At 53.0% G+C, this 46,921-nt stretch carries 43 protein-coding genes and 1 tRNA gene; 20 read left to right on the top strand and 24 right to left on the bottom strand.

Translation table 11 applies throughout. The features are described 5' to 3' along the window. Window positions 1-1,274: MFS transporter (locus APA10_RS03010; RefSeq protein ID WP_050998005.1), on the top strand; the 1,274-nt coding region annotated here is incomplete at its 5' end. A 70-nt stretch (window positions 1,275-1,344) separates the two neighbouring features. On the opposite strand, the gene APA10_RS03005 is transcribed toward APA10_RS03010, so the two are convergent. The 4 genes from APA10_RS03005 to APA10_RS02990 form a co-directional block, all read right to left on the bottom strand. Beyond that, the gene (locus APA10_RS03005) at window positions 1,345-2,091 is read right to left on the bottom strand and encodes a lysophospholipid acyltransferase family protein (RefSeq protein WP_014457314.1); all 747 of its coding nucleotides are present in this window, start codon (window positions 2,089-2,091) and stop codon (window positions 1,345-1,347) included. Between the two features lie 96 nt (window positions 2,092-2,187). Beyond that, the gene (locus tag APA10_RS03000; RefSeq protein ID WP_003629357.1) at window positions 2,188-2,808 is read right to left on the bottom strand and encodes an SCO family protein; all 621 of its coding nucleotides are present in this window, start codon (window positions 2,806-2,808) and stop codon (window positions 2,188-2,190) included. Window positions 2,809-2,812: 4 nt separating this feature from the next. Beyond that, window positions 2,813-5,614, bottom strand: a complete 2,802-nt coding sequence (gene polA, locus APA10_RS02995; RefSeq protein ID WP_003629358.1) for a DNA polymerase I — start codon at window positions 5,612-5,614, stop codon at window positions 2,813-2,815. Window positions 5,615-5,802: 188 nt separating this feature from the next. Further along, a complete protein-coding gene (locus tag APA10_RS02990; RefSeq protein WP_014457311.1) occupies window positions 5,803-6,903 on the bottom strand; it encodes a branched-chain amino acid aminotransferase in 1,101 nt (366 codons plus the stop codon). Between the two features lie 280 nt (window positions 6,904-7,183). Here APA10_RS02990 and APA10_RS02980 point away from each other — a divergent pair, with 280 nt between their 5' ends. Further along, window positions 7,184-8,647 carry a protein adenylyltransferase SelO gene (locus APA10_RS02980; RefSeq protein WP_003629363.1) on the top strand — a complete coding sequence of 488 codons (1,464 nt, stop codon included), beginning with the start codon at window positions 7,184-7,186 and terminating at the stop codon, window positions 8,645-8,647. A 20-nt stretch (window positions 8,648-8,667) separates the two neighbouring features. Here the strand turns inward: APA10_RS02980 and APA10_RS02975 are convergent, their stop codons facing one another. After that, the gene (locus APA10_RS02975; protein ID WP_003624424.1) at window positions 8,668-9,480 is read right to left on the bottom strand and encodes an ABC transporter ATP-binding protein; all 813 of its coding nucleotides are present in this window, start codon (window positions 9,478-9,480) and stop codon (window positions 8,668-8,670) included. Further along, window positions 9,477-10,595 carry a FecCD family ABC transporter permease gene (locus APA10_RS02970; protein ID WP_157999362.1) on the bottom strand — a complete coding sequence of 373 codons (1,119 nt, stop codon included), beginning with the start codon at window positions 10,593-10,595 and terminating at the stop codon, window positions 9,477-9,479. Before APA10_RS02970 ends, APA10_RS02975 begins: the two co-directional genes overlap by 4 nt. Before the next feature lie 47 nt (window positions 10,596-10,642). Between APA10_RS02970 and APA10_RS02965 the strand changes: the two genes are divergently transcribed. Further along, entirely contained in the window at window positions 10,643-11,656 is a 1,014-nt protein-coding gene (locus APA10_RS02965) for an RluA family pseudouridine synthase (RefSeq protein WP_174714351.1), read from the top strand. A gap of 249 nt (window positions 11,657-11,905) precedes the next feature. Further along, window positions 11,906-12,865 (top strand): RNA polymerase sigma factor RpoH, encoded by a 960-nt coding sequence (gene rpoH, locus APA10_RS02960; protein WP_174714350.1) that lies wholly within the window; start codon window positions 11,906-11,908, stop codon window positions 12,863-12,865. Between the two features lie 92 nt (window positions 12,866-12,957). Here rpoH and recJ read toward each other — a convergent pair whose 3' ends face one another. The 5 genes from recJ to APA10_RS02935 form a co-directional block, all read right to left on the bottom strand. After that, entirely contained in the window at window positions 12,958-14,790 is a 1,833-nt protein-coding gene (gene recJ, locus APA10_RS02955; RefSeq protein ID WP_003629369.1) for a single-stranded-DNA-specific exonuclease RecJ, read from the bottom strand. 16 nt (window positions 14,791-14,806) lie between these two features. Next, window positions 14,807-15,805 carry a class II fructose-bisphosphatase gene (glpX, locus tag APA10_RS02950; RefSeq protein ID WP_003629370.1) on the bottom strand — a complete coding sequence of 333 codons (999 nt, stop codon included), beginning with the start codon at window positions 15,803-15,805 and terminating at the stop codon, window positions 14,807-14,809. A gap of 53 nt (window positions 15,806-15,858) precedes the next feature. Beyond that, window positions 15,859-17,172, bottom strand: a complete 1,314-nt coding sequence (locus tag APA10_RS02945; protein ID WP_003629371.1) for a homoserine dehydrogenase — start codon at window positions 17,170-17,172, stop codon at window positions 15,859-15,861. Continuing rightward, complete coding sequence (locus APA10_RS02940) at window positions 17,169-18,401, bottom strand: LL-diaminopimelate aminotransferase (RefSeq protein ID WP_003624415.1); 1,233 nt, start codon at window positions 18,399-18,401, stop codon at window positions 17,169-17,171. The genes APA10_RS02945 and APA10_RS02940 overlap by 4 nt, the downstream gene beginning before the upstream one ends. Window positions 18,402-18,541: 140 nt before the next feature. Continuing rightward, window positions 18,542-19,714 (bottom strand): OmpA family protein, encoded by a 1,173-nt coding sequence (locus APA10_RS02935; protein WP_035365786.1) that lies wholly within the window; start codon window positions 19,712-19,714, stop codon window positions 18,542-18,544. Between the two features lie 46 nt (window positions 19,715-19,760). Here APA10_RS02935 and APA10_RS02930 point away from each other — a divergent pair, with 46 nt between their 5' ends. Next, on the top strand, window positions 19,761-20,441 hold the full coding sequence (locus APA10_RS02930; protein WP_014457301.1) for an ATP-dependent Clp protease proteolytic subunit: 681 nt from the start codon (window positions 19,761-19,763) through the stop codon (window positions 20,439-20,441). A gap of 138 nt (window positions 20,442-20,579) precedes the next feature. Next, window positions 20,580-21,593 (top strand): hypothetical protein, encoded by a 1,014-nt coding sequence (locus APA10_RS02925; RefSeq protein ID WP_035365787.1) that lies wholly within the window; start codon window positions 20,580-20,582, stop codon window positions 21,591-21,593. A 72-nt stretch (window positions 21,594-21,665) separates the two neighbouring features. Here APA10_RS02925 and pqqE read toward each other — a convergent pair whose 3' ends face one another. The 5 genes from pqqE to pqqA all read right to left on the bottom strand — a co-directional run bounded on the left by pqqE (window position 21,666) and on the right by pqqA (window position 24,870). Beyond that, window positions 21,666-22,760, bottom strand: coding sequence for a pyrroloquinoline quinone biosynthesis protein PqqE (gene pqqE / locus APA10_RS02920; protein WP_035365788.1), 1,095 nt, complete (start codon window positions 22,758-22,760; stop codon window positions 21,666-21,668). Continuing rightward, entirely contained in the window at window positions 22,757-23,032 is a 276-nt protein-coding gene (gene pqqD, locus APA10_RS02915; protein WP_003629377.1) for a pyrroloquinoline quinone biosynthesis peptide chaperone PqqD, read from the bottom strand. Before pqqD ends, pqqE begins: the two co-directional genes overlap by 4 nt. 20 nt (window positions 23,033-23,052) lie before the next feature. Beyond that, on the bottom strand, window positions 23,053-23,793 hold the full coding sequence (gene pqqC, locus APA10_RS02910) for a pyrroloquinoline-quinone synthase PqqC (protein ID WP_003629378.1): 741 nt from the start codon (window positions 23,791-23,793) through the stop codon (window positions 23,053-23,055). Continuing rightward, a complete protein-coding gene (gene pqqB, locus APA10_RS02905; protein WP_035365792.1) occupies window positions 23,790-24,701 on the bottom strand; it encodes a pyrroloquinoline quinone biosynthesis protein PqqB in 912 nt (303 codons plus the stop codon). Before pqqB ends, pqqC begins: the two co-directional genes overlap by 4 nt. An 88-nt stretch (window positions 24,702-24,789) precedes the next feature. Then, window positions 24,790-24,870: a pyrroloquinoline quinone precursor peptide PqqA gene (gene pqqA, locus APA10_RS14405; RefSeq protein ID WP_014457297.1), complete on the bottom strand. Its 81-nt coding sequence runs from the start codon at window positions 24,868-24,870 to the stop codon at window positions 24,790-24,792. A gap of 343 nt (window positions 24,871-25,213) precedes the next feature. On the opposite strand from pqqA, the gene APA10_RS02900 reads away from it, so the two are divergent. Genes APA10_RS02900 through APA10_RS02890 form a run of 3 tightly spaced genes read left to right on the top strand, consistent with a single transcriptional unit; the run spans window position 25,214 to window position 28,730 of the window. Further along, the gene (locus tag APA10_RS02900) at window positions 25,214-26,539 is read left to right on the top strand and encodes a lipopolysaccharide biosynthesis protein (RefSeq protein ID WP_003629382.1); all 1,326 of its coding nucleotides are present in this window, start codon (window positions 25,214-25,216) and stop codon (window positions 26,537-26,539) included. Next, window positions 26,532-27,569: an ELM1/GtrOC1 family putative glycosyltransferase gene (locus APA10_RS02895; protein WP_003629383.1), complete on the top strand. Its 1,038-nt coding sequence runs from the start codon at window positions 26,532-26,534 to the stop codon at window positions 27,567-27,569. The genes APA10_RS02900 and APA10_RS02895 overlap by 8 nt, the downstream gene beginning before the upstream one ends. 15 nt (window positions 27,570-27,584) lie before the next feature. After that, complete coding sequence (locus APA10_RS02890; RefSeq protein ID WP_003629384.1) at window positions 27,585-28,730, top strand: glycosyltransferase; 1,146 nt, start codon at window positions 27,585-27,587, stop codon at window positions 28,728-28,730. 94 nt (window positions 28,731-28,824) lie between these two features. Here APA10_RS02890 and APA10_RS02885 read toward each other — a convergent pair whose 3' ends face one another. Both APA10_RS02885 and APA10_RS02880 read right to left on the bottom strand, forming a co-directional pair. Continuing rightward, a complete protein-coding gene (locus APA10_RS02885; protein WP_003629385.1) occupies window positions 28,825-29,610 on the bottom strand; it encodes an exodeoxyribonuclease III in 786 nt (261 codons plus the stop codon). Further along, window positions 29,607-29,975 carry a HesB/IscA family protein gene (locus APA10_RS02880; RefSeq protein ID WP_003629386.1) on the bottom strand — a complete coding sequence of 123 codons (369 nt, stop codon included), beginning with the start codon at window positions 29,973-29,975 and terminating at the stop codon, window positions 29,607-29,609. Before APA10_RS02880 ends, APA10_RS02885 begins: the two co-directional genes overlap by 4 nt. A gap of 123 nt (window positions 29,976-30,098) precedes the next feature. Between APA10_RS02880 and APA10_RS02875 the strand changes: the two genes are divergently transcribed. From APA10_RS02875 to APA10_RS02835, 9 genes are all read left to right on the top strand, one after another. After that, a complete protein-coding gene (locus APA10_RS02875) occupies window positions 30,099-31,319 on the top strand; it encodes a deoxyguanosinetriphosphate triphosphohydrolase (RefSeq protein WP_003629387.1) in 1,221 nt (406 codons plus the stop codon). Window positions 31,320-31,366: 47 nt separating this feature from the next. Further along, window positions 31,367-33,166, top strand: a complete 1,800-nt coding sequence (gene argS, locus APA10_RS02870; protein WP_003629388.1) for an arginine--tRNA ligase — start codon at window positions 31,367-31,369, stop codon at window positions 33,164-33,166. Then, complete coding sequence (locus tag APA10_RS02865; RefSeq protein ID WP_003629389.1) at window positions 33,166-34,164, top strand: SPOR domain-containing protein; 999 nt, start codon at window positions 33,166-33,168, stop codon at window positions 34,162-34,164. The genes argS and APA10_RS02865 overlap by 1 nt, the downstream gene beginning before the upstream one ends. Window positions 34,165-34,184: 20 nt before the next feature. Next, window positions 34,185-35,096, top strand: coding sequence for a segregation and condensation protein A (locus APA10_RS02860; RefSeq protein WP_003629390.1), 912 nt, complete (start codon window positions 34,185-34,187; stop codon window positions 35,094-35,096). Further along, window positions 35,093-35,959, top strand: a complete 867-nt coding sequence (scpB, locus tag APA10_RS02855; protein WP_003629391.1) for an SMC-Scp complex subunit ScpB — start codon at window positions 35,093-35,095, stop codon at window positions 35,957-35,959. The genes APA10_RS02860 and scpB overlap by 4 nt, the downstream gene beginning before the upstream one ends. 72 nt (window positions 35,960-36,031) lie before the next feature. Further along, the gene (gene tatB / locus APA10_RS02850) at window positions 36,032-36,700 is read left to right on the top strand and encodes a Sec-independent protein translocase protein TatB (protein WP_157999363.1); all 669 of its coding nucleotides are present in this window, start codon (window positions 36,032-36,034) and stop codon (window positions 36,698-36,700) included. Continuing rightward, window positions 36,697-37,512 (top strand): twin-arginine translocase subunit TatC, encoded by an 816-nt coding sequence (gene tatC, locus APA10_RS02845; protein WP_003624388.1) that lies wholly within the window; start codon window positions 36,697-36,699, stop codon window positions 37,510-37,512. The genes tatB and tatC overlap by 4 nt, the downstream gene beginning before the upstream one ends. An 18-nt stretch (window positions 37,513-37,530) precedes the next feature. After that, window positions 37,531-38,799, top strand: a complete 1,269-nt coding sequence (gene serS, locus APA10_RS02840; protein ID WP_003629393.1) for a serine--tRNA ligase — start codon at window positions 37,531-37,533, stop codon at window positions 38,797-38,799. A 19-nt stretch (window positions 38,800-38,818) separates the two neighbouring features. Next, window positions 38,819-39,157 (top strand): DMT family transporter, encoded by a 339-nt coding sequence (locus tag APA10_RS02835; RefSeq protein WP_003624383.1) that lies wholly within the window; start codon window positions 38,819-38,821, stop codon window positions 39,155-39,157. Here APA10_RS02835 and APA10_RS02830 read toward each other — a convergent pair. Beyond that, entirely contained in the window at window positions 39,154-41,346 is a 2,193-nt protein-coding gene (locus tag APA10_RS02830) for a protein-disulfide reductase DsbD family protein (RefSeq protein ID WP_003629394.1), read from the bottom strand. The genes APA10_RS02835 and APA10_RS02830 overlap by 4 nt on opposite strands. Window positions 41,347-41,439: 93 nt before the next feature. Beyond that, window positions 41,440-41,655, bottom strand: a complete 216-nt coding sequence (locus tag APA10_RS02825) for a zinc-finger domain-containing protein (RefSeq protein ID WP_003629395.1) — start codon at window positions 41,653-41,655, stop codon at window positions 41,440-41,442. A 60-nt stretch (window positions 41,656-41,715) separates the two neighbouring features. On the opposite strand from APA10_RS02825, the gene APA10_RS02820 reads away from it, so the two are divergent. Next, the gene (locus APA10_RS02820; protein WP_050923465.1) at window positions 41,716-42,825 is read left to right on the top strand and encodes an alpha/beta fold hydrolase; all 1,110 of its coding nucleotides are present in this window, start codon (window positions 41,716-41,718) and stop codon (window positions 42,823-42,825) included. Between the two features lie 120 nt (window positions 42,826-42,945). Further along, window positions 42,946-43,022: transfer RNA gene (locus APA10_RS02815), tRNA-Arg, on the top strand. Window positions 43,023-43,138: 116 nt separating this feature from the next. On the opposite strand, the gene APA10_RS02810 is transcribed toward APA10_RS02815, so the two are convergent. From APA10_RS02810 to APA10_RS02795, 4 genes are all read right to left on the bottom strand, one after another. Further along, entirely contained in the window at window positions 43,139-43,345 is a 207-nt protein-coding gene (locus APA10_RS02810) for a hypothetical protein (RefSeq protein ID WP_003629398.1), read from the bottom strand. 63 nt (window positions 43,346-43,408) lie between these two features. Next, window positions 43,409-45,244 (bottom strand): FUSC family protein, encoded by a 1,836-nt coding sequence (locus tag APA10_RS02805; RefSeq protein WP_003629399.1) that lies wholly within the window; start codon window positions 45,242-45,244, stop codon window positions 43,409-43,411. 121 nt (window positions 45,245-45,365) lie between these two features. Then, a complete protein-coding gene (locus APA10_RS02800; protein WP_003629400.1) occupies window positions 45,366-46,262 on the bottom strand; it encodes a LysR substrate-binding domain-containing protein in 897 nt (298 codons plus the stop codon). Window positions 46,263-46,288: 26 nt separating this feature from the next. Continuing rightward, the gene (locus tag APA10_RS02795; protein WP_003629401.1) at window positions 46,289-46,708 is read right to left on the bottom strand and encodes an NUDIX hydrolase; all 420 of its coding nucleotides are present in this window, start codon (window positions 46,706-46,708) and stop codon (window positions 46,289-46,291) included. Window positions 46,709-46,921: the final 213 nt, after the last annotated feature.

The raw sequence follows: 46,921 nt of genomic DNA, 5'->3' as shown, positions 1-46,921 counted from the left end.
ACAGGTCGACGAAATCCTTGATTACGCCAATGACGTCTCACAACCTGACAGCTACGTTTACTGTTGCATTTCTGGTCAGGCCTCTTGGCGGTATGGTTTTTGGGCCGCTGGGGGATCGGTACGGGCGGCAGAAAGTGCTGGCCTTTACGATGATCGCAATGGCAATCGGCACGTTCTCTATCGGCCTGATTCCATCTTATGCCCAGATTGGTTTATGGGCTCCGTTGCTATTGCTGCTGGCCCGGTTGGTGCAAGGGTTTTCAACCGGTGGGGAATATGCCGGTGCTGCCACCTTTATTGCCGAGTATTCCACCGATAAAAATCGCGGGCTTATGGGGAGCTGGTTGGAGTTTGGTACTCTGGCTGGTTATGTGGCCGGTGCAGGTATTGTAACGGCCTTGCAGATCGGGTTGAGCCACACGGCCATGTTGCAATGGGGATGGCGTATTCCTTTTTTAATTGCCGGCCCACTAGGGTTGTTGGGGGTGTATATGCGCTCCCGGTTGGAAGAAACGCCAGCTTTTCAGGCATATGCAGAGCAGGCCGCGCAGCGGGATGATGAAAAACCAGGTTGGGGTGAACTGCTGCGTGTGCATTGGCGGCAGTTGCTGAAATGCATGGGCCTTGTGCTGGTATTTAACGTAACCGACTACATGCTGCTGACGTACATTCCCAGCTATCTGACGGTTGCTTTAGGATACGCCGAAAGCAAAGGGCTTTTGCTGATTATCATCGTCATGCTGATGATGATGCCATTGAACGTAATGGGTGGGTATTTAAGCGATAAACTGGGGCGTCGGCCCATGATTATCGGTGCCTGTATTGCTCTTCTGGTGCTGTCTATTCCTTCTGTTCTGCTGTTGCAAAGCGGGAATGATTGGCTGATTTTTGCGGGCCTGATGCTTCTTGGTCTTGCTCTTGTTTGCTTTACCAGCAGCATGCCATCCACTTTGCCAGCGCTTTTCTATACGCCTATCAGATATACGGCGCTTTCTATGGCGTTTAACGTATCTGTTTCCATGTTTGGTGGCACAACACCATTGGTAACAGCATGGCTGGTTGGGCATACGGGTAACCTGCTTATGCCGGCTTATTATCTCATGTTTGCGGGTGTTGTTGGTATTGTAACAATGCTGACGGTGAAGGAAACAGCCTGCATGCCTCTGCGAGGGTCACCTCCAGCAGTGGGGAGTGAAGCTGAGGTTAAAAAGATCCTTCAGGGAGATCACCCCATCACGGTAGATTCTACGTTGCCGCCTATTCCTCAGGAATAAGATAAAACGGAATACTGTCGCTATGATGCAGGCTCAGCATGAAACCGCTCATGCTGAGCCTGTTTTGCATTCAGGCCAAATGGTCTTTCAGCCAGCTTTCAACAGCTTCAAGCAAAGCGCGCCCGCTTGCTTCATCTCTGGCAGGGGCAGGAAAGTGCGGGCCAGTTTGTATTTGATACCGCATAGGTAGAGGAGGCTGTTTCAGAAAAGGCCACCCCTGAGAAAGATAAGGGGAATCCGTTTTGATCAGGAGAGTTTGCACGGGCAGGCGCGTGCGCTGCGCAATAGCTGCAAAACCCGGCTGCATGGGGCTGGGTTCTGTTCCTGCACGCGAACGCGTGCCTTCGGGAAACAGGAGTAACTGATTGCCTTCTTTCAGGCGTTCAGAAGCAGGCCCGATCAGCCGTAAAAGGCTATCATGCCGGATGTATCCCGCTGTGCGTAATGTGCTGCCTAGAGTTGGACGCTCCCAAATGGAGGCTTTGGTAACGCAAACCAGATGCGGTAGGGCGGAGGCCAGAATAAGGCTGTCTAACCGTGAGGGATGGTTTGCAACCAGTATAATGTTAGGGATATTTTTAAGGGTGTTAAGCTGTGCTAGGTCACATTCCAAAATACCGGCAGCTTCAAGATAACGCACGGCAAGCCGCGCCATAAAACAGAGCCATGCCTGTCCTATTTTACGGCGTTTTGGTCCTTCAGGCAGAGCGTGGCGTAGCAGAAAAGAGCCTGCATCCAGCGCCAGAAAAATAATACCAATAACGGCAAGTGATGCATAAAACCGTAAGCTGGTACTCAATTTTGAAAACAACGACATGAGAATACAGTACAGCTCTGGCAAAAAGAAAAGGTGGGCATAACACGCATTACACCACAACGTATAAAACGTGTGGGGTAATAGACTTAGCCGGGATTACCCACCGTTCTGAGGTTGCATGATACGGCGCAGATCTTCCGCCATATGGGCACTATCTGCACGGGCATCAACCATTCCCTTGTAACGCACCTCTGGGCCCATAACCACAAACTGCGGAGACATCCGCATGGTATATGTCCATTCGGGGTCAGGCACCTTTTCAATAGGAGCATGATATTCCTTTGCCAGATCAGCCAAAGCAAAAGGTGCCGCTGTGCCGCTTACAACACGTGGGCCAATACTTTCACCATATTGGCGTAGGCGTTCTGCATCATCTCTATCTGGGTCGAGGCTTACAAAAATGATAACGGCATTATGCCTGCCACCTTCTACCTGATCCAATGCCGCAGACATATTGCGCAGGGCAGGGGCGCACGCATCTTCTGCACAATGGGTGGCGCCAAACAGAACAAGCATCCAACGGTTACGGAACGTCTGATCCGTCATGGTGCCTGTTGTGGAATCCATGAGGCGGAAGGAACCACCAACCTCGTTGCCATAAGTGTTGAGTTGCACGCCGTGTTTTAAGGCCAGATGAGTGGCCGTGTAACCTCCGGCGGCGGCCAGAGCTAGCACACCAAAGGTCATGAGGGCTATACGTTTTCCAGCCGGTGTCATGGTCTTAATGTGCCTCCGCCCAATTCTGGCCTATTCCGGTTTCTACAACCAAGGGTACAGCAAGATCTGCTGCTGCTTCCATAACGTTTTTAATAATTGCAGCTACTGCTTCGGCTTCTGATTCATCTGTTTCAAACAACAGTTCATCATGCACTTGCAAAAGCATGCGTGTTTCGCCAAAGCCTGCCTTTTGCAGGGCCAATGGCAAATGCACCATGGCGCGTTTTATAATGTCTGCAGCGCCACCCTGTAAGGGGGCATTAATAGCTTGCCGTTCGGCATATTGGCGTCTGGCAGCACTTTTTTCATGAATGCCCGGTACGTAGCAGCGTCGGCCAAAAGGTGTGAGCACATAGCCATGGGTGCGTGCTTCTTCGCGCATACGCTCCATGTAATCACGGATGCCGGGGTAACGGGCAAAATACGCATCTATGTAAGTGCGTGCTTCACCGGCCGGAATGCCAAGCTGTTTGCCAAGCCCAAAAGCCGAAATGCCGTAAATAATGCCAAAGTTAATGGCTTTGGCGCGCCGCCGTGTCAGGGCATCCATACCCTCAAGCGGGATATTGAAAACTTCCGATGCCGTGCGGGCGTGAATATCCTGCCCAAGCTGAAAAGCCTCACGCAATGCGGGAATATTGGCAACATCGGCCAGTAGCCGCAGTTCGATTTGCGAGTAGTCAGCAGAAATCAGCTTCTTGCCCGGAGGAGCAATAAAGGCCTGCCGGATACGTGTGCCTTCTTCCGTGCGTACAGGAATGTTTTGCAGGTTGGGGTCTGTAGAAGACAAGCGCCCGGTGGAGGTGATAGCCATCTGGAAAGATGTGTGCACGCGGTCATTCCGACCGGCTTGGCGTAACAGTGCATCCGTATAAGTGGATTTCAGCTTGGCAAGTTGCCGCCATGCCAGAATGCGCGCAGGCAGATCATGTCCTTGGTCGGCCAGATCCTGCAAGACAGAGGAATCTGTGCTCCAAGCCCCAGCCTTGCCGCGTTTGCCGCCTTTCAGGCCCATTTCATCAAACAGGATTTCCCCAAGCTGTTTGGGGGAACCAATATTAAACTGCCGACCAGCAGCTTCGTAAATATCGTTTTCCATGCTCTGCATGCGGGCTTCAAAGTCCTTGGAAAGTCGATCAAGCTCTGCGCGATCTACTGCAATGCCTGCCTTTTCCATGTCCGCCAGAATGGCCGAAAGCGGGCGTTCAATCTGCTCATAAAGCACCAGTGCCTTATTGGTGCGCAGCGTGGGGTGCAGAACATGCCATAGGCGCAAGGTAACATCGGCATCTTCAGCCGCATATTTGGTGGCTGTTTCAACAGGCACTTGTGCAAAAGGCAAGCGGTTGCGACCAGTGCCTGTTACACTGTCATACGTGATGGGAGTATGGCTTAAATGCAGAGCAGAAAGCTCATCCATGCCTTGCCCATGTAGCCCGGCAGATTGGCTGTAAGAGATCAGCATTGTGTCATCTACAGCGGTAATGCTGGAAAGAGGGATGCCTGCATGATCCAGAATGAGCAGATCAAACTTGGCATTATGGAAAATCTTTAAAACGGCATCGTCCTGCAAAAGAGGTGCCAGCAGTTTAAGGGCAGCATCAACTCCAAGCTGTTCGCCAGTAGGGGCTTCCAGTGTGCCTTCATGTTTTAAGGGCACATAGCAGGCTTTGCCCGGAGCCGTTGCAATAGAAAACCCGACAATATTGGCAGCAAGTGGGTCCAGCCCATCCGTTTCTGTATCTACAGCACAGATACCGGCTTCCTGCGCTGCGCTCACCCATTTTTGCAGGGCTTCTGCTGTGCGCACAGTTTCATAATCATGATATGGGGCAGAAAGCACAGTGGCATCTGGGGCCGATGCATCATCAGCGGGTGTGGTTGCCCCGGCGACTGATGCTGCGGCGACTTTTCTGGCAGCACGATGTGCGTGAGCACCAGAAGGGTGGCCAAGCCCCATACGGCTGAGAATGGAGCGAAAGCCCATACGGTCCAGCCAGTCTGCCAAAACCAGCATGTCTGGCTCACGCGTGCCAAGCTCTTCTACCGGCACAGGTAGTGGAACGTCAGTGGCAAGGGTGACCAACTGGAGAGAAACACGTGCCGCATCGGCGTGTTCGATTAGCATGTCACGCCGCTTGGATTTTTTCATTTCCGGTGCAGCGTTCAGCACAGCTTCCAGTGTGCCGTATTCCTGCACAAGTGCTGCTGCTGTTTTGGGGCCAATACCAGGCACGCCGGGCACGTTATCTGTGGGGTCTCCCATCAGGGCCTGTACATCCACCACTTTTGTGGGGGGCACACCAAATTTGGTTTCTACCTCAGTAGGGCCAACTGGTGTCTGTTTGATAGGGTCCAGCATGCAAACGCCGTCTCCCACCAGTTGCATCAGATCCTTGTCGGATGAAACAATGGTGCACGTGCCACCCTGTGCCCGAATGGCCGTTGCATAGGATGCAATCAGGTCATCTGCCTCCCAGCCGGGGAGTTCGATGCCCGGCACATTGAAGGCCTGCGTGGCTTCCCTGATCAGGCTGAACTGGGGACGCAAATCTTCAGGCGGTTCAGGCCGGTGCGCCTTATATTGCGGATAGATTTCTGAGCGGAATGTCTGGCGGCTGGCATCAAACAGCACTGCCAGATGGGTGCCTACATGGTCTTTAAGCAAACGGGCCAGCATGGTGGTAAAGCCGTAAACGGCATTTACTGGTACACCTTCCGGGCTGGTCATAGGCGGGAGGGCATGAAAGGCGCGGAAAATAAAGCCGCTGCCATCTACCAGAACCAGATGGGGTGTTTCTGTCATACGAATGCAAACCGTGTAAGCGGAAGGGAAGGCAGAAAGAAAGCCATAGGGTTTGGATATGCCCCTTGGGTTTTGATGTCCAGCATTGGGCGCCCGGCTTTCTGGAGGGTAATGCTGCCTGTAACAGGCAAATACCCCGGCCTGGGCCGGGGTATGGGAGGTATATTTACAGGAACGATACCTGCAACTTAGTCAATTTTTTTAACCCAGCCATGCGTGTCTGCTGCACGCCCAAACTGGATATCGCACAAAGCCTTACGCAGGCTGCTGGTAACTTCACCAGTCTGTCCGTTGCCAATGGTGCAGCCGCCTTCAGTGCTTTTGAATGTGCCAATAGGTGTCACAACAGCAGCGGTGCCACAGGCAAACACTTCTTTCAGTTTGCCGGAATCGGCATCACCATAAAGCTGATCAATAGCGTAGCGTTCTTCCTTGACCTTCAGGCCACGATCACGCGCCAAGGTAAGCAGGGAATCGCGCGTAATGCCGTGCAGGATGGTGCCGCTGTCCAGCGGAGGTGTTTGCAGGGTGCCATCTTCAAACACCATCATCACGTTCATGCCGCCCATTTCTTCCAGCCAGCGACGTTCCTGCGCATCAAGGAACAGAACCTGATGGCAGCCGTGTTCCTTGCCTTCCATCTGTGCCGTTAGGCTGGCGGCGTAGTTACCACCACATTTGGCTGTGCCTGTGCCCCCGCGGGAGGCGCGTACGGTGCGTTCTTCCACCCATACGGAAACCGGGCCGGCATCTTTGGAGAAATATTCACCAGCGGCACAGGCAATCACAATAAACTTAAATTCAGACGCCGGCTTTACGCCAAGGGCAGCTTCCGTCGCAATCATGAAGGGGCGGATATACAGCGTGCCAACTTCTGGCTTGGGCACCCAGTCCTTATCCAGCTTCACAAGTTGTGTCACGGCATCCAGAAACAGGTCTTCAGGCACCTGCGCCATAGCCATGCGTTCGGCAGAATGGCGGAAGCGGCGGGCATTTGCATCTGGGCGGAAAAGCTGCACGCTACCATCCGGGGTGCGATAGGCCTTCATGCCTTCAAAAATTTCCTGCGCGTAGTGCAGCACGGATGCAGCAGGGTCCAGCATCAGCGGCTGGCGGGGCAGGATTTCAGCAGAATGCCAGCCCTTACCTTCCGTATAGGTGACAACAGCCATGTGGTCGGTAAAAACGCGGCCAAAACCCGGATTGGCCAGCATGGCTTCCCGCTCTGCTGCGGGGGTGATGTCTGTTTTGCGGGTAATCTTGAAGGCGGTGTCAGATTCGGTGGTCATGGGTTCTGCTGTCTCCACGGCGCTGGGGTCTGAACCAGATAGTCTGGCGGCTCCGTTGCCTCGGTTCTTTTTTTGCTTTCAGACGTTCTTATATCTAGGTCTGAGTTGGCAGGCGTGATGGGGCTTTTCCTATCATGTTCATGCTTTATGTGCCAGAGAGCCAGACAGGCATGCCCCGTGGGGCGGGTTTGCATCTGGGGGAATGGGTGCTGTTTTCAGCAACACAGGCCGTTATTGAGCCACTTTGGCACTTTCCGTCTTTATTCCGGAGAAATGAGTTATGGCATCACTTCCTTTCCGACAAAGCTATGCAGCATTGCCAGAGCGGTTTTATGCCAATGCTCCTCTTTCTCCTGCGCCAGCCCCTAAGCTGATCCGGCTGAACCATGCTTTGGCAGAACAGCTTGGGCTGGATTCAGAATGGCTTGCCAGCCCGGAGGGCGTAGCCATGTTATCTGGTAGCGCCATGCCAGAAGGTGTGGAACCACTCTCTATGGCGTATGCAGGTCACCAGTTTGGCAGCTTTAACCCGCATTTGGGGGATGGCCGTGCCCTGTTGCTGGGGGATGTGCAGGATGCCCAAGGCCATGTGTGGGAAGTGCAGCTTAAGGGGTCTGGTCCCACGCCGTTTTCCCGCAGAGGGGACGGTCGCGCCGTGTTGGGGCCTGTGTTGCGTGAATATGTGGTGAGCGAGGCCATGCAGGCCTTGGGTATTCCCACAACCCGTGCATTGGCTGCCGTAAAAACGGGCATGACTGTTTTACGTGAAACCATGTTGCCCGGTGCTGTTCTGGCGCGTGTGGCATCCAGCCATATTCGGGTTGGCACATTCCAGTATTTTGCATCACGGCAGGATATGGCGGGCCTGCGGCTTTTGGCAGATTTTGCCATTGCCCGGCATTACCCACAGGTAGCACTAGCTCCTGCGCCGTATCTGGCGTTCCTCCAGCAGGTTATTGAGGCTCAAGCCAAGCTTATCGCCCAATGGATGCTGGTTGGCTTTATTCATGGTGTGATGAATACGGATAATATGGCTGTATCGGGAGAAACCATAGATTACGGCCCCTGTGCCTTTATGGATCAGTATGATCCGAATACCGTGTTCAGCTTTATTGATGAACGCGGGCGTTACGCCTTCACCAATCAGCCAACAATTGCCCTGTGGAATCTTACACGCTTGGCGGAAGCATTGCTGCCACTTCTTTCCGAAGATGAAGAAGAAAGTGTTGCTTTGGCGGGGCAGGCGCTTGAGCAGTTTGGAGGGCTATTCCATGGCGTATATTTTGCGGGATTGCGGGCAAAGCTTGGTTTGAAAACACGGCAGGCAGGAGATGAAACATTCTTCCATGCTTTGTTTGCTCAAATGCAGGAACACCACGCTGACTTCACCAATACATTTCGCAGTTTGAGTGATGAGCGCGTCATAACAGGTGAGCATGTGCCCGATATATTGGAAGGCATGCAGCCGTGGCTTACCCAATGGCGGCAGCGCTTAATGCAGGAAGTAGAGGAAACTCCAGCTATACGGGCGGAAAACATGCGCCGCGTAAACCCATGTTATATTCCGCGTAATCATCTGATAGAGGCCATGATAAGCGCGGCTGTAAATAATGATGACTACACGTTGTTTGAGGAAATGCTGCAGCTTACAGCTTTACCCTATACAGAGCAGGCAGATATGGCACGGTATGCACAACCTCCGCAGCCTGAAGAGCGTGTAAGATACACTTTCTGCGGGACGTAATAAGGTTAAAGTGTCGCCGTTTATATACAGTCGGTAATCACGATAAATCTGTGGTTATCGTCTGTTGTTTCAATGCGTGCCTCTACGCGGTACACGGTGCGGAGCAGTGCGGGAGTTAACACCTCCGCCGGAGGGCCGGAGGCAATAATTTGGCCTTCGTGAAGCACGCATACCAGATCGCACAAGTTCAATGCGATGTTCAGATCATGCAGCACCATCAACGTTACAAGATTGTTTGCACGGGTGATCTGCGTAAGCAGTTTTGTAACGGCGTACTGATAGTGCAGATCCAGTGCGCTGAGTGGCTCATCCAGTAACAGGGCGTGCGGTTGGCGGCCAAGTGCCTGTGCCAGACCAATAAGCTGGCGTTGGCCTCCGGAAAGCTCGTTCAATTTGCGCAATGCCAAATGGGCAATGTTAAATTGCTTCAGAAGATCCAGTGAAGCCTGAATATCTTCCTCATGAGGCGCATCTGCAAAACTTTGCCCTTGTCTGCTGGGCATAATACGTTTGGCAGCCAGCATGGCTTCCAGTGCAGTAATGTTGACGGGCGCGGGAAGTGCTTGCGGGAGATACAGGCAGTGTTGGGAGCGTTCAGGCAAGCGCAGGCTGCCAAGTTGAAGCCCATCTAGTGTGATACACCCTTTAACAGGCAATAGGCCGCTCATGGCGCGCAATAAGGTAGATTTTCCGCTACCATTTGGCCCGAGCAGGGCGCAGATACGCCCATGTGGAAAGCAAGGTGTTGTCAGATCATCCAGCACCGTATTGCGCCCATAATGGACGGTAAGATTTTGCGCTATCAGGCCTGAAAAAGGTTTGTCTGCTGTCATACCATTGGCCGCTGTTTGAGAATGATGGCCAGAAAGAATGGAATGCCCACCAGTGACGTAATAATGCCAAGAGGCACAACAATGCCCGGCACCAAAATACGCGCGACCAAAGAAGAAACGGATAGAATAAGTGCGCCAGTCAGTAAGCTGCCGGGCAGACTGAAGTGATGATCTTCTCCCACCAGTCGGCGTGCGATGTGTGGGGCCACTAACCCCACAAATCCAATAACGCCCACAAAAGCAACGGAAAGAGCGCATAGAAAACTGATGCGTAAAAGGGCGGCGCGACGCAGGCGCGGAACATCCACCCCAAGACTGGCGGCGCGTTCTTCACCCATTCTTAATAGGGTTAGTTCGCCAGCAGAGCGGAGAGAAAGTGGAAAGATAAGAGCCAGACTTCCAGCCAATAAAGCCAGAGTGGCCCATGTGGCGCGACTTAGGCTGCCAAGCGTCCAGAAAACCAGATCTTGCAGCGTATCTTCACTGGCAACAAATTGCATGAGAGCAACAAGCGCCTGAAACGAAAAAACAAGCGCAACGCCACAGAGAATCACCGTGCTTGTATCCGCCTGCCGGAAGCGTGTCAGCATATCCAATGCAAAAACAGAGGATACGGAAAACACAAAGGCGCATCCTGCTACCAGCCAGTTATCAGGCACGCCTGCAATGTGCCATTGCAAAACAATAGCTAGAGAAGCTCCAAACGCTCCGGCGGCGGAAACGCCCAGTGTAAACGGGCTGGCTAATGGATTGGCCAGAACTGTCTGCATTTCTGCCCCTGCCAAGCCAAGAGCGCCCCCTATACAGGCAGCCATGAGGGCGTAGGGCATACGAATCTGCCACACAATAATGGCAGTTTGCTGCGGCACAGAAACTGAATTGAACAGTGTCTGCAAAAACAGGCTTGGGGAAAGATGAGCAGGGCCAACCAGAAAATTGGCACCAAGTGAAATTACAACGCCAGCAGCCAGACAACCAAGGATAAATAGCCGTTTGTAGATGCTGGCACGATATGTAGCTTGCACAGCAGTGATATCTGGCAGCGTATCCTTGTAGTCCGGCATGGTATCCTGAGCTTGACGGTGCGCAGTGGAAAAGGCTTTGTGCGTTTTCATCTTTTCCTTCTGCATGAAACTTGAAAAACGGGTGGGTGTTGGCACAGATGGTTATAATGCAAAATGGTTATGATCCATCTTTGCCAGTAAAGGAAACAGCCGTCTCCTTTACTGTAACGCCAGAGCAGGCAGGAGAACGGATTGACCGTTTTCTGGCTGCCACAATGGAAACGCTTTCACGCTCACGTATCAAAAGCCTGATTGAAGAAGGGCATTTGGCATGTGATGGCGTGTGCATAAGGGAACCCGCAGCCATAGCCCGTGCTGGTATGGAAGTGGTGCTCACCATTCCTCCCGCTGCTCCCGCAGTGCCCCAAGGTGAGGATATTTCTTTTACCGTTTTGTATGAAGATGATGATCTGATTGTGCTGGATAAACCGGCTGGTCTGGTTGTGCATCCTGCACCGGGGAATGAAACAGGCACTCTTGTAAACGGCCTGATTGCGCATTGCGGGGAAAGTCTGAAAGGCATTGGTGGAGAACGCCGTCCCGGTATCGTGCATCGGCTTGATAAAGATACTTCTGGTGTGATGGTCGCGGCCAAAACAGAAATGGCGCATCAGGCTCTGTCAGAGGATTTTGCTGCACGTCGGATAGACCGTGCCTATCTGGCTTTTTGCTGGGGGCTACCTAATCCGGCAGAAGGAGATTTTGAAGGAGCTATCGGGCGCGATAAGCGTGATCGCAAGCGCATGGCGCTCACGCCCAAAGGTGGGAAATGGGCGCTCACACATTATCGCACGTTGCAGGCTTTTGGTACGGGGGCAGCACTTGTGGCCTGCAAGTTGGCAACAGGGCGCACCCATCAGATACGTGTGCATTTTTCTGCGAATGGGCACCCTTTGATAGGTGACCCGTTGTATTTGCGACGGATTCCCGCTGCTTCTCGTGTTCTGCCATCTGCGGCCCGTGCGGCTGCGCTGGATTTCCCGCGGCAGGCCCTGCATGCAGCGCGGTTGGGGTTTATACACCCCAGAACGGGTGAAAAACTACTGTTCGAAACCCCTATGCCTGAAGATATGCAGGTGTTGGAACGTAGCCTCAAGGCGGATCAGGAATAGGTTTTTCGATTCGGAAACAGCAAACAGGACTGTACAGGTCCAGAAATGTGGCTGTCTTCTGCCATGCATCTTAGAATTCTTGACACATGTGCTTTTTCCAGCGCACCCTGTTGCACCCACTAGGCCTTGGAAGCCGTAGCCGAACTGGTGGGAGAGCCTCTTTTCAGTCTGCCGCTCATACGGAGGGCAGAGGGGTTGAGGTGTAAGACATCTGTCCATCGCATGACTGGATCTTGCCTCTTTTTATGAATGTTTTGCGGGCGTTACGGGAACCCAAAGCATTCAAGGGAGTTTCCAGTTCAGGGGAGTAGTCAACACATGGTATCTTCCGTTATCAATGTTGGGCCTGAAAACAATCTTTCAAGGTACCTTCAGGAAATCCGCAAATATCCTCTCCTTACACCAGAAGAGGAACTGAGCCTTTCACGCCTGTGGCGCGATAAGGGAGACGTTAAGGCAGCGCATCAGCTCGTCACCTCCCATCTGCGTCTGGTTGCAAAAATTGCCATGGGTTACCGTGGTTATGGCCTGCCGATCAATGAACTGATCAGCGAAGGCAATATTGGCATGATGCAGGCCGTAAAGCGGTTTGACCCTGAAAAAGGGTTCCGCTTGGCCACATATGCCATGTGGTGGATTCGTGCAGCTATTCAGGAATACATCCTGCATAGTTGGTCTTTGGTGAAAATGGGCACCACTGCGGCTCAGAAAAAGCTGTTCTTCAATCTGCGCCGTCTGAAAGGGCAGATGCAGGCCATTGATGATGGTGATCTGAAGCCAGAACAGGTGAACAAGATTGCCACGACACTAGGCGTTTCTGAACAGGATGTGGTGGATATGAACCGCCGCATGGCTGCACCAGATCATAGCCTGAATGCGCCTATGCGTGCCGATCAGGATAGTGAATGGCAGGACCGGTTGGTTGATGATCACACCAACCAGGAAGATGTTTACGCTGAGAATGAGGAACTTTCAGGCCGGAAGGCACTGCTTTCTTCCGCTATGGGCAATCTTAATGAGCGCGAACGCCGAATTTTTACGGAACGCCGCTTGAAAGATGATCCTTCAACATTGGAAGAACTGGCGCACGAATACGGTATCTCGCGCGAGCGGGTGCGTCAGATTGAAGTGCGTGCGTTTGAAAAAGTGCAGGCGGCCATGAAAAAGGAAGTTCAGGCCCGGCGCGAAGAAACAGCCCAGAATACGTAAGCGGGCTTTGGCGCTTTCTACTTGCGAATCATGCAGGCAGGAAGCGCCTATACGCCCTTATTTTATTTTAGCATGTAAAGGCAGGCTTGTTATCAGGCAGCCGCGGCGTCCTGAATAAAGAAGGTGGCGTCTGTTCTGCCATTCCAGCTTTCTGCCCGCAGATACCCGGCAAGATGTAGGGCAGGGCGTGTTGTGTCTTCCAGTTTGGCCGCTAAAGGGTTTTCATGCGCGCGGAACAGCAGCGCTTTCAACCGGCCATTATTTTCACCCTTTAAAAGCAGGCGCAGCGTGTTGCCGTCTCGGCCAATGCGGTCTGCCCGTATAACTGTTACACGGGGTATAGCTAACAGAGGCTCCGGGTTTCCGGCACCAAATGGGGCAAGGGCACCCATATCCTGCGCCAGTTCTGCTGTGGCACCAGAAATGGATACCACCGCATCTACGGTAAGAGGCACTTTTTCTGGAAGTGTAGCCGCCTGTGCTAACCGAGTATCCAGAAAGGTATGAAAATCTTCCAGCTTATCAGCGGTAAGGGAGAAGCCAGCAGCCATGGCGTGACCGCCGCCGGTTTTCAGCATTCCAGCTTGACGAGCAGCAATAATCACGGTGCCAAGATCTAAACCGGGAACAGAACGGCCAGAACCTTTAATGGTGCCATCTTCCTGTTCGGCCCCAACAAGGGCAGGCCGATTGAAGCGTTCCTTAATACGCCCCGCTACAATACCTACAACACCGGGGTGCCAATCTTTTCCGGCCAGCAAAATAACAGCATGCCCAGCTTCTTTCTGGGCTTCAGCCTGTTGCATGGCGCGGTCCAGAATATCGGCCTCAACACCTTGTCTGCGGCGGTTTACGGCATCCAGACGTTCGGCCATCTGGCGGGCTTCAAAGCTATCTGGGCAACGGAGCAGGCGTAGGCCCAAAGCTGCTTCTGCAATGCGCCCACCAGCATTGATGCGCGGCCCCAATGCAAAGCCGCAGGAAAAAGCATCCGGAGCTTTGGTAACGCCAGCAATTTCCATAAGGGCATTCAGGCCAGTGCGTTGGCGGCGGGCCATAATTTTAAGCCCTTGCGTTACAAAGGCGCGGTTAAGCCCATGCAGGGGCATAACATCACAAACCGTTGCCAACGCTACCAGATCAAGCTGGCGCATAAGATCGGGCGGAGGCTGGTCTGCTGTAAACCAGTCTGCACGCCTTAGGTCTCGCGTAGTGGCAACTGCGGCCAGAAAGGCGAGGGCTGCGGCACAAATATGGTGCAAGCCAGAGGAACAGTCAGGCCGGTTAGGGTTAACTGTTGCCAGAATAGGGGGAAGGGCATCTTCCGATTTGTGATGGTCCAGCACAATCACATCGGCTTTGTCTGTGACTTGAGACAGAATATCTGCCGAAGCGGTGCCGCAATCTACACAAATCAATATGGAAGCGCCTTGCGCCACCAAATTATCTAGTGCCGCTACATTAGGGCCATATCCTTCGGTCATTCTATCCGGGATATGGGTATGAACGGTGCAGCCGAGTTGTTCAAAAAAAGAGGCAAGAATGGCGGAGGCGCAGGCACCATCCACGTCATAATCACCAAAAATACCAATTACTTCACGGTTCTGGACAGCTTTTGCCATGCGCTCAGCAGCTTTATCCATATCCGTGAGACTGGAAGGGTCAGGCATAAGTGCCCGCAACTTGGGCTCCAGAAAATGAGGGGCCTGATCTGGTGTGATCTGACGCATGGCCAGCAGACGGCCGACAATTTCTGGAATACCCAGTTGTTGGGCCAAAGCAGCACCCAGACGCATCAGAGCAGGATCTTCTGCCCCGGCACGCCAAGCCCAACGCCGCCCAATCAAGCTGGCTTCCACCCCCAATACAGCAGAGGAGGAAGCTTCTTCAGCGTGTTCGGTAAGTTGCAAGGTGCTGCTTTGCATCAAAATTCAGGGCTGCTTATTGCGGAGCCCATGTTTTGGTTTTGAAGTTATGGTGGCCTTCAATAAAGCGCACCGTGCCAGATTTGGAACGCATGACCAGAGAATGCGTAATAGCCTGATGCGGCAACTGCCGAACACCACGCAGCAAGGTACCAGTGGTAACGCCTGTGGCGGAAAATAGCACAGACCCTGCAGCCAGATCATGCAGGCCTAGCTTGCGGTCTGGGTCTTTGCCGGGGTTCATTTTACGAGCACGTTCGCGCTGGCTGTCATCTTCAAACAGTAGGCGACCCTGCATCTGCCCTTCTACGCAGCGAATAGCAGCAGCAGTCAGCACACCTTCAGGTGCACCGCCAGAACCCACATAAATATCAACCTGGCTGGTATCAAGACAGGCAGCAATGCCGCCAGCCACATCGCCATCTGTCAACAGGCGCACACGTGCACCTGCAGCACGGGCACGGGTGATCATTTCTTCATGCCGTTCCCGGTCTAGCGTGCAGAGCAGAAGATCCTGAACGCTCTTGCCTTTGGCTTTAGCCAGATTTTTCAGGTTGGTTTCAATGGAGTTATCCAGATCAACAACACCATCGGGCAGATTGGGGCCGACCACAATCTTGTCCATATAAATATCTGGCGCATGCAGGAAGTTGCCACGCTCAGCCAATGCCACCACGGTAATGGCGTTTGGCATATCTTTGGCGCAAAGGTTGGTGCCTTCCAGCGGGTCCACGGCAATATCCATGCCGGGGCCGCCAGAGCCAACTTTCTCACCAATATAAAGCATGGGGGCTTCATCCATTTCCCCCTCACCAATCACCACCATGCCATCAATGGCGACGGTATCAAATGCCGTGCGCATAGCTTCTACAGCTGCGCCATCAGCATCGTTCTTGCGTCCGCGGCCCGTCCATCGGGCAGAAGCCAGAGCAGCGGCTTCCGTTACGCGCACCAATTCAAGCGCGAGATTGCGGTCAGAAACAACAAAAGGAGAGGGGCCTATGGAATCAGACATCAGAAACAGGATCCTTGCTTAAAAGTCTATGATACCGGAAAAGGTGGCTAGAATCAGGCTGTTTCGATCCGAATCATCACAGGGCTGTCCGTCACTACGCTCAGGGCATCTATTTTGGTGATAGCTTCCTGCATGGAAGCTTCTGATGTCTGATGCGTAACCAGAACAAGCGGAACATACGGTGTTGTTTCATTTTCCGCAGGATGCTGGAGCATGCTGCGCAGGGAAACACCGCAATCGCGCAAGACTGCTGTAATATCTGCAATAACGCCGGGGCGGTCTTCCACCATCAGACGCAGATAGAAAGCACCAGCTCCGGTGCCTGCCGGGCAAGCGCGCAATGCAGGTTCGGCACTGGCTTGCACGCCCCATACCGGAATGGTGTGGCCACGGGCAATATCAACCAGATCCGCAGTTACAGCACAGGCCGTGGGGCCAGCACCCGCACCGCGGCCTTCCAGCATGATACGGCCCACAAATTCACCTTCAGCCACAACAGCGTTAAATACGCCATCTACCTGCGCAATAGGTGCATTGTGGGGGAGCAGGCACGGTGCAACACGTGCCTGAAGGCCTGCATCTGTCAGGCGGGCAAGGCCCAGCAGTTTGATGCGGTAGCCGAGGGTACGTGCAAAAGCAAAGTCAATGGCGCCAATCTGGCGGATGCCTTCTACCTGAACGGAATCAAAGGCTACAGGGCGGCCAAACGCCAAACCAGCCAGAATTGTCAGCTTATGTGCAGCATCAATGCCATCAATGTCGGTGGAAGGATCAGCTTCTGCATATCCGAGATCCTGCGCATCTTTCAGCACCAGATCGAAGTCCTTGCCCGTTTCACGCATCACGGTCAGGATGTAGTTGCAGGTGCCGTTCAGAATGCCGCCAACATGCAGCAGCTTGTCTGCGGCCAAACCTTCCCGCACTGTTTTAATGGCCGGAATGCCACCAGCCACGGCTGCTTCAAATAGCAGCGGTGCGTTATTATCTGCACTAAGCTTGGCAAGGGCGGAGCCATGCACGGCAAGAAGTGCTTTGTTGGCGGTTACAACAGGTTTGCCAGCAGATAGCGCTTTTTCTACCAGCGCACGGGCCGGACCTTCGCTTCCGCCAATCAGTTCTACAACAACATCCACGTCGGGGTCAGAAACCAGATCCAGCGGGTTTTCATGCCAACGCAGGGTGGAAACATCTATACCGCGGTCACGTGTGCGATCTCGGGCGCTTACGGCCACCACTTCCAGTTTGCGGCCTGCGCGTGCGCTTAGCAGATCAGCATTCATACGCAGCAGGCGAATAGTGCCCGCGCCAACCGTGCCCAGACCGGCAATACCAAGACGAAGAGGAGAGGAATTGGAACAGGATGTCACGGTGCAACAGGCTCCGGCTTTTTGGTAGAGGAAGGAGAAGATGGCGAGATGCCATGCGCAGACAGGAACCCACGAATGGAACGCAGGGCCTGGCGCAGGCGCTGGGTGTTTTCAACCAGCCCGATGCGAACATGGTCATCACCATATTCACCAAAGCCAAGGCCAGGGGCCACAGCCACGCCAGCTTCTTCCAGAAGAAGTTTGGAAAAGGCAACGCTGCCCATTTCACGGAATGGTTCAGGAATAGGTGCCCAAGCAAACATGGACCCTTCTGGGGAAGGAACATCCCATCCAGCTCCGTGCAGGCCGCGGATCAGCACATCGCGCCGGTCTTTATAAAGAGCGCGCAAATCAGCCACACAATCCTGTGGGCCGTTAAGGGCCGTTACGGCAGCCACCTGAATAGGTGTGAAGGCGCCGTAGTCCAGATAAGATTTAATGCGGGTAAGGGCTGCAATCAGGCGCTCATTCCCTGCGGCAAAGCCTACGCGCCATCCAGCCATGGAATAGGTTTTGGAAAGAGATGTGAATTCTACGGCAATATCCTTGGCACCCGGCACGGCCAGAATGGAAGGGGGCACAAGATCACCAAAGTAGATTTCAGCATACGCCAGATCAGACAGGATCCAGATTTCTTCCTTGCGGCAGAAAGCAACCAGTTCCTTGTAAAAATCCAGATCAGCCAGATACGCTGTGGGATTGGATGGGAAGTTCACAATCAATGCCGTGGGCTTGGGCACGGAGTGGCGCACTGCCCGTTCCAGCGCACGCAGCATGTTTTCGTCAGGTGTTGCCGGAATGGAGCGGATGGATGCTCCAGCAATAATAAAGCCGAACTGATGAATGGGATAGGAAGGGTTGGGCACCAAAATGGTGTCCCCCGGGCTAGTAATGGCAGAAGCCAGATTAGCCAGACCTTCCTTGGAGCCCAGTGTGACAATCACTTCCTTGTCCGGATCCAGCCCAACGTGAAAGCGGCGTTCATAGTACCCGGCAACAGCCTTGCGCAGCCCCGGAATACCGCGGCTGACGGAATAACGGTGGGTGCGTGGGTCCTGCACCGTTTCCAGCAGTTTGTTGACAATATGCTGCGGGGTGGGCGTGTCCGGATTACCCATGCCGAGGTCAATAATATCCTCGCCCCGTGCGCGCGCTGCTGCCTTGGCCTGGTTTACCGAAGCAAATACATAAGGCGGCAGGCGGCGGATACGATGGAACTCTTCAGTCATGGGTTTCTGATGCTCTAAAGAAACAGGGGGTAAGGAACCCCCGCAGGTTTGTGGGAAGAAGCATAGTAATCGTCAGAACAGAACAGGCAACTCCTCATACCGCCCAAAATGCTGGAATGACACTTTTTGTTAAGAGGGGTTTATGGGCTGGTAGCTACTTTGGCACCCGTGCCAAAGGCATCACCCCGCACATGAATGCTGGCGGAAGGAACGCCAAGCTTCACCAGTGCTGCTGCCAGGCGTTGAGCCCGCAAAAGCCCAAGTTTTACGGCGTCAGACTGATCCTGCGGGCTAAGTGAAAGCGCATTGCCAAACCCACGGATAAAGAACGGCCCATTAGGGTGATCTGTTTTGAGTTTGCTGAGAGTATTTTCCTGCCCGCTGGAGAGCACGTCTGACTGTGGCACAAAGTGGAATGAAGTGCCTTTTACATCAACCAGATCATAGTTTGGCTTAATGGTATCCGGTACGTGCGCATCGGACGGCACATCAAAACCCGGGAATGATGGTGCTGTGGGCGGGCCATCTGGAATTTGCGGGATATCGGAAGCCGGTATTTCTGTTTGTGCGGCTTTTGGGCGCACCTCTGGCAAACCAACTTCTGGCTCGGTTTCCGCAGTTTTATCCTGCTTCTTATTGGCAGGGCTATCTTTGGAAGATGCTTTGCCAGGTTGGGAAGTAGAGCTTTGTGCGTTTTGGTCTGGTGAGGAATCCGCGGCATCCATAATGGCGCCGCTCACACCTTCCGGTAGACTGGCTTGTTGAGAACCATCCTGTGCAGCGCCATTTGGCTGGGTGGACGAGCCAGATGCAGGCGCCGCACTTTTTGCAGGAGGCTGTGCTGCAGCAGAAGGTGGGGGCGGAATATCGGGTATAAGGCTGCCATTCGCAGCCACTGTCCGATACGCCAGATTGCGTTCACGAATAAGCCCTTGGGTTACTAGCGCACGGTCCTGAGGAGAGGGCATTTCTGGCGCTTGTGTGGGGGTAAGGCCAACATGCGGGTAGGGATCATAAATGCCCGGCGGCGGCGGCCGTTGAGAGGCAATAACCCCACCGCGCATGTGCTGTACCCAAGAAAGTGTGCCATCAACCGCATCTTTATGAGGGCTGCACCCGCCGAGCAGCAGCGCACCGGAGGCCATGAGCATTCCAAGCCGTACAGCAGGTTTTAGACTTATGGCGCTGCGGAGTGTCCGCTTGTGTTCTAAGCAGGGTTGCGGCATGGCAGCGCAGATACTCCGATTAATGGAAACCAGACAGTAAGACGGAGCGCACCTTACCCTTTTCCGCCCCGGCTGGCGAGACAGCACATGATTGCCCCTTGGCAGGCAGGCTTAGGCAGCGCAGGATAAGGGAATGTACACAGATACAGAACATGCGGAGAAAGCAATGACGGGCATTTTCCCCCGTAACGCCATCAAGATGGATGACGAACCGGAAACTCCGGCAGCCCCGGAGAAGGCAGAAGAAAAAACAGCCGGCGCCCCGCATGGCGAACTGGAACACAAGTTGTTCAAGCAGCGGAAAGTGCTGATTTTTGGCGGGATTGATGACAAAATCGCCCGTGATGTAACGGGCCGCCTTTTGGCGCTGGCTGGTGAATCTGACCAGCCTATTGATGTCTACGTCAACTCTCCCGGCGGGCATGTGGAAAGTGGTGACACGATCCATGACATGATCCGCTTTGTCGATTCGATTGCACCAATCAACATGATTGGGACAGGTTGGGTGGCATCTGCTGGGGCGCTGATTTTTGCTGCCGGCCATAAAGATCGCCGATTCTGCCTGCCAAATACGCGCTTCCTGCTGCATCAGCCGATGGGTGGTGTGCGTGGCCCGGCAACGGATATCGACATTGAAGCGCGTGAAATTATCAAGATGCGCGAACGGCTAAACCGGATTTTCGCCAAGGAAACCGGACATAGCTATGAAAAAGTCGCAAAAGATACGGATCGCAACTACTGGATGTCCGCCAAGGAAGCGATTGATTACGGCTTAGTGACCAAGATCATTTCAAAGCTGTCTGATCTGCACTAATACACATCGCGCCTGCTTCGCATTTCCATCTCTGGATTGGGCGAGGCAGGCGCGTTTGCGTTACTGGATCTGCCAGAATGTCTGCCCAAACGGTTGGGTGTCGTATCAGGCGAGATCCCTAGAAAACAGGTTCCTCACATGGGTTCTCTGAGCGATATCTATTCTCATCTGCCTGAAAGCATGGATGATCTGCCCCCGCCGCCCAATGAGGCAGCAGTGGAAGAGGCTGATTATCGGGCCCGCCATTGGGTAAGCCCCGTAAAAGGGCCGCTTAAGCCGGGGTCTGAGGCGCATAAACATGCCTTGGCGCAAATGTTCCGCGAGACGTTTAATCCTTACAGGCCATCTGTTATTAACTGGCCTAAGCTGGACCCAGAAACGCTCAAGCGCGTAACCTCCCTGCCTATCTGGGATATCGCTGTGCAGACAGAAGGCAAGGCCCGCCTGCGCATGGCTGCTTATGCTAATCTGGTTACAGATCCGGATATGAAGGATGCCATCTCCCGCAATGCGTGGGAGGAAAACCGGCATAAGGAAGTGCTGTCCAAAATGGTGGCAGCCTATAATATTCCTATGGCGCCGGAACCACCTTATGTTGAGCCCAAGGACGTTGAATGGGCCTATCTGGTGACAGGCTTTTCGGAATGTGCGGACAGCTTTTTTGCTTTCGGCATGTTTGAACTGGCCAAGCGTTCCGGCTATTTCCCGCCCGAACTCACAGATACGTTTGAACCCATTATGCAGGAGGAATGCCGCCATATCCTTCTGTTTGCCAACTGGCTGGCATGGAACCGGGCTGTAATGCCGTGGTGGCGTCGGCCTTACTTTGAACTGAAGGTTCTGGCTGTTTGGGCTTTCCTTGGTTATGAGCGTTTGTCTTTGGTGCGTACGGTGGATGATGAAGGCCACGTACATACGCAGGACAACAACTTTACGGTAACTGGCACCAAGGAAGTGACCAACATCCAGATCAATCTGCCTGATTTCATGCAGCTTTGTCTGGATGAGGATGATAGACGCTTTTCCGGCTATGATCCGCGCCTGCTACGCCCCACAACCACGCCCGCCATTGCACGTGTTATTCGTGATGTTGGACGGTGCTGGGAATTCGCAAGCGGTGCATTCAAGGCAAATCGCAAAACAGCAGTGTGATCTGTTTTTAGGGATTACCCCAACCAGCGAGATTATTTTATCTGGGCTGGTTGGGGTAATTTTTCATCCGCCTTACACTTTGGCGTTGCCATAGCGCCTGTAATGGAAAGGTGGCGGGGTTTCTGGCCGCTCGGTTATGGCTTGGGTAATAAGATCATGCCCCGGGGCACGGTGGCATACGGGGTCAGTTGCCGTAGCATCTCCTGCCAGTGCCAAAGCTTGGCAGCGGCATCCGCCCCAATCATCTTCCTTGAATGCGCAAGACTGACATGGTTCGGGCATCCAGTCTGTGCCGCGGAACAAGCGGAATAGCGGTGCATTTTCCCAAATGTTAGCGAGAGATTCTTCCGCAACAGAAGGCATCTGAACGCCCGGAATACTTTCTGCCGCGTGGCATGGCAGCACCTTGCCTGCGGGAGAAACGTTTAGAAAGCGCTGACCCCACCCGCCCATGCAGGGCTTGGGTCTGTCAGCATAATAATCCGGTGTTACAAAATCTATGCTCATGCGGCCAGAAAGGCGTACGCGTGCTTCTGCAACCACCTTTTCCGTCTCTTCTACCTGAGCGCGGCTGGGCAATAATGCATTACGGTTGAGCAGCCCCCAGCCATAATACTGCGTATGCGCAATTTCTACGCGTCTGGCCCCTAGCTGTTCAGCCAAGGCCAGCATGGCAGGCACACGTTCACAATTTTGCCGATGGATGACAAAGTTAAGGGTAAGGGGCAGGCCTTCGGTTTTAATAAGCTGTGCGGCTTCAAGCTTTTTGGCGTGGGCACCCGTCATGTGGGCAATATGGTCTGCGCTCTCAGCTTCGGCATCCTGAAAGGAAAGCTGAATGTGGTCTAACCCAGCATCAGCCAGTTCTTGCAGGTTTTTGGCATTGAGCAGCATGCCGGAGGTAATCAGATTGCTGTATAATCCTGCCTTGGCTGCATGAGCCACAAGCTCAGGCAGATCTGGCCGCGCCATAGGCTCACCACCAGAAAAGTGAACCTGCAATACGCCCATTTCGGCAGCTTCACTCAGCACACGCTTCCAGTCTTCAGTGTCAAGTTCTTGTGGGCGTGGTTCCAGTTGCAAGGGGTTAGAGCAGTAAGGGCATTGCAGAGGGCAGCGGTGCGTGAGCTCTGCAAGCAAGCTCATGGGGGGCGGCGGAGCACTCATATGGCTTGCAAAACCTGTTTGGTGGCCAGATCTCGTAAAAGGGTCAGCACATCCTGTGCGATAATGTCCCGTGGGGCGGCAAATTTCTGGCAAAGTAGATCCAGTATGCCCCCCACATTGCGGGTGCCATCTATAAGTTGCAGCACTTCAACAGCAATAGGGTCTGCATGAAAGGCGCGTTCAGGCGCTTGAATGAACCATACATCTCGCACGCGGTCATGTTGCAAGCGTGTGCCCCGGGCAAAGCGGAGGATACTGTTTTCAGAAATCATTGAAGTATCAGCTATTGGGCTTATGCCGCAGTTTCTGGGCGGAAAGCGCCTGGGGGAATACGTGCGGGCGTGACATAAGCGTAATCCAACGCATCCAGCATGGACCACAACACCCCACATTTAAACTTTAACGCGTTGAGCACACTCTGCTGTTGTTCAACCGTGCGGGCATGCTCCTTTACATAAGCCAGAGCAAAGGCAGAATCTTGCGGGGCCTGAGTGAGGCGTGGCTTAAAGTAAGCCAGTGTTTCTTCGGTAATGAAGGCATAGTTGCGCAACATGCCCGAAACACGTTCGCTGATAATGGTGGGGGAGAACAGTTCTGTCAGGGAAGATGCAATGGCTTCCAGCACAGAGCGTTCACGCACAAAATGCACATAGGCTTCTACAGCAAACCGTGAGCCGGGCAGCAGGCCTTCGAGTGATTCTACATACGCACGGTTCAGCCCAAGCCCATCTGTCAGCTTCAGCCAACGCGCCACACCACCAGAACCTGGTTCTGTGCCATCATGGTCTTCCAGCCGCCGCCGCCATTCACGCCGCAGTTCGGCAGTGGGGAGGCGCGCAAGGAGAGAGGCATCTTTAGCGGGAATGCTGGCCTGATAGTAATATCTGTTCAGTGCCCATGCCTGAACCTGCCCTTTGTTCAGTTTGCCGTCATGCAGCGCACGGTGGAAAGGGTGCAGGTTATGGTAGCGTTCTGCGCCTATGGCACGCAGGGCTTTTTCCAGTTCATCCGGGGTGAGCAGTTGGTTGGTCATAGCGAGACTTTCATTCCATCAAATGCAACATCCCATCCGGCTTGCTCTACGGCATGACGTTCTGGTGAATCGGCCAGCAGAATAGGGTTGGAATTGTTGATGTGGATGAGAATTTTACGTTTCACATGCAAGGGGCGGAAGGCGGCAATGGTGCCATCTGGCTCATCTGCAATAGACATATGGCCCATGCGGTGGCCGCTTTTGCTGCCAAGCCCGGCACGGATCATTTCATCATCCGTCCACAACGTGCCATCAAAGAACACAACATCTGCGCCGTTTATGCGGTTGCGCAGGGCGTCCGTCATCATCGCGCAGCCGGGAATAAACAGGGCGCGGGCGTGGCCGTCCGTTATTTCCAGCCCAATGTTTTCCCCATTGCTCATGATTTCAGCAGGGTTTTCAGCCTTTTCTGCGTAAAGGGGCACTTTGCCCGGCACAATAAACGGCGTGATGCTAAATCCGGCAGGCACTAAAGGAATAGGGTGTTCTGGCTGCATGGCATGGCGCGGCACAAGCGTGCGATCCAATGCATTAAAAATAGGGTTTGCGTTGAGCTGATCGAGCACAGGCTGTGTGGCATACAGATTAAAATGCTGCCGTTCCCGCAGGGTTAACAGGCCCGTAATGGCATCGATTTCCCCACTTGTGAGCACAACGCCAGAAATGGGGGTGGAGCGCAGCCCCTCACGCGGGAACATATCCGGTGTCTGGTTGATCTGGGTGCGCAGATCGGGTGAGGCATTGAGCACATACCAGTGCTGGCCATCTCCGCTTACAGCAATGGAGGCCTGAGTGCGGGAAGGGGCTGCGGGGTCTCCCGCACGGGCGCGGCGGCAAGCGGGGGCGTTAGAATTCCATTGCGGAAAACCGCCACCTGCACCTGCACCAAGAACAACAATCTCAAGCATAACAACACATCTAAATAAAAAAGCCGCCAGTGCAAAACCGGCGTTCACACCGGTAATGGCTGGCGGCTAAGCTGGGTATAACCCTGACTTATTTCTTCTGGCCGCAAACGTAGCTGTTGATTTCAGCGCCCAACGGAATTTCGGTTACTTTTGGTGCAGTCCAAGCCATGAGCCTGTCTCCTTGATTGAGTTGAAACAGGGCCGTTCCCTACAGGTTCTTGAGATAAAGATCCGCAGGAAAAAGCCGCTTTTGCGCCTTGCAGTGTGATGAAAAATGACTATCACGCAAGTGTTTTACCCTCCAAACAGGCGGGTAGAGGGTCTATTTTCACGCAACTGTGAATAAAAGTGGGGCTATACACCGCAACCGCACAAAATCTGTGCAAGATTTGTCTTGGCTGGCGGAGTCTTCTAAAGCAGCCCACATAAGCAAGGCTTTAGCCCAGCGGGGTAACGATGCTGGGGAGGAAACAGATGAGTGACCAGATACGCGGTTGGGGTAAGACACACGCATGATGAGTAGTCAGGTTAAGGCGCTGTTTGTCCGTGTCTTTCGCAATACCGGGTATATTCTGGGGGGGCGCGGGTTTTGCGCCGTTTTGTCACTTATAACTACCGCTGTTTCCGCACGCGCATTGGGTTTGCAGGATTACGGTGTTCTGCTGCTTATCAATTCCTTTGTTCTCTCCTGTTCGGCAGGGTTGCGGTTTCAGTCTTGGCAACCATTGCTGCAATACGGAAGCAGCCTGTACCGTAATGGAGACAGGCATCCGTTCCAGATGCTCTTACGCCATTGCATGTTGCTAGATGGCATAGGGGCCGTGGCAGGTATGGGGCTTGCCCTGCTGCTGTGTGAATGGTTCGGGAATCTTTTGGGCTGGGGAAATGCATCTTCTGCCACGCCGTTCTGGTACATGACTGTTATCCTGTTCATGAACGCAGGCGGTGCAATGGGCGTGATGCGGCTGCTAGATCGGTACGAACTTTCTGTGCTGGCAGATAGCGGAAGCGGGCTGATCCGTCTGGTAGGCAGTCTTGTCGGGCTATTCTGGCATTGGTCTTTCACCAGCTTTTTGGTGATCTGGTATATTTCAACGGTAGCATCATTCTTTATCAATTACGGAATGGGCGCGTATCTGCTTTTGCGTTCCGATAGTTTGCAGAATTTCCGTATATTTGGTGTGCCTTGGGTAAGCCCTATCAAAGGCATCTGGCGCTTTATTTTTTCTGTCAGCATCAATCAGGCGCTCGCACGGCTTTCTTCCCGCTTAACGGTGATGATTGTAGGTGCCGTTCTTGGGCCACAGAGTGCGGCCATTTACAACGTGACATGGCAGATTTCTGATGGTCTGGCCCGCCCGGCACAGATGATGACACCGGCCTTGTATCCAGAATTGGTAGCCCTGAAAGATAAGCGAGACTGGGCATCCATTCGGCAGGTTACGCACCGTATTCTGCAAGTGCTCGGTGTGTTCTCGGCTGCGGTGCTGGCTATTGTGTTTGTGCTGGGGCCTTGGTTGTTGCATGTGCTGCTGACTGTGCCTTGGTCTGGCACCCGCACACTTTTGCTGCTGATGACATTAACCGCCATTCTGGATTTGTGGGATGTACCGCTGGAGCCCTTGCTGGTTTCTCTCAATCGCGCCCATCAGATTTTGCTGGGGCGGTTGTTTACAATGTGCGTGACACTGCCTTTGCTGTATTTCCTAACTTCAGGGTTGGGGATGACGGGAGCAGGTTTGGCTACATTGATAGGTGAGTTGGTGATCTTCCTGACTCGTTTGGTACCTTACCTGTTGATGAGCCGAAAGCAGGATTTTGGAAGAGGCAATGGCTGAGGCTACTCCGGTTTCTGATACATCTGAGGTATGGATACTGGATACCCACCGCGCTGGTGAAATGGCGCAGTGCCGGGCTTTGGCAGATATGCTTGGGTTACCGTGCCAGATTATTCCGCTTCAGGCTGATTTCGGCTTACCTGAGCAGATCCCGGATACCCAAAACCTTCGGTTGATTTTGTCTTTTGGTAACGCAGTGCAGGCCGCATTGGCATTGCGTGCGCGTTGTAAAAACACGCCCGCTATTGTGCAGCTTGGGCGTCCGAGCCATGTGCCTGCAGCAGATTTGGATCTGATAATTATTTTGCCGCAGGATGATTATCCGACAGCGCCTAACGTCTTGCGCTTAAGATTTCCCTTAAACGGTGCACATAAAAGCCAGACATCTATCCCACAAATAGACTCAACAAGGCGGCATGGTGGCACTGTTGTTTTGTATGGTGCACCATCGCGGCAGTTTTTTTTGAATAAGCAGGATACGTATAAACTGCTACGCTTTAGCCACGAACTGGCACAAGCACATCATGAATCTTTGCATGTGCTAACCAGCCCAAGAACTCCTGTTGAGGCTGAAGGATGGTTGGAAGATATAAGCAAAACCATTCCGATGCAGATTTATATATTCCGTAAAGGCGTTAACCCGTTCCAGAAGTTTTTGCAGGAAGCGAACCGGTTTGTTGTAACCGGAGACAGTGCGTCCATGTTGGCGGATGCGTGCCGCACAGGCGTGCCTGTATGGCTGTTTCCATTACGGCCCAAGCACAGCTTCATGACACGTTTGCAAGCCAGTGTAGATCGGTGGGGGCTACAAAATATCCGCAACGGGCTTGTGCGTCGTGGTTGGCTGGGGAGCGGGACATGCTTTGGTAAATGGCATGACATTTTGGCCGAGCAGAATTATATCCATTTGGTAACACCACAGGCTTCTGCTGAGATGTTGAAATGGCAGCCAGATGCATCCCGGCGGGATGATGATATGCAAAAATGTTATGCAAGTATCATGAAACTGCCTTTGTTTATTGCCAGATAAACCCCAGCATTAGATATGCGGGGCGTGTGGCAATGTTTGCCACGCTTATGGTTTCTGCCATTGGGAAGTTTGTTTCGGCTGACGACTTATAACGGCATTTCACGACAGGCAGACATGTGCATGCACGATACTCTTGAGCAGAATACGCAGGCAGTTCTACAAGGAACATGCGCAGCTATTGTGACGTATGGTAACCGCGTTTCATTTCTAAATCAGGTTTTAGAAGGTGTTTTTGGCGCAGGTACCGGGCATGCTGTTGTTATAGATAACGGTACGGAAAAAAGTGTGGCGGCAGAAATTGCCAGATTACCAGAAGTATTTGGTAAAGATCGTCTCACCATTGTGCGTTTGGCAACCAACACTGGGTCTGCCGGTGGTTTTCATGCGGCTATTCAAGCCGCTGCAGCGCGTGAAGATACCCAGCATATCTGGGTGCTGGATGATGATAACAGGCCTGAACCAGATTCTCTTACGGCGCTTGCCAAAGCATGGAGAGGCATGGGTGCAAATACGCAGATATGCCTGAGCAGTTTTAGAGAAGATAAAACAACATATAAAAAACTTTTCAAAACCTGTAAGTTTCACGGCATTACAAAAAACTCATTTTTTGGCTTTTCCATGCAAACATTGCTGCGCAAACAAAAAGCAAAGGTTTGGCAGAAAGATGGGTTGAAGTGTTTGCAAATGCAGATGTCGGCTTATGGTGGTTTTTGGTTCCATAAAAGTTGGATTCAAAAAGTAGGGCTGCCGGATGCTCGGCTTTTTCTTTATTTTGATGATTATGATTTTACCCTGCGGATTACAGAAAACGGAGGGCAAATTTGGGCATGTCAGAACAGTGTTCTGAAAGATCTGGAACTTTCATGGCAGGTTAATGATTCCGCATTACAGCACTGGTTGCGTGAAGAAGAAAATTTTTCGCGCACTTATTTCGCTATTCGAAACCGTGTTTATATTGAGAAAAAATTTGTAAAAAATAAGTATATTTATAATGCAAACATCATTTTATATTTTCTGTCGAAGATTGTTTTTAAAAATAAGCAGAGCGTTTACTATCATTTCCAGAATCCATGCGTGGTGTATAGAAGGTGGAAGCTGATTGCACAGGCTATTCAAGCAGGAAAAGCCGCAGATTTTCAAACGCCTCCGCCGGCAGTTTGATGGAGGATTCTGCGTAGTAAGCAAAGCCTGATCATTTCATCAAGCATGTTTAACCCCGGTGCAATCGGGCGTTGTACCGGGGTTTTTAAGCTTTTTAAGCCGACAGTTTTGCTGAATCTTTTAAAGTTACAATAAACGGCACATGGTCAGATGGGCGCAGCATTGCGCGTTCATTTCTATCAGGTTCAGCAGTTTGCAGGCGTTCTGCAAGACGTGGAGAAAGCAGCATGTGGTCAATCCGCAGCCCGCAATCTCTTTCCCACGCGCGGGCCTGATAATCCCAGAAGGTATAAGCTGCGCCTGTTGGGTGTAATGCCCGCAAAGCATCTGTCAGCCCCAACCATAGCAGGCGACGGTACGCGGCCCGGCTTTGCGGGCGTACAAGCGCATCTTCTGGGCCCAGGGCCCCCGGGGCGCAATCTATGGGGGCAGGGCAAATATTGTAGTCACCTGCCAGCGCAAAATCTGTTTCTTCTGCCAGCAAAAGACGTGCGCGGGCTGTAAGGGCGCTCAGGAACTCAAGCTTGGTAGCATAGCCCTGTTCTCCGCCCGAATTGCCATTGGGCAGATACAGATTTCCTAGCACCATACCTTGGGTGCGCACTTCTACATACCGCGCGGCCGGGTCTGAAAAACCGGGGAGGTGATCTGTTGTTACGCTAAAATCTCCGCGCACAAGAGTGGCAACCCCGTTGTAGGATTTCTGCCCCACTACGGCGCAACCATAACCAGCATCCTCAAATGCAGCTTTGGGGAACTGATCCGTCTCGCACTTGATTTCCTGCATCATCAGCACGTCTGGCTGTTCGCGCTTCAGCCAATCCAGAACCAGATCCAGACGTTGCCGGACGGAGTTTACATTCCAGGTTGCGAGTTTCATGCCACAGAAAAGCTTGTGCCACAGCCGCAGGAAGACGCTGCATTGGGGTTGTTTACTGCAAAATGTGCGCCCATCAGCTTGTCTGCAAAATCAAGCTCTGCACCGGCCAGCAAATCCATGCTGGCTGAGTCCACGACCACCAGCGCACCGTTTCTTTCTATGCGTGTATCATCGGCTGCAATATCAGCCTCAGGAATAAGCGTGAAGAGATACTGAAAGCCGTTACACCCTCCGGCTTCTACAGATACCCGCATGGCAACAGGTGCTGGTTTTTCTGGGGCGGCAGTTGCCTGCTTTTTAGCAATCACGCTGGCAATGCGGTTTGCTGCAGATTCCGAAACGGAAAAGGGTGTTGGCTGTGTCATACTCTCTTAAATAGCTTGCGTGCCTTCTGGTTTGAAGGGGCAAGATGCCAAGAATAGTCAACTTTGGCGGAATATTCTAAACTCCTATAAGCTTCATTCGGATTAGATACCGGCAACACGCTGGTGGACCGTGCAGCAAAGGAAACCGCAGGAGTGCCAGACACGACAGAATGCAGGGATCTGATGCCCTATGCCGTTCAACCGGGAGAAGGCCGGGCGCGCCGCCTTTATGATGAGCCGGAATCTCTGACACGTTCACCGTGGCAGCGTGATCGGGATAGAGTCATCCATTCGTCAGGCTTTCGTCGCCTGCAATATAAAACGCAGGTGTTTGTGAACCATGAGGGAGATTTCTTCCGCACGCGCCTGACGCATTCCTTGGAAGTGGCTCAGGTGGCCCGCTCCATGGCTCGGTTTCTAAAGCTGGATGAAGATCTGACAGAAGCTGTCGCTCTGGCGCATGATCTGGGGCACACACCTTTTGGGCATGCGGGGGAAGATGCACTGGCGGCCCACATGCAGGAATGGGGCGGGTTTGACCATAACACGCAGGCCCTCCGGCAAGTGATGCTGAAGGAACGCCGCTATCTGGCGTTTGATGGATTGAATCTGACATGGGAAACGTTGGAAGGGTTGGCCAAGCATAATGGGCCGGTCAAACGTCCATCTGCACGGCTATTGGAATTGGATGCACTGTTCCCGCTGGAACTTTCCACATACGCCTCAGCCGAGGCACAGGTGGCAGCGCTGGCAGATGACATTGCCTATCACGGGCATGATCTGGACGATGGCGTGAAGTCAGGCCTGCTCTCGCTGGATGATCTGGTGGATGTGCCAGTGGTGGGGGAAGAACTGTTTGAAGTACGGAAGGCCGCCGCTGATCTGCCTTCTCAGGATAAGCGGACCTTACAGCGTATCCGGCATGAAATGGTGCGCCGCGTTATTCATAAGCTGGTGACAGATGTGTTGATCTGCACGCGTGAACGCCTGCAGGATCTGGCACCCCGAAATGTGGAGGATATACGTGCAGCATCAGGTCCGGTTGTGGCGTTTCATGAACCCATGGCCCAAGCCAACAAAGGTATCCGCAAGTTTCTGTTTGCGCATCTGTATCGCCATTGGCGTGTAAACCGTATGACGCACAAAGCCCGGCACGTTACAGCGGAGCTTTTTGATACGCTTACGGAGTCGCCATCTCTGTTGCCGGCTGAATGGCAGCGTGAGGCAGAGGGAAAAGATGCCACAGGGTTACGGCGTGTGGTGGCGGATTATGTGGCTTCCATGACAGATCGCTACGCCATGGAAGAACATAGACGGTTGACTGACCTGTCTGTTGCAGGCTGATAAACGCGCTTTCAGCGCTTTCTTACTATTACGGGGTTAAGTGTTTTATGTCTGACTGTGTGTTTCAGCGTTACCGTCAACATGTTCTGGCCATTGTGCAGGAACTGCTGCCCAATGTGCCGGAAGAAACGCTGGCCCGCGTGGAACTGACCCCAACGCGAGATCCTTCGCACGGAGATATGGCAACCAACGCCGCTCTGCTGCTGGCCAAGACGGCACGCCGTAAACCGGCAGATATTGCGGCTGATCTGGTAACCGCCCTGCAAAAGGTAGAAGGAGTTGCCTCGGTAGCCGCTGCAGGGCCGGGCTTTGTCAACATCACGCTCAAGCCCGATGTCATGCGCGGCATTTTGCCCGCAGTGTTGAATGCGGGTGAAGCCTATGGGGCATCTCAGGCAGGCAAGGGCTTACGGGTGAATGTGGAATATGTTTCCGCCAACCCAACCGGGCCAATGCATGTTGGGCATTGCCGTGGCGCTGTGGTGGGGGATGCCCTTGCCAACCTTATGGCCAAGGCCGGCTTTGCCGTTACCAAGGAATTTTACATTAATGATGCCGGTGCGCAGGTAAGGGCGCTGGCATGGGCAGCCTACTGGCGTTACCTGCAAGCCCTTGGCACCAAAATGACGCAGGATGATTTTTCTGCATTGGCACCGGGTGGCCTGCAATATCAAGGGGAATACCTTATTCCCGTAGGTATGGAACTGGCTGCGGAATACGGAAACAAGCTGACAGAAACCGACGCCGATGGAAGCCCCCTGCCTGCGCCAGAAGCCACATGGCTGGAAACAGTGCGCGGTTTTGCCGTGGCGCATATGCTCACGGCTATCAAGGAAGATTTGGCAGCCCTTGGCGTGCATCATGATGTGTTCACATCAGAAGCCGAAGTGCTGCGCCGTGGCGTAACAGATGCGGCTATCAGCAAGCTGGAACAGCAAGGCCTGTTGTATGAAGGCGTGCTGGAGCCCCCCAAAGGCAAGCTGCCGGAAGATTGGGAAGAGCGCGAGCAGCTTCTGTTCCGTTCCACTCAGTTTGGGGATGATGTTGATCGTCCGCTGCGCAAGTCTGATGGCACCAATACTTACTTTGCCAACGATATCGGCTATCATGCAGACAAAGTAGCCCGTGGCGCGCAGATGATGATTGACGTCTGGGGTGCTGATCACGGTGGCTACGTCAAACGGATGAAGGCCGCTGTTAAGGCGATTACGGGCGATACGGTGCCGCTTGAAGTGGTGTTGTGCCAGATTGTCCATATTCTGCGTGATGGACAGCCTGTTAAAATGTCCAAACGTGCTGGTACGTTTGTCACGCTGCGTGATCTGATTGATGAAGTCGGGCGTGATGCGGTGCGTTTTACCATGCTTACCCGTAAGAGCGACGCCCAGATGGAATTCGATCTTGATCTGGTTGTGGCGCAGCAGCGTGATAACCCGGTCTTTTATGTGCAGTATGCTCATGCCCGCTGCCGCTCCGTGTTGCGGGCCGCAGTAGAAGCCGCTGCGTATGGTGAGACGGATGATGCCGCTTTGGCCTCTGCATCGCTCGAATCTCTGACATCTGATGCGGAAATGGCGCTTATCCGTCGTCTGGCAGAATGGCCGCGTATGGTGGAAGCCGCAGCGCTTGCGCGGGAGCCCCATCGTGTGGCCTTCTACCTTGCTGATGTGGCGGGTGATTTTCATGCCCTCTGGAATCGTGGCCGGGACGATGCCTCTTTGCGCTTTCTCCAGCCTGATGCTGTAGAGTCCACCCGTGCGCGTCTGGCCCTTGTTGCAGCTACCGCGGTGGTTATCCGCTCTGGTCTTGCAGTCATGGGTGTGGAACCCGTGGAGGAAATGCGCTGATGAGTGATGAAGACCGACCCAAATTTTCAGCGGATGACAGAATCAGCCGTGCGCGTGAGCGCATGAGCATGGATTACGAAGATCCGGCACCTACGCGACCAGCAGCCGTAGGTGGCCGCCCAACCGAAAACGTGCTGACCCGCTTTTTAAGCAGTGATACGGGCACGCGGCGTCTGGTTTATGGGGCTGCTGGTCTGGGCGGTTTGCTGGTGTTGGGTATTGGTGGTTGGGCGCTGGTGGGGCACCATCAGCACGGTATCCCCATTATGGGGCCGCCACCGGTTTCCATGCGTACAAAGCCGGTTGATCCGGGTGGGATGCAGCTTGATTCTGTTGCCATGCCGGATGAAGATGGTGATGCAAAGGCGCATCCTGTTCCTGCCCCGGAAAAACCTAACCCAGAAGCTCTGGCAGCCCAATATGGTGCGCAGGGTGAAGAGGATTCTGGTAAACCGGAGGGGGCACCCACTCCGGCAACCGGTGCTGAAGGAGCAGGTGCAGGGCAATCGGCAGATCAACAGGCACCCGCAGCAGCGCCTCCGGCAGATGCACAAAGCACTTCTGCGCAGGAAGAAACCGAAGCTTCTACCGGCGGAGAGGAAGGGGATGCCGCAGCGGCTGCACAATCAGCCGAAAGTAGCCCGAAACCAAAGCCAGCAACCCCAGCTCCCGTCAAGGATACTGCTGTGGCAAGTAAAGCGGCACCGGCTGATACAAAAGCATCCACTGTGCCACATGGTGGTGTAGAGGGCGGGAAGTATCAGGTGCAGTTGGCTGCGGTGCAGAACGAAGATGAAGCGCGTAAAGAGTGGTCGCGCCTGAAATCTCGTTATCCCACCTTGTTCGGAGATAGCACGCCTTCCTTTGTGCGGACGGAGCAGAATAACGCCACGTTCTATCGCTTGCGCGTAAAGGGCTTTGCTTCTGTGGCAACTGCACGTGAATTCTGCTCTGCGGTGCGAGAACGCGGTATGGCATGCATGGTCGTGCGGCAGTAAGTTGCAACTGGTCTGGCAGAATGGAAGCAGGACACACGCAGGCAGATATTGAAGGTGCGTCAGGCCCAGTAGAGGCAACTGGCGCACTGTCTGCTCATGCCGATGCACAGGCGGAGCAGGCGCCGCGTGTGCCGCTGTTGCGTCTGGATGGGTTTGAAGGTCCTATGGATCTTCTGCTTGATCTGGCTCGGGCGCAAAAGGTCGATCTGGCGCGTATTTCCATTCTGCAACTGGTAGAACAATATCTTGCGGTTGTAGAAAATGCCCGTCGGGTTCGGCTGGAACTGGCCGCAGACTGGCTGGTTATGGCGGCATGGCTAGCGTGGCTTAAGTCGCGCCTGCTGCTCCCTCCGGATGATGAACTTGCCGTGGAGGGCGAAGAAGCCGCAGAACTCTTGCAGGAACGGCTGATAGAGCTTGCCTGCATGGGTGAACTGGCCCGTTGGCTGGATGATAGGCCCAGATTGGGGCGCGATGTGTTTGCCCGTGGTGTGGCAGAAGATCTGGTGGAAATAGACCGCTCTGGTTTGGCGCTAGATATGCCGCAGCTTATGCGGGCCTATATGGCGGCCATGCGGCGTAATGCCCGCAAGCGTATTTATGCGCCACGCACGTTACGGTTCTGGACAGTGCAAGATGCCTTAAGCAGGCTGACTCGCTTGTTAGGAGAAACGCCTCCCGGCTGGAGCAGTCTGGATGCGTTTTTGCCCGATGTTCTGCCAGAGCAAGCCGAAGGGGCGGATGCGGTGCGCCAACGGCGTGCCGCCGTGGCAGGCACATTGATTGCTGGTCTGGAACTGGCAAAAAGTGGACGGCTAGAATTGCGGCAGGAAGAGGTGTTTGGGCAGATTATGCTACGTCCGCATGAAGAAACGCATGAGCCAGATAGTGCTGAAAACGCACTTGCCACAGAAGAAGCGCAAAATTCATGACCACGGACATAGCGGATAATGCTGCTTCTGAAAGTGCAGAGGCCATTAAGGTAGTTCAGCCTGAAAACACTATGGTTTCAGAAGAAGCTTTGCGCTTGGCTGAAGCGCTTATTTTTGCGTCTACCGAACCTGTAAGTGCGCGTCGGTTGGCGGAGCTGCTGGAATTGCGCCAGCTTGTGCCGGATGCAGTGGATAATCTGGCAGCCTTTGTAACGTCTGTTTTGCAAGCTCTTGTGCAACGTTACGAGGGGCGGGGTGTGATGCCTGTTGAAATAGCCGGAGGGTGGCAGTTTCGGACAGCGCCAGACTTAGCGCCAGCCCTTACGCGCGTGCTGGAGCGGCCCCGTCGTTTTTCACGCGCTGTTATGGAAACACTGGCGATTATTGCTTACCACCAGCCCTGTACACGCGTGCAGATAGAAGAAATACGCGGTGTAAGCCTTGGGCAAAATGTGCTGGATACGCTGATAGAATCAGCGCTTATTATGCCTAAAGGGCGCAAGGAAGTGCCGGGGCGGCCGGTATTGTGGGGCACAACGCAGGATTTTTTGCGTCACTTCAGCTTACGTTCTTTGGCTGATCTGCCGCGCCGGGAAGAATTGTTGGTGGAAGTGCCGGAAAACGCCGGGGCAATGGGGCGCCCACAAACAGAAATCACATTTGCAAATGATGCAGAAGAGGTTGCTGAGCAGGCAGAACACACACACGATATATCAGGCACGGATGCACAGTTAGAGAGTGCACTACAAACTGATGCTGGATTGGCCCCGGCTGCCGAAAATACAGATATGCAGACCGAGAAAATGCCAGAAGTTGCGGAAGAAAGCAGAAAACCGCATGTTTCCGCGTCAGAAGGCTCATGATAGATACTCTGCATCTGGTTGCGCGGGCATTTTTGTTTTTCCCGTGCGGTGCGTGCAGCAACGGAACTGCCCATGTTTGATTTTGCCTGGTCTGAAATCGCGCTGATTGGCGCCGTGGCTCTGGTCGTGATCGGCCCGAAGGATTTGCCCGTGGCCATTCGTGGGCTGGCAGGGGCTGTAAAAAAGGCACGCAAACTGGCGGGGGAATTTCAGTCTCACGTTGATGAAATGGTGCGTGAAGCCGATCTGACAGAAGTGCGCGATCAGGTTCGGGACCTCAAAAATCTCAACGTACGTAATCGGATCATGAAGGCGATTGATTCCGATGGCACGCTAAGCAGTTCCTTCGCTCCACCACCACAAATTGCTGAAAAGCATATTCCGGCAGGCCCTCGTGCATTGGATATGCCCGTTTCCAGCACACCAAGTGCCACCAATGCTTCTGTTTATGTGCCCAGCACGTATGAGCCTACTGTAACTGATGCAGATATTGCCAGTGCCCCGCCAGAACTGCCGCCCAATATTGTGCGCCGCATTTTGAAGGAGCAGGAACGCTTGCACCCTCCGGCATTTTTGCCGCCAGTGCGCGTCATGCATGGTGGGCGCAGTGTGGCGCCGGGTGAAAGGTTGGGGCGTGTGGCTGGCCCAAGCAGGCCGGCATGGCAGCAGGACGTGGATATACAGCCAGAGCCGCCAAAAGGGGCTGAGCCAGAACAGCAGATAATGGATCATCAACCATGAACGAAAACGAAACCGTGGGGGAAGATCCTATTCACGATCAGCCAATGCCGTTGATCGAACATCTGCTAGAATTGCGCCGCCGTTTGTTATGGGCAGGTGCGGCTTTTATTCTGTGTTTTGCGCTGTGTTACCACTACGCAGGTGATATCTATCTGTTTCTGGCGCGCCCGTTGGGTGAAATTATGCGCCAGCAGGGTGAACAGCCGCATCTCATTTACACTGCACTGTATGAGGCATTTTTCACATACATTCGTGTGGCGTTTTTTGGTGCAGCTTTTCTGTCTTTTCCCGTTGTGGCCATGCAGGCATGGATTTTTATCGCCCCCGGCCTTTACCGGTCGGAAAAGCGTGCTTTTGCACCGTTTTTAATTGCAACGCCCATTCTGTTTCTGGTTGGGGCATCGCTGGCTTATTACTTTATTTTCCCTATTGCATGGCGTTTCTTCCTGTCGTTCCAGACCGCAGGCGCTGGGCATGATGGTGTGCAGATTGAGCTGCAAGCCAAGGTTTCCGAATATCTTTCACTGGTCATGAAACTGATAATGGCCTTTGGCGTGGCGTTTGAACTGCCAGTGGTGCTTACGCTTCTGGCGCGTGTGGGCATTGTTACGGCAGATATGCTCCGCCGGTTTCGTCGCTACGCCATTGTGGGCGCTTTTGTTATCGCCGCTATTCTGATGCCGCCAGATGTCATTACCCAGATCGGTCTGGCCGTGCCGTTGGTCTTACTTTACGAAATTTCCATTATCTGCGCGCGCTTGGTCGAGCCTAAGTTTAAGGCCAGCCAAGCGGAAGATACATCCAACACCTAGCAGGAGGTTCCCTAACCCATGCATGATATTCGCGCCCTGCGGGCTGATCCCGCTGCTTTTGATGCCGATCTTGCCCGCCGTGGGGTGGAGCCTGTTTCTGCCAAATTGCTGGCATGGGATGAAGAACGCCGCCAGGCCCAAACCGTGTTGCAGGAAAAGCAGGGGCGCCGCAAAGCGCTGGCGCGTGAAATTGGCGCACTAAAGCGCAATGGTGGCGATAGCAGTGATCTGGAAGCCGAAGGCTTGGCCCTGCGCGCAGAAATGGAAGCGTTGGAAGAACAGGTAAATGTGCTGGGGCGTGAAAGCACAGCACTTTTGGCTAACCTGCCAAACCGTTTGGATGCCACCGTGCCAGAAGGCCCGGATGAAAGCGCCAACGTGGTGCAGCATGAATGGGGTACAAAACCTACCTTTACGTTTACACCCAAGCAGCATTTTGAGCTGGGTGAAACGCTGAAGCAGATGGATTTTGCAACAGCAGCCAAGCTTTCTGGCTCACGTTTTGTGGTGTTGCGTGGTGGTATTGCACGTTTGGCGCGTGCTTTGGGCCAGTTCATGCTGGATCTGCACGTTACCGAGCACGGATATACGGAAACGCAGGTGCCCGTCATGGTGAATGATGATGCCATGTACGGAACAGACAAGTTGCCAAAATTTGCAGATCAATCTTTCCGTACGGAAGATGGCCGCTGGCTTATTCCCACAGCAGAGGTGCCGCTTACAGCTTCTGTTTCTGGAGATATTCTGGAGGCATCGGCATTGCCGCTGCGTATGACAGCACTGAGCCAGTGCTTCCGGAGCGAGGCTGGTGCTGCTGGGCGAGATGTGCGTGGAATGCTCCGCCAGCATCAGTTTGAAAAAGTGGAAATGGTTTCCGTAACCACGCCAGAAGAAAGCGATGCCGAGCATGAGCGCATGACGCGCTGTGCAGAAAAGGTGCTGGAAAAGTTGAACATTCCGTATCGCCGCGTGCTGCTATGTGCTGGTGATACCGGGTTTGGCGCAGCTAAAACCTTTGATCTTGAAGCATGGCTGCCGGGGCAGGATGCTTGGCGGGAAATTTCTTCGTGCTCCAATACGCGGGATTTTCAGGCGCGCCGCATGAACGCCCGTTATCGCCCGCAGGCCGGTGCTGCACCTGCTTTTGTGCATACGTTAAATGGTTCTGGCCTTGCTGTAGGCCGTACCCTTATTGCGGTTATGGAAAATTATCAGAACGAAGATGGCTCTGTAACCGTCCCGGATGTTCTGCGCCCATATATGGGGGGCATTGAAAAAATCAGTTAAGAAGTAGGGCTTAGATACAATGGTTTCCAAACCTTCCTTATACTTGGCGATTGCCATTGTATCTGAAGTTATCGGCACATCCTTGCTCACAGCCTCGCACGGGTTTGCGCGCTGGGGATACGCTGTTGCCAGTCTGGCAGCGTATGGATGTGCCTTTTATTTTCTGTCTATCCCGCTCAAAACCATTCCAACGGGCATTGTGTATGCCATCTGGAGTGGGGTGGGCATTGTGCTTGTTTCTGGCATTGGTGCTTTATTTTTCAAGCAAATGCTGGATACGCCAGCCCTTATTGGCATTGGCCTGATTATGGTTGGGGTGTTGGTTATCAACCTGTTTTCAGGTTCCATACAACATTAACGTGTGGAACTTATGGTTTTAATAACCAACCCAGGTGTGAGCACCTGTGGCAGCGTTATGGGTGTTCCGTTAACCGGAATAAACAGGTAAAAAGGCACACCATCGCGCCCATGTTGGCGTAGGAAGGCCGTAATAGCGGCATCGTGTGTTGTCCAGTCTCCGCGCAGCAGGGTGACGTTCTGGGCTTTAAAGGCCTCGCGCACTTCTGGCACATCTAACGCTACACGCTCGTTTACCAAGCAGGTAATGCACCACGCAGCTGTCATATCTACAAACACGCCTTTGCCGCTGTCATGTAAGGTTTGTAGGCGCGCGGTGGAAAAAGCTTCTACCCCTTCGGGCAAGGTCATGCCTTGGGGAGAAGATGGAATTGCTGCCTGTTGCCGTAATACGGGCAGTAGAGATAATGCACCTAGCAATGCCAATAGTGCCAAACCATGCAAGGCAAAGCGTTTGTGATCCGATAATGTGTTCTGATGTGTTTGGGTTAGACCATGCACCCATGCAGCCAACCCCAACAACACCATGCCGGACCCAAGCAAGACCACTATGGAAGCACCACCTTCCAGCGTGGCAACCCATAGCAACCATACGCAGGATGCCAGTAAAGGAAATGCCAGAAACTGGCGCAAATAGACCATCCATGCGCCAGGACGTGGCAGAATTCTGGCGCAGGAGGGGAAGGTTGCAATCAACAGATAGGGCAGGGCCAACCCCAACCCCAGTGCCGCAAAAACAGTAAGCCCGGCAATGGGAGGGCCAGACAGAGCCCCAGCAATAGCCACGCCCATAAAGGGTGCTGTGCAGGGTGAGGCCACAACAACAGCAAGCACACCTGTTAAAACATCGTTCCACAAGCTGTGGCGTGTATGCGGTGCGCTGTTGATGGATACGGCCGAAAAAGAAAACACTCCCAGAAGGTTCAGGGCCATGGCAAAAAGCAGCCAGCAGATCATTCCTACAAAAAGGGGAGATTGAAACTGAAAGCCCCAGCCTGTTGCAGCACCAGTCAGGCGAGCAGCCATCATGGTGGCGCCCAATAGTGTAAAACTACCAATAACCCCAGCCGCGTAACATGCTGCGCTCAAAATTTGTTCTCGTCTTGCTGCATGTCCGAGCCGGGTAATGGCCAAAGCTTTCATGGCCAGAATAGGGAACACACAAGGCATTAGGTTCAGGATAAGGCCGCCTATAAAGGCAAACAGCATTTGCTGCATAAACCCGGTGGAAGCGGAAAGTGTATTTTCTGATGTATCGGTAACTGTGCCGGGGTTGGCATGAATTTGCAGGGCGCGCTCTGTGCCAGCTTTGTCCTTTAAAACTACAATTCCGGATAAAGACCGTAGGACAGAAAAATCTGTCGTCGGCTTGAGATGCAGCGTTACAGAGCCGTTGCTGATGGTGGGTTTTTGCGCGGCGGCTTCGGTAATCTGTCCCTGTTGCTCTGGCATAAACCAGGCATCGGATACGGATATGGGGCTGAGATCTTTCCCTGTTAGCTGTAAAACACCGTTGGAGGAAAAGGTTGCCGTATAGGGTGAGGGCACAGCCATATGCTGTAATGTTTGCTCAAACAAAGGGGCTTGAGCAGAAGGCGCTGGGGGGCCTTTATCCAATATGAGCGCAAGATCAGCTTCTTCGGGTACACAGACATGCTCACACACTAACCAGCTTGCATGCGCCTTGATGTTGATCTTGTCTGATTTCTGATCTGCTGATTGAAGAGGCAGTTCCAGAGGCAGGATTACATCGCCAGTATAGGCGTAAGACATAAGTGAGGAATCGGGAATACGCTGCGGCACCGGCCACTGGATGGTTTGCGTGCTGCCTTGCAATGCACCATCAGCTTTTATGGTGATAGCTGGAGGGTCTCCCGCATCTCCCGGATTTTGCCAGTATGTGTGCCAGCCCTGTTGAAGCTGAAGCCGTAAGGCAATGCGCAAGGGGCTATCAGCTTCAACTGTATCAGAAAAGGTTATCAGGCTTGCAATGCTATGGCCGGTTTTAACCTGCGGGCTTTCTGCTGCGATTGAAGGATGTGAGAAAACAAAAGGCGCTGCCAAAATGGCAACAGAAAGAGCCAGCCAGCCTGCAAGGCCACGCCTGTTGCCTTTTGCCTGCACCGGGGCAGGAGCAGAAGACCGATTAAAGGCAGTAAGACGCGAAAAGGGCATAACAGGCAAACTCATGGTGCATTCTGCGGTAAGGAGCGCGCAGCATAAGCCAAATTCGCCTGTAATTGTAAGCTGATGTTGTTGAAGATCAGGGTGCAGAAAAAGCAGTTAGTGTTCTGCCAGAGCTTCAGCATCAGGTTGTAGAACAAACAGACGTGAACAATAGGGACATACGGTTTGATGGCCGCCAATTTTCAGCCATACGCGCGGGTGCCCAAGTACTCCTAAACCGCCATCACAGGCAATTTTGCGTTTATCCACCATAATGGTTTCAGCATGCCCCAGTTTGGGGTGTGGCACAGGGTTGGCAGGCTGTATCAACATAGGTGTGGTATTCCCTTTTTGCTATGATGCCCAAATGAAGAACATGTGCTGGTTGTGTGCATGATAGCTGTGTGGGCTATGGTTTTGCACCTTTCTTATCTTCCCATGCGCGTGAGCAGATATGGACGATACAGTTGCGCGTTACTGGTTGTGTTTTTGAGTTTGACAGGATGCAGTGTGAAACTTCCTGATCCCCCCAAGCCTCCATCACGTTTTGCGGCAGCCGCTCAGCTTGTGCCGCCTGATCGTATGTTCACACTGTCTGACGGTGCAGCCATTCCGGCTCGTGTCTGGAAGGCGCAAGGGCAGCCTCGGGGCATATTGCTGGCGCTACATGGATTTAATGATAGCCGTGATGCGTGGGAGCAACCTGCACCATTTTTTGCCGGGCAGGGCATAACTGTAGTCGCGCCAGATCAACGGGGGTTTGGGGAAGCCCCAAAGCGTGGAGAATGGGCGGGTTCAGACCGCATGGTGCAGGATGTGCGTGAAGAAATAGCCATTCTTCAGCAAGAAAACCCGCAAATACCGCTTTACCTCACGGGTGAAAGTATGGGGGGCGCTATTCTCATGCTGCTGATGTCTGCCGCACATGCACCATCAGTTGCGGGCACATTGCTGCTAGCCCCTGCTGTATGGAATCTGGGCCTAGGGGCAGATATTCCGCTGGATGTTCTGGCAACGCTCTTTCCGCACTATTTGGTAACAGGGCGGGAACTGCCGGTGCATGTGGTGGCAAGTGATAATCCGGCCGTCCTTTTGCGCCTGTATTTTGACCCACTTACTCTAAGGGCTACTCAGCTAGAGGCCTTACGTGGCTTGGTGAGCTTGATGAAGCAGGCTGCCGCCGCTGCGCCACAAATTAAAGGACCGCTGCTTTGTGTGTATGGAGATAAAGACCAACTTGTGCCTTCCAAGGCAATGGCCAAGGTATGGGAAACCTTGCCCAAAGGTACGCGGCTGGATCTGATTTCCGGCGGCCACCATTTGTTGCTGCGTGATAAAAACGGCAAACAGGTGATGCAGGACATGCTCACCTGGATTACGCAACCAGACAGTTTTTTGCCATCGGGTGGAGATGTAGCTGCCAGCACATGGCAGGCGCAAAACCCGGCAAAACCGGAGGGCAAGTGGTTTCCGGCCTCATGGTTTGATGGTTTGGCACGTTAAATCCATCTGCCCAGAACGGCAGGGAAGGAATACGGTGTAGAACTCTATCTGCTGAAGTTATCGGGATAATGCAGATAGAGGCTTGGCAAATACCCCTGAATTGCGTTAGGGAAGGCGCACGGACCCGTAGCTCAGCTGGATAGAGCGTTGCCCTCCGAAGGCAAAGGTCGCGCGTTCGAATCGCGCCGGGTCCACCATTCCGTGAAATTATTGCTCATTTTCGGCGGCTTTCTACAAAGCTAAAACCCCTTTGCAGTTTCAGTTAGACCGTTTGTTCCCAATGTTGGGGTGATACGGTTTGCCTTGCCGGGTATTACTTTTTGCGTCGGTAATGGTCTTTTGCATCTTCCAGTAGGCTTCGCAGGCTAGCGCGAGGGGATGCAATAAATCCGATAAACCCCAAAAATGCGGTAATGCCAGCGCCACTCCCTAAGTTGGCACCTGTTTGAGATTTAGAAGCCCGTTGGGTTGCCTGATCTATGGTGGGTGTATCGTTTTCAGGTTTGGGCATACGGTGCATTCTTTCGGACAGTGAGTTTCTCTGTGCCAAATATGCAAAACCGTGAACACAGCTGAAAAGCCACTATTTCATGGGAGCAGCCAGAACATGCAGATATGTGCATATTTTTTCCATGCGCGCGTGGTCTGAGGCAGAGGCTAATAAATCTTCCTGTTTCAGACTGTTTAGAAAATCCTGCGTTTGTTGCATGCGTAAAGGGCTACCAGAGGCCCAAACTCGAAGGATTTTTTTGAGCTCGGTTTTTAAAGCCTCAGGAAGTGTTTTGTCTTTTAAAGTATCCCGTAGGAAGATCAGATACAGGCCTTTCACCATGTATACGATCTGTTCCTGAATATAATGCTCCGTTTTCTCCTGTGGGAGAGATTTGGAAGTGTTGATAATTCTTACAAGGCTTTCGGCATTTCTAGAAAGCCAGATATGGGGCAGGGTTTTATCACCCGTACGAGCCAGATGGTTCAGGCTTTTTTCTATCCATCTGCGTGTGCGGCGCATGTGGGAATCAAGCCTGAAGGGAAAGATAATCAGAAAAGTCCAGCGGGCGAATAAGACAGCCCCCAGAAACGCCAGAGTGGTGTTGAAAAAAGATTGCTCATCAAATCGGCCTTGATTGGCAGGCCCAAGCAGCACGGGCAGGAACATGTTGAATGAAAAAGCATATCCCGCTGTGTGTGCATGCCGCGCAGCCAGCCCGCCAATAATCATGGGAATAAACAGGAACAGAACCAGAAGTTCTGGTGCCGTTATGGCGGGTATAACCAGTAGCGCGTACAAAGCTGCAATGAGCCCGCACCATAAAGCACCCTTAAAAAATGGGGCCGCCGCCAAAAGTGGATTTTCACGCGTAGCCAGCAAGCCATATACGAGCGAGACAAAAGAAAAAAATGTAGGTCCAGCGGGCCATGCGGTTACTTCCCATACAAGCCATGCCCCCAGAATGCCCAAACAGGCCCGGATACCGTTATCCATGGCCTCTACGGCATGGCGGCGAGATTGCAGTCTAAAACGGAAATGATCCCTAGATTTCGGGTACATACAGGCTTGAATATGCTGGCGAATGGCCGCTTCATCAGTCAGCATGGTATGTTCTGTTGGTGTGAGTTGATGCGTCAGGGCAAGGCCATATCCGCGGGCCAGCATGGTAATCATGCCAGCAAAAGCTGCGCGTGCATGGTCTGCTGCATGAGAATGCGGCCCCATTTCCAGAGCATCATATTCTGCGCGGGCATTGGCAGTGAGAAGTGCAGATAATGCAGGCTCGAGTGTAATGGCGCGAGGGCGCTGGATAAGCGAGGCAATGTCTTGGTTTGTGCTTAACAGGGTTGTGTTCAGGCGTTCTAAAAGCCGTTTTTGCGCCTGTTCCTGCAAGCCCGGCATAAACAGCACCGCCAAAGTGGCTTCGCACACAATTCCCAAAATAATGTAGGAACTCCGGGCCATGGCAATATCAAAGATATTGTCTGGCTGCATAATGGCGCCAGATGCCACGATGGCGGAGGTAAAACTGGTTACCAGCAGCCCATAGGCGCGGTAGCCGGTGCCAAAAGTTGCTAGCCCGCAGCACACGCCAATCCATAGTGCCAGACTGCAAAAAAACAGCCCCGGTTCTTGGGGAAAAGCTGCAATCAATACAAATGCGGCACAGCAACCAACAAGCGTACCAAAAATACGCCACCGTGCTTTTGAAAGGCTTTCCCCGCGGGAGGAAAGAGCCACTACCCATACAGTCAGCGGAGCCCATTGGGGGCTATCCAGCTCCATCCACATGGCAATCAGCAGCGAGAGGCAGGCTGCACTCGCAGTGCGGAGTGCGAACAGAATATCTGGCACACTAGGTGCCAGCAGCCACGCCAAGGCTGATTTGTTAAATGGTTGCCCTATAGTGGCGGTAAGTGTGCGCATAACGTTTCCTGCAGATCGTAAAGCGCACGCTGCCGCATACAAAAACAGCCGTCCAAGTGTTTGTCGTAATTATATCATAAGTAATATTTATGATGGAAATACAACAAATGCAGTGGGCATTTTAGATGGAATAAGAGTGGTGAAAATCCAGCTTTTGTAGAATTTCCCAAGCGCGCATGGATAGGGTGGGCATAATGGTTTGTTGCAAGCGCACAACGCCCACATCGGGTGTGGGCAGATTTTCTATCAAACGAGTTTGCAATATGCCGCTGCGTTCGGGAAGGGCGGCTACCGGCAGAATTGTTGCAAGGCGGCTGGCAAGCACTTCTGTGTGCAACAGTTCCAAAGCATTTGTTTCGAGCATGATGTGTGGTTTTACGCCTGCTTCACGAAACGCAGCATCTATAAACTGCCGGCTACGCATCTGCGGGTTAAGAAGCCCTAAAGGTAACTGACCGATGGTTTCCCATGAACAATGGCGCGTGTGAGGAAGCGTTATGCCCTCGCCAGCAGCTAACACGTGTTGTTCTTGATAGAGGACATGCGTGTCAAAAGGCCCTTCAGGGGGGATCTGATCCAGATACATAAGGCCAAGCTGGATCTGATGTTCTCTAAGTTGATGTAAGATTTCAGCGCTGGAACAAACAGTGATGCTTACATGTAAAGCTGGGATGGCGGCTCTTAGGCTCTCTATCAGTAAGGGGATAACCTGCATGGTAGGGGGCATAATGCCAATAGCAATGGAACCCCCAGCTACATCCTGAGCAAAGGCGGCTTCCTGGCGCAAATTACTAAGGTCAGAAACCGTTTGGCGTGCCCATGCCAGAACACGTTGGCCTTCTTCCGTCAGTCCATTAAAGCGCCTGTTACGGTTTATAATGGTAATTCCCAGTTCGCTTTCTAGCTGCCGTATTCCGGCAGAAAGAGCGGGTTGAGACACACCGCAATGTTCTGCCGCGCGTGAAAAATGTCGATATTTGTCTAGGGCAATCAAATAAGAAAGCTGGCGTAAAAACATGGTTTGAAATGAACCTAATGTGATGTTCAGGAAAGCAAAGTGCGTGCGAGTGGAATAACGGTGTCCTTTGTAAACGGCGCCAAAGGCAGATCATCCGGAAGATTGAAAGGATTAATCCATATAATTTGTTCAATCTCAGCTGTGGGTGAAACTGCTTCGGTCTGAATAGGTAACTGAAACAACTCGGCCTCAATAATGTGGTTGGGCTCATTGGCAGCAGGAGCACGAAAGCAGCCAATATGGCTTTGTGCGGGAACAGAAACCGTCAGCGACAATTCTTCCTGCAACTCGCGCTCCAGTGTTTGCTCTGGTCTTTCACCTGTTTCTCGCTTGCCCCCAGGTTGCATAAAAAAGCGTGTTCCATGTTTTCGTACCAAGAGAATGTTCTTGGCAGGGGAAACCAGCAAGGCTGTTGCAAGATAAATGGTCCGCGGAGAAGAAGGCATAAAAAATTTTCTCCTGCAAAATAGGGAATAAGCCGTGTGTAACCTGAAATGAGATGTGCCGTTAGGGCAGAAAATTCAGTTTATACGGCAGTCATACAGAAAGGTAATCTCACGGTAACCTTGGAAAACCGCCATTTTTTGAGGGTATGGCCGTTCTGAGTAGAATCGGTTTTTGTGGAAAAGTTGTTATTTTTCAGTGTGTTGTATTTTTTC

The organism is Acetobacter pasteurianus subsp. pasteurianus LMG 1262 = NBRC 106471, from assembly GCF_000285275.1.
In the GTDB taxonomy this organism is placed as follows: Bacteria; Pseudomonadota; Alphaproteobacteria; order Acetobacterales; family Acetobacteraceae; genus Acetobacter; species Acetobacter pasteurianus.
The sequence above is the reverse complement of the archived record's forward strand: the minus strand, read 5'-3'. Positions and strand labels throughout refer to the sequence as shown.

Bases quoted from the DNA above. Each gene is read 5' to 3' on its own strand.
- APA10_RS02895 (WP_003629383.1), top strand. From the start codon at position 26,532: ATGGCTGAGGCTACTCCGGTTTCTGATACATCTGAGGTATGGATACTG.
- tatC (WP_003624388.1), top strand. From the start codon at position 36,697: ATGAACGAAAACGAAACCGTGGGGGAAGATCCTATTCACGATCAGCCA.
- APA10_RS02825 (WP_003629395.1), bottom strand. From the start codon at position 41,655: ATGTTGATACAGCCTGCCAACCCTGTGCCACACCCCAAACTGGGGCAT.
- APA10_RS02965 (WP_174714351.1), top strand. From the start codon at position 10,643: ATGGTTATAATGCAAAATGGTTATGATCCATCTTTGCCAGTAAAGGAA.
- polA (WP_003629358.1), bottom strand. From the start codon at position 5,614: ATGACAGAAACACCCCATCTGGTTCTGGTAGATGGCAGCGGCTTTATT.
- APA10_RS02885 (WP_003629385.1), bottom strand. From the start codon at position 29,610: ATGAAACTCGCAACCTGGAATGTAAACTCCGTCCGGCAACGTCTGGAT.
- argS (WP_003629388.1), top strand. From the start codon at position 31,367: ATGTCTGACTGTGTGTTTCAGCGTTACCGTCAACATGTTCTGGCCATT.
- recJ (WP_003629369.1), bottom strand. From the start codon at position 14,790: ATGCAAAGCAGCACCTTGCAACTTACCGAACACGCTGAAGAAGCTTCC.
- APA10_RS02865 (WP_003629389.1), top strand. From the start codon at position 33,166: ATGAGTGATGAAGACCGACCCAAATTTTCAGCGGATGACAGAATCAGC.
- APA10_RS03000 (WP_003629357.1), bottom strand. From the start codon at position 2,808: ATGACACCGGCTGGAAAACGTATAGCCCTCATGACCTTTGGTGTGCTA.
- APA10_RS02805 (WP_003629399.1), bottom strand. From the start codon at position 45,244: ATGCGCACACTTACCGCCACTATAGGGCAACCATTTAACAAATCAGCC.
- APA10_RS02930 (WP_014457301.1), top strand. From the start codon at position 19,761: ATGTACACAGATACAGAACATGCGGAGAAAGCAATGACGGGCATTTTC.
- APA10_RS02810 (WP_003629398.1), bottom strand. From the start codon at position 43,345: ATGCACCGTATGCCCAAACCTGAAAACGATACACCCACCATAGATCAG.
- serS (WP_003629393.1), top strand. From the start codon at position 37,531: ATGCATGATATTCGCGCCCTGCGGGCTGATCCCGCTGCTTTTGATGCC.
- APA10_RS02890 (WP_003629384.1), top strand. From the start codon at position 27,585: ATGCGGGGCGTGTGGCAATGTTTGCCACGCTTATGGTTTCTGCCATTG.
- glpX (WP_003629370.1), bottom strand. From the start codon at position 15,805: ATGTCTGATTCCATAGGCCCCTCTCCTTTTGTTGTTTCTGACCGCAAT.
- scpB (WP_003629391.1), top strand. From the start codon at position 35,093: ATGACCACGGACATAGCGGATAATGCTGCTTCTGAAAGTGCAGAGGCC.
- APA10_RS02940 (WP_003624415.1), bottom strand. From the start codon at position 18,401: ATGACTGAAGAGTTCCATCGTATCCGCCGCCTGCCGCCTTATGTATTT.
- APA10_RS02975 (WP_003624424.1), bottom strand. From the start codon at position 9,480: ATGACAGCAGACAAACCTTTTTCAGGCCTGATAGCGCAAAATCTTACC.
- APA10_RS02835 (WP_003624383.1), top strand. From the start codon at position 38,819: ATGGTTTCCAAACCTTCCTTATACTTGGCGATTGCCATTGTATCTGAA.
- pqqC (WP_003629378.1), bottom strand. From the start codon at position 23,793: ATGACCAACCAACTGCTCACCCCGGATGAACTGGAAAAAGCCCTGCGT.
- APA10_RS02900 (WP_003629382.1), top strand. From the start codon at position 25,214: ATGATGAGTAGTCAGGTTAAGGCGCTGTTTGTCCGTGTCTTTCGCAAT.
- APA10_RS02830 (WP_003629394.1), bottom strand. From the start codon at position 41,346: ATGAGTTTGCCTGTTATGCCCTTTTCGCGTCTTACTGCCTTTAATCGG.
- pqqE (WP_035365788.1), bottom strand. From the start codon at position 22,760: ATGAGTGCTCCGCCGCCCCCCATGAGCTTGCTTGCAGAGCTCACGCAC.
- APA10_RS02860 (WP_003629390.1), top strand. From the start codon at position 34,185: ATGGAAGCAGGACACACGCAGGCAGATATTGAAGGTGCGTCAGGCCCA.
- APA10_RS02800 (WP_003629400.1), bottom strand. From the start codon at position 46,262: ATGTTTTTACGCCAGCTTTCTTATTTGATTGCCCTAGACAAATATCGA.
- rpoH (WP_174714350.1), top strand. From the start codon at position 11,906: ATGTTTTGCGGGCGTTACGGGAACCCAAAGCATTCAAGGGAGTTTCCA.
- APA10_RS02980 (WP_003629363.1), top strand. From the start codon at position 7,184: ATGGCATCACTTCCTTTCCGACAAAGCTATGCAGCATTGCCAGAGCGG.
- pqqB (WP_035365792.1), bottom strand. From the start codon at position 24,701: ATGCTTGAGATTGTTGTTCTTGGTGCAGGTGCAGGTGGCGGTTTTCCG.
- pqqA (WP_014457297.1), bottom strand. From the start codon at position 24,870: ATGGCTTGGACTGCACCAAAAGTAACCGAAATTCCGTTGGGCGCTGAA.
- tatB (WP_157999363.1), top strand. From the start codon at position 36,032: ATGTTTGATTTTGCCTGGTCTGAAATCGCGCTGATTGGCGCCGTGGCT.
- APA10_RS02880 (WP_003629386.1), bottom strand. From the start codon at position 29,975: ATGACACAGCCAACACCCTTTTCCGTTTCGGAATCTGCAGCAAACCGC.
- APA10_RS02820 (WP_050923465.1), top strand. From the start codon at position 41,716: ATGATAGCTGTGTGGGCTATGGTTTTGCACCTTTCTTATCTTCCCATG.
- pqqD (WP_003629377.1), bottom strand. From the start codon at position 23,032: ATGATTTCTGAAAACAGTATCCTCCGCTTTGCCCGGGGCACACGCTTG.
- APA10_RS02795 (WP_003629401.1), bottom strand. From the start codon at position 46,708: ATGCCTTCTTCTCCGCGGACCATTTATCTTGCAACAGCCTTGCTGGTT.
- APA10_RS02925 (WP_035365787.1), top strand. From the start codon at position 20,580: ATGGGTTCTCTGAGCGATATCTATTCTCATCTGCCTGAAAGCATGGAT.
- APA10_RS02970 (WP_157999362.1), bottom strand. From the start codon at position 10,595: ATGAAAACGCACAAAGCCTTTTCCACTGCGCACCGTCAAGCTCAGGAT.
- APA10_RS02990 (WP_014457311.1), bottom strand. From the start codon at position 6,903: ATGACCACCGAATCTGACACCGCCTTCAAGATTACCCGCAAAACAGAC.
- APA10_RS03005 (WP_014457314.1), bottom strand. From the start codon at position 2,091: ATGTCGTTGTTTTCAAAATTGAGTACCAGCTTACGGTTTTATGCATCA.